Raw genomic sequence first — 45945 nt, 5'->3', positions numbered from 1 at the left:
TTGACGAATTTTGTGTATAAGTTGCACATACGAGGATTTGTACTTAATGGTTTTGACTTCACTAAGTTACTAAAAATCAACGATATGTGCAACTTTTTATATATCATTATAGCTACATTGTAATTCCGCCAACGGGTATTACTTTTTTGTCGGCATCTCGTCTGTCTTTGCAAGTTGACGTAACCGCTATGCCTGCGTTACAAAGACAAACAATCTGCTCGACAAGAAAACAAAATCTGTTTAGGCTCTAATGAACCATGTGGGTTAAACATAATAAATGGCTGTTCAGTTGATAACTTAAAGCGCAAAAACTGTTTCTATTGTATTGCGTAAAATCCTGTTTCGTTTGAACTCAAGTCGCTTTAGGCACTGCATACAATAGCGTTTAAATGATTTAAGAAGAACGTAGACTGAAATCAAACGCAAACCCTTTCAATATTATAATCTAGTGTTGCTACACACTTTTGTTAAATACGGTAATAATAATTTACAAAACATCATTGTAAAGACCACACATTCTAGCAAAAATAAACGTTAAAAACCCCGTTTTTTGTTCTTTTCAAAGCCTCCATTCTTTTATTTTTACATCAGTTTTTAGCACAAAAACGCCTTTTTGTACCATTTAGCCCTTCTATTTTGTCGCCGACTCACAAATTTTCATTCCCCAAGACTCTGATTTTAGGCGCAAAAAGACCCTTATTAGGCCTGTTTTTAACACAAAAACATATGCTTTTACACTATTATTCATATTGTAGGCTTCTTCAAAATCCGCAATAGATAGCTTTTTACTCTGCGTTTTGCAGCATTTAGCCTTGCGTTTTGCAGCAAATAGCCTTGCGTTTTGCATGAGTTAGCATGGTATTTAGTAAGAGTTAGCACTGCGTTTTGCTACAAATAGCGATTCATTTTGATGCAGTTAGCCTCTAAACTCATATAAAACACGGTTTATTTCATCAAAAATACGTTTGTCCAATATTCGCATGTTAAGTATGTTTTTCATCTAAACAAACCTTCACGAGAATTGAATATTTGCGAGCAAGTGGGCAGTTGGTTACAAATGTCGCACTCATAATGTTAAAATTTATACTTTTTATTTTACACTACAGATTTATATATCTGCATCTATGCCAATAAAACTTTAATAACGAATAATGACTCCCGTCCAAACTACCCTAAAAATGCTTTCCAAAACATGAAACTATACACTAATTGGAAGACTTAACACTAATTTGATGCATGTAGACATACTTTTTATGAATCCTTAAAGCATCACACGTTTACTTTAAAGCCCTATTTTATTTAGATACAACAAGTGCTTCAACCAAAGATTGAAATATACAGAAAGTAGCAGATATACAGGCCCTACAAGAGTTTTACTTCAGCTCCAATTGTTCTTGCAGACGTACAATCTCATCACGATATTGTGCCGCTTGAATAAAATCAAGGTCTTTAGCAGCCTGCTTCATTAACGCCGTAGTATTGGCAATACTCTTCTCTAATTGCTCTCGCGTCATACGTGCAACGATTGGATCGGCTGCAAACGCAATAGCATCAGCATTAGGTTCCACATATACACCCTCTTGCGAACGATAGGACTTGGCCGATTCTGCCCTTTGAACATTGCCAGTAAGTGCTCCCTTAATTTCTTTTACAATCTGCTGGGGCGTAATATTATGGTCGGCATTGTATTGCATCTGAATCATGCGTCGTCTAGCCGTTTCGTCAATGGTGCGTTGCATGCTCTGTGTGATAGTATCTGCATACATAATCACCTTACCATTAACGTTACGAGCAGCACGACCTGCTGTTTGTGTAAGCGAACGATGACTGCGCAAAAATCCCTCTTTGTCGGCATCGAGGATGGCAACCAGCGAAACTTCGGGCAAATCCAAGCCTTCACGCAATAGATTAACCCCCACAAGAACATCGTATTCACCTGCTCTAAGAGCATTCATTATGCGTACACGGTCGAGTGTAGCCACATCGCTATGTATATAATTGGTTTTAACCCCATGGTTGAGCAAGTATTCGGTAAGCTCCTCTGCCATGCGCTTAGTGAGTGTAGTAACCAAAACGCGCTCATTTTTCTCACTTCTATCGATTATTTCGGCCAAAAGGTCGTCAATCTGATTTTCACTAGGGCGAACAATAATTTCAGGATCAAGTAGTCCGGTGGGCCTAATTAGTTGTTCGACAACAACGCCTTCGGCCTCTCCCAGTTCGTAATCGGCAGGCGTGGCCGACACATATATCACTTGATTGATAAGACTATGAAACTCTTCAAACCTTAGAGGGCGGTTGTCGAAAGCAGCAGGCAGACGGAATCCAAACTCAACTAAATTTTGTTTTCGTGCTCTATCGCCTCCATACATTCCTCCAAGTTGAGGTACACTAACATGGCTTTCGTCAATAATCATCAGATAATCTTGCGGGAAGAAGTCGAGCAAGCAATAGGGACGTTGGCCCGGTTCTCGTCCATCAAAATAGCGTGAATAGTTTTCTATACCCGAGCAATGACCCAACTCTTTCATCATCTCCATGTCGTATTCCACTCTTTCTTTAATACGTTGAGCTTTAATACCATCACCCAATTCGTTAAAGAAATCAATTTGCTTTACCAAGTCGTCTTGAATACAACGTATGGCCCTTTCGGTTTGGTCTTTCGTTGTTACAAAAAGGTTGGCAGGATAAATTTTATATTCGTTGAAACTAGCCAGTCGATGATAAGTAAGACTGTCAACTTCTTCGATACTATCAATTTCGTCATCCCACCAAGTGATACGCAACACATTGTCACTATAGGCCATAGCCACATCCACGGTATCGCCCTTTACACGAAAATTTCCACGTTGAGGGTCGATATCGTTTCGCACATAGAGCGAATCTACCAGTTTTCTAAGAAACTCATTTCTATCTATCTGTTGACCTTTAGACAGCGAAATAATACCACTTTCCATAGCAGTGGGGCCACCCATACCATAAATACACGACACCGACGATACCACCACCACGTCTTTACGGCCCGAGAGCAAAGCCGAAACGGCGCGAAGACGCAGTTTATCAATTTCTTCATTGATGGCTAAGTCTTTTTCTATATATACATCTGTAGATGGCAAATAAGCTTCTGGTTGATAATAGTCGTAATACGATACATAATACTCCACGGCATTATCGGGGAAAAAACCTTTCATTTCCTCGTAGAGCTGTGCTGCAAGCGTTTTGTTGTGACTCAAAACAAGCGTAGGAACATTGTGTTGGGCAATGACATTGGCCATGGTAAAGGTTTTACCAGAACCAGTTACGCCCAACAAAACTTGCGACCTGTCACCCCTATCCAATCCCTCTGAAAGTTGTCTGATAGCCTCAGGCTGGTCGCCTGTTGGCTTGTATTTCGACGTTAGTTTAAATTCCATATATGCAAAATTACAAAAAAACATTCGTCCAAATAGCTAAAAATAGCATTTTACACTTTGTTAATAAGCAAAATATGTGTATTTTTGCAGTTCAAAAAACAAGAAACAAACAATGAAGAAGCCATTGCTCATCATTTCTACGGCCATTTTGCTGTTTTCAAGTTGTGCACAAGAGTTTAATCAAGTGTACAAAAGCGACAATGTGCAGTATAAGTACGAGTATGCAAAAGAGTGTTTCGCCAAAGGTAAATATGTGCGTGCGATAACCCTTTTGCAAGAACTTGTTACCCTACAAAAGGGAACAGAGAATGCGCAAGAGAGTCTTTACATGCTGGCTATGGCCGAATACAATAGTAAAGACTACGAAACTGCGGCCCAATACTTTAAGAAATACTTCCAATCGTATCCCAAAGGGAAATACGCGGAGATTGCTCAATATTACGTTGGGCAGAGTTTGTTCATGAGTACTCCTGAACCTCGTTTGGACCAATCAAGAACAATTCAGGCTATAACAGACTTTCAAACATTCCTTGACCTGTATCCCGACTCGAAATTTAAGCCACAGGCACAACAAAGACTGTTTGACCTACAAGACAAATTGGTAGAGAAAGAACTGCACTCTGCACAATTGTATTACGACCTGGGCACTTACTTTGGTAACTGCAACTATGGCGGAAACAATTATGAGGCATGTATCATCACCGCCCAAAACGCTTTGAAGGACTATCCTTATAGTAGATTGCGCGAAAATTTTGCCTTGTTGCTCATGAAAAGTAAGTTTGAGTTAGCCGAGCAAAGCATCGAGTCGAAGAAATTGGAACGTTTTCAAGATGCCGAAGACGAATGTTATGGCTTTATTAACGAGTATCCCGACTCGAAAGACAGACATTTGGCAGAGAAACTTATAGCTAAATGCAAGGAAGTTACTAAAAATTGATTAGTTATTAAAACAGTATAGGAACATTATTTTATGGATTACAAGAAGTCAAAGGCTCCGATAAATACCGTCACAAGAAACATTATGGACTTGTGTAACGATACGAACAACATTTATGAGAGCGTTGCCATCATCTCAAAGCGTGCTAACCAGATAAGCGTTGAGATTAAACAAGACTTGAACAAGAAGCTTCAAGAGTTTGCCTCATATAACGACACTCTAGAAGAGGTGTTCGAAAACCGCGAACAAATTGAAATTTCGCGCTACTACGAGAAGCTTCCCAAACCCACATTGCTAGCTACTCAAGAGTTTATTGATGATAGCATTTACTGGCGCGACCCCTCTAAAGAGGCCCAACAGATTGACTAATGTGGCAGCGTAAACAAACTGTGTTCATGGTGATGGCCATCGCTTTCACCGTGGCATGCCTCTGTTTGCCCATTGCTCACTTTACGCCTAAGGGCATGGGGCTGGATGCGGAAATGTTCAACCTATGGATTCGAACTCCCGAAGGTGGGGTAAGCATGCAATCAAGCGCATTGTTTGGCGTACTAATACTTACAGCTACTATCGGCGCTTGGACTATTGGAGGATTTCGCAACAGACCTCGACAAGCTAAATTGTGCGTGGTAAACATGCTGCTGATAGTTGTTTGGTATGCGCTTGCTGCCTTCTATGCATTGTACGTAGGCTTTCGTGATTACCTAGTGCATGCTAACATAGCTGTTTGCTTTCCATTCGTTGCCATGATATTTTATTGGATGGCGCGAAGAGGTATTCTTGCAGACGAGAAATTGGTAAAGGCAGCAGATAGAATTAGATAACACCTGCTAAGGAATAAGTTGTTTTTAAAACCTAAAATAGAGAAAGGGGAAGCAGCCAATGCGTTGCTTCCCCTTTCTTATTAAGGTGTTTGAATTATTGATGCTCGGGCCTTAAAAGGTCGTTCACCGTCTTAACAGGATTGAATGTAGACAGGGGCACTTCTACAAACACCGTATTCCAATCGCTCATTGCACCATTCCACAAGCCTGGAAGCTCTAAGGCCTTTAGCTGTTTACCATTCTTGCTTTTCGAACTAATAAAACCTGTGTTATGGTCAACAAAGTCTGGCAAGTGGAAAGCATTGCCACGATAATCGCGAATACCACAAACAAGGTCAACAGGATTGAAGTGTGTACCTTCTTTAAAGGCCTTAACATATTCGGCATTATTGCTATCTATCTGACTGCTCTCAAGAATTTGCAGACTAATCGTTCCATCTTGATTGTAAGTAAGGAATGGACCGCCACCGGGTTCGCCAACATTCTTAACCATACCACATACACGTATGGGGCGATTAAACTTCTTACGTAGATATTCGGCCAACGTATTATCGTCTAGTTCGGCCACATCTTTGCGCACACAGCAAAGTTGCTTCTCTAAGAAAAGCAACATCTCGTTAAGTTGTTCTCGTGTGCAACCACCCTTATCAAGCATCAGCAAGTACCTAAATGCTTGTTTTTGTAGCTCGACAAGAATACCTCCAAGCAGTTTTTTATAAGTAACAGTATCTCCTTTTAGTTTATCGGGCACAACGTTATCAATATTCTTGATAAACACAACATCACCTTCTACATCGTTTAAATTCTGAATAAGTGCGCCATGTCCACCAGGACGGAAGAGCAGCGAACCATCTTCGTTTCTGAAAGGGGTGTTATCGGGGTTTACTGCAATTGTATCAGTAGACGGTTTTTGTTCAGAGAACGACACGTTAAGACGTGTATTATAAAGTTTCTCATATTTCTCGACCTTTTCGGCAACCTTATTTTTGAAGAGTTGGAGATGGTCGTGAGAAACCGTGAAATGAACATTCGCTTCTCCATTAGAGGCAGCATAAAGTGCAGCTTCAACAAGATGTTCCTCTAGTGGTGTACGTGGTTCGTCTTCATAATTATGAAAAAGCAGCAAACCTTTTGGCAAATTGCCATAGTTGAGTCCTTCTTCGCCTAAGAGATGCGCCACAACCTCTTTGTACTTACCCGCCTCTTTAAGGTCGCAAACACTACATTGCGTATCAGCCTTGCAGGCATTGCAAAGGGCTTTTCTAAAAGCAAAAAGACGCGTATTGTCGAAAAATTCTTTTTCGAAAGCAGTAGTAGGCTCGTCATAGCTTGCATCGAGAAAGGCGAAGAGGTCTTTGAACATTCTACTTGCGGCGCCTGAAGCAGGCACAAACTTAACAACCTTGCGACCTTCAGCTTGATAACGTTCCCAGGAAGCTAAATAAGCATTGCGCTCTTCAGCATCAGGAGCCATTATACCGCCGTTCTCAATGGAAGCGGCAGCCTGCAGTTTAAGGTAAGGAAAACCATTGCGTTGCTGCTCCATCTGATGATTCACCACGGCCTCGCTTATACCGAGACGCTCTATTTGCTGCAAATCTTGTTTTGTTAACATAATATTTAGGTTTTGTGTTGATTATACAAAGTGCTGAACAAATGTAACAACTTTCCTGCTAAATAAGAAATTATTGGGCTACTTTTTTGTAACTTTGCAATTAAGGTATGTGCGTGGACACACCTTATATTATATAATAGGCACGAATGGAGGGCTTAAGTGGATGCTTGTTGACACGTATCAGAATTAGCAAATATTATGGAGAGTGGCGAATGTGCAAAAAAAATGCAACGCCTAGAACCAACAACGAGCCCTCCAACCAACATGAGCCAATAAGACACAAAATGTAGAAAGGATTGCACATGGAAGAAAAACTCTTTTTTACTACCGAAGAAAAAGAATTGGCCTGCGGCCTCTTGTCTAAGCTGTTGGCAAACGAAGCCAACGGCTTTCAACCTAACGATGCAGAGCAATTGCGCCAAGTTATCGAAGATTATATTCACTCGGGTATGCTGCAACGCAACATCTTTGGTCTTAATCCTATTGTACATGCGTTGCAAACAGCAGAAATAGCGTTCGAAGAAATTGGTTTGAAGCGTGATGCCATTATCGCTATCCTGCTTTACACAGGCGTAGTCGCTGGGCTTAGCGACATAGAGCAAGTAGAAAAACACTATGGACATTCTGTAGCGCAAATAATTCGAGGTCTGGTTAAAGTGCAGGAGTTATACAAACGAACACCTGTGATAGAGAGCGAGAACTTTAGAAACTTGCTTATCTCTTTTGCTGAAGACATGCGGGTTATACTTATCATGATTGCCGACCGCGTTAACCTGATGCGACAAGTGCGCGACACTTACAACGAAGAAGCACGCTTGGAGGCTGCTCAAGAGGCTAGTTACCTCTATGCTCCACTTGCACACAAGCTGGGGTTGTACAAATTGAAAAGCGAACTGGAAGACTTAAGTCTTAAATATTTGGAGCACGATGCCTATTACATGATTAAGGATAAGCTAAACGCCACAAAAAAGTCGCGCGATAGCTACATCGAACGCTTTATATCGCCCATCCAAAAGCAGCTTGAAGAGGCGGGTTTGCATTTTCACATGAAAGGAAGAACCAAAAGCATTCATTCCATTTGGCAAAAAATGAAGAAGCAAAAGTGCAACTTCGAGGGTATTTACGACCTTTTTGCCATACGCATCATTATCGATTCTCCAGTTGATAAAGAAAAAATACAATGTTGGCAGGCTTACTCTATCGTAACGGATATGTACATGCCAAACCCAAAACGCCTGCGCGATTGGCTTAGTGTGCCTAAAAGTAATGGTTACGAAAGTTTGCATATCACGGTGTTAGGACCCGAAAACAAGTGGGTTGAAGTGCAAATTCGAACCGAAAGAATGGACGAAATAGCAGAAAAGGGTCTGGCTGCGCATTGGCGCTACAAAGGGATAAAGGGAGAAAGTGGCATAGACGAATGGCTTTCGAACATCAGAGCTGCATTAGAAAACAACGACGATTTGCAGTTGATGGACCAATTCAAAATGGGATTGTATGAAGACGAGGTGTTTGTGTTCACGCCTAAAGGTGAATTGCTAAAGTTTCCAAAAGGTGCAAACATCTTAGACTTTGCTTATCGTATACATTCGGGTATCGGAAATAAGTGCGTAGGTGGCAAAATCAATGGCAAAAACGTTTCGTTTAGAGCCGAAATGAAGTCGGGAGACGAGGTTGAAGTGATTACGCAGAGCAATCAAACACCTAAGCAAGAATGGGTAAACATTGTTAAGACCCCACGTGCAAAAGCTAAAATAAAACTGGCACTAAAAGAAACCATCGCCAAAGACACAATCTATGCTAAGGAGTTGCTGGAAAGAAGACTCAAAAATAGGAAAATTGAGTTAGACGAAACAACCATGATGCACCTGATTAAGCGTATGGGCTTTAAGGTGGCTACGGATTTCTATAAGCAAATAGCCGACGAGAAGCTCGATGTTAACGAGGTTATTGAGAAGTATATTGCCGTTCGTGACTACGACCAAAATATCAATACACCCCAAACGGTTAGGAGTGCCACCGAGTTTAGCTATGATAATCCCGATGAGGAGATTGCACGTAGCAATGAAGATGTCCTTGTTATCGACAGAAATTTGAAAGGGGTTGACTATTCGTTGGCAAAATGCTGCCAGCCTATCTATGGCGATGAGGTGTTTGGATTCGTTACTGTTAGTGGAGGAATTAAGATACATCGCTGCACCTGCCCTAATGCACCCGAGCTGCGTAAACGCTTTGGATACCGTATTGTGAAAGCCCGGTGGAGTGGAAAGAGTGCAGGACAATATAGCATCACTATTAAAGTGGTGGGAAACGACGACCTCGGCATCGTGAACAACATCACAAGTATCATATCGAAAGAAGAAAAAATCGTGATGCGCTCTATCAATATTGATTCGCACGATGGCCTTTTTGATGGTACAATCGTTGTGCAACTAGAGGACGTTACAAAACTTGAGGCACTGATGAAAAAACTTAGAACCGTTAGAGGAGTTAAACAAGTGTCGCGCTTATAATAAACTTATTCACTTAACAACAGCATGAAGCGAACGGCAATCGAAGACAGTGCAAGCTAATAGTCTTGCAAATAAATTGCTTAGGCTTGCCGTTCGTTTTAATAATAACATCGTATAAAACAGTAAAATGAAGAAACATGACTTAAGAATTGTTTTCATGGGCACACCCGAGTTTGCCGTGCAGTCGCTTAAACTGCTTGTAGATGGCGGATATAACGTGGTGGCCGTGGTTACTCAACCCGATAAGCCAGTTGGTAGACATGGCTCTATACTTCAAGCTCCTGCTGTAAAGCAATATGCACTGTCTAAATCAATACCTGTACTGCAACCCGAACGCATGAAAGATGAGAAGTTCCTAGCTCAATTGCGTGCTTTCAATGCTCATTTGCAAGTTGTTGTTGCCTTTCGCATGCTTCCTAAGCAAGTGTGGGATATGCCAGCGTTCGGCACTTTCAATGTACATGCAGCGTTATTGCCACAGTATCGGGGGGCAGCCCCTATCAATTGGGCTGTTATCAATGGCGAAACAGAAACAGGTGTCACCACTTTCTTCCTTGACGAAAATATTGATACGGGTAGAATTATCGACTATAAACGTCTTGCTATACCTGATGATGCCAACGTTGAATGGGTGTACGACCATCTAATGAGACTCGGAGCTGAACTGTGTATTGAAACGGTTGACCGCATTTTGCAGCAAGACGGAAAACTTGAGACCACACAACAGCCTGAAGACCAGCCACTGAAGCATGCTCCAAAGATATTTAAAGAGACTTGCCAAATAGATTGGAATCTACCCGTAAAGCGCATTTACGACTTTATTCGCGGACTAAGTCCGTACCCTGGCGCGTGGACTGAAATTGCCAAGAACGACGAACAGGAGAATAACAAACCGCAAGTGCTGAAGATTTATAGTGCAAACAAAACCCAAATGCCTGCAAAAGCAAACCCAGGAACTTTCGTAGTGGAAGCAAACCGTCTATATATTTGCACCGCCGACAACCTACTTGAGCTGCAAGAAATACAAATGGCAGGAAAGAAACGTATGAGCAGCCGAGACTTCCTAAACGGAACGCGCGAGGCCAATAGCTTTCATGCTATCAGCAAGTGAATAAAGCGTCCCATTTTCACAGTTAAATAAAACGCTGTTTTACTTGGGGCAAACATATTTTTATTATATATTTGCAAGTTGAACAGATAAACAACATCATGACAAGAGAAGAAGACATTAAGAAAGCTGTTGAAGTGTTGAGAAAAGGCGGTGTTATACTCTACCCCACTGATACGGTTTGGGGTATCGGATGCGACGCTACTAACGCCGAAGCTGTGGCCAAAGTGTACCAGATAAAACAACGCGACGACTCCAAGGCAATGATTTGCCTTGTGGATTCGGCCATGCGCATGCAACGCTATGTTAGAAATGTACCTAACGTGGCATGGGATTTGGTGGAGCTTGCCACTAAACCCACAACGCTAATTCTTGACGATGCCGTTAATCTAGCGCCAAATCTCATTGCCGAAGACGGGTCGGTGGCATTGCGAGTAACAGCCGAACCGTTTTCAAAAGAATTGTGTTATCGTTTTCAAAAGGCCTTGGTAAGCACCAGTGCAAATATTAGTGGCCAACCTGCAGCCTCTAATTATAAAGATATTAGTGAAGAATTGCTCAATGCAGTTGACTATGTGTGCTGGTCTCGCCGACAAGAACACAAGCCACATACACCAAGTTGTATCATCAAACTTAACAAAGACGGTGAAGTAACGGTGATTCGCAAATAACAAACGCACGATTTGAACGCAACAGACAAGTCTAAGAGATGGATACAACAATAGAACATGAAGACAAATCAGTGATTGGTAGGTTTACCAAATGGCGCATCGAACACCTTTCTACAAGGCAGTTCACACTCATCCTTTCGTTTTTCGTGGGGGTGTTTGCAGCTATTGCAGCCTTCTTTCTTCATTGGCTTATCAAGCAAATTCAAATGTTGCTAACCGAGGGCTTCACCATTTCGTCTATCAACTGGTTGTATCTTGTCTTTCCCGTTGTGGGTATTTACCTTACTTCTCTATTCATTAGGCATGTGGTTAAGGATAATATCTCACACGGTATTACGCGTGTGCTCTATGCTATTTCTTCCAAACGCGCCCGACTAAAAGGACATAATTGCTGGTCGTCTGTTATCGCTTCTGCTATAACCATCGGCTTTGGTGGCTCGGTTGGTGCTGAAGCTCCTATTGTATTAACAGGTTCGGCCATTGGCTCCAACCTCGGACAGCTGTTTAAACTGGACAACCGCACCATGATTTTGCTTGTTGGATGCGGTGCATCGGCTGCCATTGCAGGTATTTATAAAGCGCCAATAGCAGGACTTGTGTTCACCCTGGAGGTCCTAATGGTAGACCTAACCATGGCTTCTCTCCTTCCTATTCTCATTGCTTGTGTAACTGCCACTTGTTTCACTTATATCTTTGTGGGTAGCGATTCGATGTTTACGTTCCACATCGACGGCGAATGGGTGATTGAGCGTGTACCTGCCAGCGTTCTCTTTGGCATCTTTTGTGGTATGATTAGTCTTTACTTCATGCGCACAATGACAGCATGCGAAAACATGTTTGGCAAGATGAAAGAGCGTCCCTATCAGCGTTTGATTGTGGGAGGAGTTATTCTAAGCTCACTAATCTTTATCTTTCCTTCACTTTATGGCGAGGGATTAAGTTCGGTAAACATACTCCTTAATGGTAACACTGAAGCTGATTGGAGCGAAATTCTTAACAATTCGCTATTCTATGGTCACAACAACCTACTGGTGGTTTACGTAGGACTGGTGCTTTTCACCAAAGTTTTCGCCACATCTGCCACTAATGGTAGTGGTGGTTGCGGTGGAACGTTTGCTCCTTCATTGTTTATTGGTGGATTTGGTGGCTTTTTCTTCGCCCGTTTATGGAACATCTACAACATTGGTGTATATATTCCCGAGAAAAATTTCACGCTTCTTGGCATGGCTGGCGTAATGGCTGGCGTGATGCACTCACCTCTTACGGGCATATTTCTCATTGCTGAAATAACAGGAGGGTACCAATTACTACTGCCATTGATGATTGTTTGTATTAGTTCGTACCTCACTATCAACATCTTTGAGCCACATAGCATTTACGGTATGCGACTTGCTCGCGAGGGAAAACTTATCACTCACAATACAGATAAGTCTATTCTTACCTTAATGAGCATGGAAAGCATTATTGATAAGAACTACACGGCCGTTAATCCAGAAATGCCTTTGGGCAAACTAGTCTACGTCATTAGTCGCAGTCACACAAGCTTTATCCCTGTTTTGGACCACGCTGGCCAACTCATTGGCGAGATAGATGTAACCAAGATTAGGCACATTATGTTCCGAACAGAGTTATATCATAAATTCAGTGTCGCACAAATTATGTGTCCAACACCTGCCGTTCTTGGAAGAAACGACCCAATGGAAGAGGTGATGAACAAGTTTGATAAAACAGATGCCACTTACTTGCCTGTGGTAGATGCAAACAACGAACTACAAGGTTTCATATCGCGTACACGCATGTATGCAATGTATCGTAAAATGGTGGCCGACTTCTCAACTGAGTAAAGGAATTGTTATGGAGTAAAGAGAATAGCTTATATGGTTGTAAACTCATAAGGCTATAAGTTAGCGAGAATGTGAGGTTATATGGTATTACCATATGAAATCCAAAACTCGGAAGTTTATCAATCAGTAAAATTGTAATATTTATAAGGTTGTGAGTTAATAAGTTTGTAGGATGATGGTGTTCTTCAGTTTTGTGCTTGTTGCCGATTATAATTTAACTCGTAAACTCGCGCACGTACCATACTTGTTTTTATCAATTTATCAACCGATATATTAGTCAGATAATTATTGTTTCTCCGAACATTTAACATTTTAATTAAGATGAAAAAAGAAAAGTTTTTTGGTTATGTAGGATGGGTGGGGATGTGTACATCCGTCCTTATGTACGTATTTTATTTTCCACAGATACAGGATAATTTAAACGGCAACAAGGGCTCGTTTATTCAGCCTTTCATGGCAGGAATCAACTGCACGCTATGGGTTTGTTATGGTTTGTTCAAAGAAAAGCGCGATCTTCCTTTAGTATTAGCCAATTCTCCAGGGGTTATTTTCGGGTTCTTCGCTGCGTTCACTGCCCTATAACAAAATTCTAGAGTTGTTATGAGCTTGTAAGTTGTCGAGTTGATGAGGTTGCAGACTATTTTAGAAAACGTAAACCTTTAACCTCTTTAGCTTACTAACTCATAATTTTGTCAATTTATTAACTATTCACTAGTTAGTGCTCCCTTAAAAACTATATTTCAGCATAAAGCTTGTACTGACAAGCTCTATGCTGATTCTTTTTATAAGGTACAAAAGAGCTCTCATAGCTCTTTTGAAGTTATATGCTGCAGCAGCTAAATACATTGATAGCATCTCCTTTCACACCCTAAAACAACACCGCATAAACCTACGAACCCTACACTCTGTTCAACCCAATTTGTCTACTCGTTTGAAACCAGCTTAAATTCGTGTAAAACAATAATGGCTGAACACCATTTATTGAGTTCAGCCATTATATATTATAACAGCAAAATGTTGCTAGATACGTATGTTATATTTTATTCTATAAGCCTCTTATTATTTAATATTAGGCTCTTCCAGACCATAACCTTTCTTGCGGTCTACAACACGCAAGTACAATCCAAGTAGTAAAGCTACCAAGCCAAGCATAGCAAGCATCAACAAAGGATTGGTGTAGTTGTAAGACGTTGCTGCTTCGGCTGGCGACATCGTACCAGCTTCAAGGCTTTGAACAATGTCAGGATTCGAAGCTTTCAATATCTTACCAATCAGCAATGGGAAAAGCCATAGCCCTATGTTCTGAATCCAGAATATTAAAGCATAAGCAGAACCAATGATTTTGCTGTCTACCAACTTAGGAACAGATGGCCACAACGATGCTGGCACCAAAGAGAAGCTAGCTCCAAGAATAAGAATGGTGACGAAAGCAAGACTTACACCGCCTATTTCATTGCCTTTAAGCTGTGGAAGAAGGAATGCAAATGTAAGGTGGCAAACGATAAGAAGCACACTTCCCAACACCAACATAGAGGCTGCTTTACCCTTATGATCAACGTATTTACCCAGAATAGGGGTGATACCTACAGCTAAAAGTGGGAATACAGCGAAAATTGCTTCGGCTGATTGACGTTTGTAGGCAATGTAGCAATAGCATATAAGGAATACAAACGACACGAGAAGAAGTCCATATTTCAACGATGCTTTCTTGCTGAAATTACTTATAAAAGCTGTAGCAGCAATAGTAATCATCACGAAATATTGAATCAACGTTACACTATTTGAAGCCCAGAAGTCACCTTCTGCCAATTGCGTAAACGTTAGATTGCATTGAAGCATGTTAACTGCATACTTTTGGAAGGGGAAAATGGCCGAATAATAGAGCACACAAAGTAATGCTACGACCCAGAAACCTTGACTACGCAAGATTTGACCAATATCTGAGATACGGAAAGGATCATCTTTCTCTTCGGCTTCACCTGTTTGTGCATCTAGTTTCTTATCCATGAAGAAGTAAACTACAAACATAATCAAAGCAATCATCAACAATATAAGTCCGAAAGCGGCAGAACGAGATACGTCTACTTTTCCAAACAAACGAGCGAAAACAGGAGAGAATATCATACAAGTGGCAACGCCAAGGCGTGCAAGGGCCATCTCTGAACCCATTGCCAAAGCCACTTCTTTGCCCTTAAACCATTTTACAATACCACGAGAAACGGTAATACCAGCCATCTCGGCTCCGCAACCGAATATCATAAAACCAATAGAGGCCAACTTAGCTGAAGCAGGCATACCAGCATAAAATGGCGAAACACCCAACTCATCGAACAAAGGAATGTAATTAAGGTGGTTCGAAAACCAGGTTTCGAGTGACGAACCCATGAACGATTCGGTAACTGCATACCAGTTGATGCAAGCTCCTGTGAGCATAACCAGACCCGAAAGGATGGCTGTAAAGCGCACGCCCATCTTGTCGAGGATAATACCTGCAATGATAAGGAAGAAGATAAACACGTTAAGGAACGTTTCTGAACCGGCATAAGTACCAAAGGCTGTAGAGTCCCAACCACGTGTAGATTCCATCAAGTCCTTAATGGGCGATAGAATATCCATAAAAATGTACGCGAAAAACATGGCCATAGCCAAAAGCAACAAGGCTGTCCAGCGGGCTGCAGCTGAATCGCGTAAAGTGCCTGTTGCATTGTTGTTTGTTGTCATAGATATTTATATTTTTTCGTTGGTAATAGTTTCTCGCATTTAAAAGTTGCCCCCACCCTCTCTTAAGTTTAAGAGAGGGTGGATTTCTTATTATATAATGTGCGATAAAGCTGTTTTAAAAGATTTTACTATATAAAAGTGCATGCCACTTGTCCACGAACAATCCACATTTAGAATGAATAGGTGGACCAAACTCCAATGAAAGTGGTGTTTCAACTTAGCTATTCTGCCCTTCTTCAATGTTGAGTCTCTGAATTAAAATACAGCAGAGCAAAGTTTGAAGACAGAAAAACACTTCTTTCAAAAGCGATTACGGCAAAATATCACTACGATCTTATTACTTCAACCATCTGTCTAGCCACTCAAAGAATGTGCGTTGCCACAACACACCATTCTGAGGTTTAAGCACCCAGTGGTTTTCATCAGGGAAGATAAGCAATTCAGCAGGGATGCCTTTCATGCGAGCAGCATTAAACGCACTCATACCTTGTGTTGCGTTAATACGATAATCTTTCTCACCATGAATGCAAAGGATAGGCGTATCCCACTTATCGATAAAACGATGTGGTGAGTTTTCGTATGTGCGCTTTGCATTGACAGTAAGGTCTTTGTTCCAATAAGCGTCATCGTATTCCCAGTTAGAGAACCAGTTTTCTTCTGTCTCGGTGTACATTGCTTCAAGATTAAATGCACCATCGTGCGAGATAAAAGCCTTGAAACGCTTGTCATGATGTCCGGCTAAGTAGTAAACGCTGAAACCACCAAAGCTAGCTCCCACGCAACCCAGACGGTCTTTGTCTACAAAAGGCAAGTTCTCTACAGCATCGTCAACGGCAGCCAAATAGTCTTTCATACATAAACCTGTCCAATCACCCGATATTTCTTCGTTCCATTCAGAACCAAAACCAGGCAAGCCACGACGGTTTGGAGCAATAACAACATAACCATTGGCAGCCATAATTTGGAAATTCCATCGATAACTCCAGAATTGGCTAACAGGACTTTGTGGGCCACCTTCGCAGAAAAGTAATGCAGGATATTTCTTATTTGGATCGAAATGTGGCGGAAGAATAATCCAAACCAACTCTTTTTTGCCATCAACGGTATTAACCCAACGCTGTTGCACCTTACCCATTTCGAGCTGATCAAAGATATGTTTGTTTTCGTCGGTTATCTGTTTTGCCTCTGATTTCTTTTCTTTCTTCGAAGGCGTAACCACAAACAGCTCGTCTGGGTGCGAATAACTATGGCGCATTGCTAGCAACTTACCTGTATTGCCCAAAAGTTGAACCGATGCATAATCGTGCCATCCATCTGTTAGTTGCATCACTTTACCTGTCAAATTGGTTTGATACATGTTCACACAACCGTGCCAAACGCCAATAAAGTACAACGTTTGCGAGTTAGCTGCCCAGCAATAATCGTCAACATTAGAGTCGAAAGCTTCTGTAACATAGCGTTTTTCGCCTGTAGCAAGTGTATAAACACACAGACGATTTCTGTCGCTTTCATATCCATCATTCTTCATACTCTGCCAAGCAACATATTTTCCATCGGGCGAGAATTTGGGATTGGTATCGTAACCAACGTTATAATCCTTGTTTTGATGATTTACTGCTTGATTCTTAAGCGTCTTCGTTGCATCAACTGCTGGAGCTTTATAGTCGGCTGGCTTACACAAATTGGTTGTTTTACCAGTAGCCAGATTGTACAAGAAAATATCAGAGTCAGTAGAAATAGAGTATTCGCGACCCGTTTTTTTTCTGCATGTATAAGCAATTGTTTTCGAATCAGGACTCCAAGCCAACTGCTCAACACCTCCAAATGGCTCCATCGGACATTCGTATGGTTCACCCTCAAGCAAGTCTTTGCCTGCAGTTATGCCATCAGCCAATACATCAGCCACAAAGGGATGCTGAATACTTTCAACATAGTGATCCCAGTGACGGTACATTAAGTCGGTTACTTTTCTTCCTGTTGCTTTAGGCAGATCAGATGGATTAGCCTGGATAACTCCTGTATATTTCAAAGATTTGATAAGAATAACTTTCTTTCCATCAGGTGAAAACTTAAATCCTTCGATATCAATATCGCTATTGGTAAGTTGCTTTCTTCCTGAGCCATCAGCGTTCATGCTCCACAGCTGTCCTTTTGTAAGGAAGGCAATGCGTTGTCCGTTCTCGATCCATACAGCGTCTGTTTCATTATCAGCCGTTGTGGTAAGCTGCTTTTTGTTAGTTCCATCGGCGTTAGACACAAAGAGCATTTGATGGCCTTTATTTTCTTGCACACTATAATACGCCACCCTATACAGCACCATTTTGCCATCGGGAGAAGCTTGTGCATCACCAATACGACCCATAGCCCATAAAGCTTCTGGAGTCATCAGGTCGCTTTTAAGTTTAATTTCATTTTTGCCGATCACGGTTTGTCCATTTGAATTCGGCACGACAGCGAGTATAGCCATCGCTGCCAAGGCGAGAGATTTCTTCATAGGTTTTTAGTACTTTTAATTCCTTATTTTAAAAGACGGATTACGGTGTTGCACCTTTTTAGGAGTAAACCATAATCCGCCAGTTGCTTTAAATACGCTTATTTTGTTGTTTTATTTGGTTTAGGGTTAAAACTCTGCATTATTTCTTGCCCAGCTGTTCACGCTTACGTTGCAGTTCTTGCTGCTGTTGTTGCATAGCCTGAATGCGTGCAGAGAGTCCTCTAAGCTTTTCAGGATTACTCTCAGCCTCTTTATAATTTGCTTCGAGTATTCTAAGCAACTTATCATCGTTAGTGGTTTTGCGTAAGAACCACATGATGGCTGCACTGAAGAACAAGCTAACGAAATAGTAGAAGTTCAGTCCTGAAGAGTAATCATTGAACATAAAGAAGAACATCACTGGCATGAAGTACATCATCCACTGCATCATCTTCATTTGTTCGGCCTGTTGTCCAACCATTTGATCGCGCTGTTGACGCATTGTCATTACTGAATAGAGAACGTTAGACAAGCAGAATAGGATGCAAGTAAGCGACAAGTGGTCGCCAATGAGCCAAACGTTATGTCCCCACTCGTATATTGGGTCGTAAGTAGAGAGGTCTTTTATCCACAAGAAGCTTTGTCCACGCAACTGAATGGCGTTTGGAACGAAGTTAAACATCGCAATCCAAATGGGCATCTGAATAAGCATGGGCAAACATCCTGATAGCGGACTAACGCCATATTTAGCATATTCGCTCATCATGGCCTGCTGCTTTTTCATTTGGTCTTCGGGCTTATTAAACTCTTTGGTTGCTTCTTCGAGTTTTGGTTTAAGCACGCGCATCTTAGCCGAACTTAAATAACTCTTCTTCACCAAAGGGAAAGTGATACCCTTTAAGAGAAGGGTGATAAGGATAAGAACCACACCCATGTTAAAGCCAAAGCCAGTGAGCCAGTCGAATACATAGATCGTGAACCATCTATTAATAACACGGAATAAGGGCCATCCCAGGTAAACCAGTCTTTCTAGCTCAAGATCCTTGCCAAAATTACTTTGACTTTCCATTTGTTGCAACAATCGGAAGTCGTTTGGTCCGTAATAAAAATCCAGTTGCGTAGGTTGTGCACCCGTTGGGTCGAATGTGGTTTTAAGGCGAACTTTGTATTGTTTCAGATAACCAGTACCCTTCTCTTGAGGAATGCTTGTTAGTGTATTGTTTGTACCGAAATCGGTTTTGGCTATCATCACCGCCGAGAAAAACTGGTTTTTAAACGCCACCCAGTCTATCTTATCTTCAATAACCTCGTCTATTTTCTCTGAAGTCTCACTCAGATAGTCGGTTCCTCCATTAGATTTATGGTAAGTTAGCGTGGCATAACGGTTTTCAAAGGTAAAACCTTTCTCCTGTTGTGCACAGCGTTGTTGCCAGTTTATATCTACAGTATTCACCGAAGGGTTAAGAATACCAGCCATTCCCGAAGCCGAAATGCTCGTATGCAGCATGTATTCATTGCCCAACACGTACTTAATGGTAAGTGTTTTACCTGCTGCAGCTTCAGCTGTAAAGGTAACTGTGGTGTCGGTTACTTCAGAAGGCGTGAAAAACAAATCGGCAGTACTAATATATCCGTCTTTCGTTGCAAAGGTATAATTAAGATTTTGGTCTTTACCTTGGAACAACGTTACATTCTTATTACCATTTCTGTCGGCGAAATTATTAATAACCACCTTATCAACTACACCTCCCTTGGTGTTAAGTTGTATTTGCACTTTATTATTTTTCAGCACGATGGGTTGTGCTTCGCCCGTCAATGCCTTATGAAACAAAGCACTTGTGTCGGTGGCTGCTTGTTGTAGAGCCTGAGCGCGAGCAGCTTCAGCTTTAGCTTTAGCTTGCGTTTGCTCCTCTTTGTTTTTCTTTTCAATCTGTTCCTTTTGCTGTTGCTTAGCCAATTCTTCTTCAGAAGGGCGGTTCCAAAGACTGAAACCAATAAGCACAAAGCCAATGAGAATGAAACCGATAAGATTGTTTTTATTCATTATGTCTTGTCTATTTATCCCGTAAAACTAATGCTAAACATGTCTCTAGGACACAGCACAGTCTGCGGGTGATAATCAGATTATGTGAAATTATTTTTTGTTTGCTATTGCTGCCTTAACGAAATCAACGAATAAGGGGTGCGGATTAAGTACAGTGCTTTGGTATTCGGGATGGAATTGTGTACCAAGATACCACTTCAAGCCCGGTATTTCCACTATTTCAACAAGGTCGCTTTCAGGGTTCTTACCCACACAAGCCATTCCTGCACGTTCGTATTCTTTTTGGAAGTCGTTGTTAAATTCGTAACGGTGACGATGTCTTTCCTGTATATGTTCGTGCTTATAGATATCTATTACACGAGAAGTTTGCTTCAATACGCACTCATAAGCACCAAGACGCATTGTACCGCCCATGTTGGTAATGTTTTTTTGCTCCTCCATAATATCAATGACGTTGTGCTCTGTCTTCTCATCCATCTCACGACTGTTAGCATCTTCATATCCAAGAACATTACGAGCAAACTCTATCACCATCATTTGCATACCTAGACATATACCAAAGGTTGGCAAATCGTTGGTTCGTGCATAGTGGGCTGCAATGATTTTACCTTCTGTCCCTCGCTGTCCAAATCCCGGACAGATAACAATACCGTCAAAGTCAGCCAACTGTTCTGCCACATTTTCCTTTGTGAGTTTCTCCGAATTGATGAAAGAAAGCACTGTTTTGCGGTCGTTATATGTACCTGCTTGATACAAACTTTCGCGAATACTCTTATAAGCATCCTGCAAATCATACTTACCAACAAGCCCGATATGCACCTCGTTAGTGGCTTGTCTGCGTCTTTCGAGGAATTTACGCCAAGGGCCAAGTGCTGGTTTTTCGCCAATGGGTTCGCCCATCTTTTTCAAAATAGCCACATCCAAGCCCTGCTCTTGCATTCCAATGGGAGCTTCATAAATGCTTGGCAAGTCTTCGCTTTGCACCACGCAATCTAAATCCACATTACAGAAGGCGGCAACCTTCTTTAAAATGCCTGTATCGAGTTTCTTTTCAGTACGCAACACCAACACATCGGGCTGAATACCCACGCTTTGCAACTCCTTAACGCTATGTTGTGTAGGCTTTGTTTTAAGCTCTTGAGCAGCTTTTAGATAAGGGATATAGGTAAGATGCACGCAAACAGCCTTCTTTCCCAATTCCCATTTCAGTTGTCTAATAGCTTCAAGGAATGGTGTCGACTCGATGTCGCCCACTGTTCCACCAATTTCTGTAATAACAAAATCGTAGTGATACTTCTCACCAAGCAGCTTAACGTTGCGTTTAATCTCATCGGTGATATGCGGAACAACCTGGATGGTCTTTCCCAAATAGTCGCCTCTGCGCTCTTTATCAATAACCGACTTGTAAATCCTTCCCGTGGTTAGCGAGTTGGCTTTAGTTGTTTTTATGTCGGTAAAACGTTCATAGTGTCCCAAGTCGAGGTCTGTTTCCATCCCGTCCACTGTGACGTAGCATTCGCCGTGTTCGTAGGGGTTGAGCGTTCCGGGGTCGATGTTGATGTAAGGGTCGAACTTCTGAATGGTAATGTTATATCCTCTTGCCTGAAGAAGCTTACCAATTGACGAGGAGATAATGCCTTTGCCTAGCGAAGAAACCACTCCACCCGTTACGAAAATATACTTAGTCTCTGCCACAATGATATAATTTTTTTGTTTATAAACACATTAATTGTACCCAATACCTGCTAGTTTCAGCCTAAGGCGGGCATCTTTTTTCTTAATCTGCAAATGTACGATAAAAAAATGAGATGCACAAGAATTAAAGGAACGTTATCACCTGCACACTAAAAAATAAGTTCTTGCACGCTTTTCTTCTGCGCCACAGCATCTCTTTACACTTAATTTCTTTTATCTTTTTTGTCTTAAACACTATTATGCCGATCATATATTATGCCCTTATTCCAAACATTGACTTCCATAAAAGAATCGGCGTGAGTGCGACTTGCACAACAATACATCTATATGCGCATCTCTTTTAAAATGGCTGCCATTTTTTGAACCGTTGCCACACGCGTTGGCACAAGCGGTAAACGTAACTCGTTTTCTATAAAGCCCATCTCGTGCAGTAATGCTTTAACTCCTGCAGGATTACCATCCACAAATAGTAGACTATATAACTCGGTAAAACGATGGTGAATTTTACGAGCTGGCTCGTATTCGCCATTAAATTCAAGCCTTATCATACGCGAGAACTCTCGTGGTAAGGCATTTCCAATAACCGAAATCACACCTGCTGCTCCACTGGCAATCATTGGAAAGGCCAAAGCATCATCACCACTTAGTACATCAAAATGGGCCGGTTTGTTCTTGATAATCTCGTCCACCTGTTCCAAACTTCCTCCAGCTTCTTTAACAGCAATGATATTTCGGCAGTCGGTGGCTAGTCTTACGGTTGTCTCTGCTTTCATATTAATGCCCGTTCTTCCAGGAACATTATATAAAACAATAGGTAACGGACTATTGTCGGCTATCATTTTAAAATGTCTATACAGTCCTTCTTGAGAGGGTTTATTATAATATGGACAAACACTAAGTATTCCGTCAACACCACGAAGGTCCATCGTTTGTAGTTCTTTAACCACGGCCACAGTATTATTTCCGCCACAACCCAAAAGCACAGGCAGCTTACCTTGATTTACTTCAACCACAAATCGTTTCACCTCTTCGCGTTCTTCTCGGTCTAAGCAAGGTGTTTCGCCCGTTGTCCCAAGAACGCAAAGAAAGTCGGCTCCGTTCTCAGTTTGATATTCTACAAGGCGCTTAAGTGCCATATAGTCTATCGACCCATCTGTCTTAAATGGTGTTACAAGGGCTATTCCCAATCCTTTAAATATGTTCGTTGCCATAAAATTGGTTTCTTATGTTTGGATAGTGCAAAGATAAGGGAATTTGAATGAATAACAAAACCTAATTATACGGATTTTTCAACCACTTCATTATAATTGTATTTCGCATGGATGGTTATTTTGCTTTTAACTAAAGCTGTGTCTAGCTTTATAACTAACATTGCGAATTAATTTCAACATAATTTTCTCCTCAACTATGTTCTTTGGCTTTTCCTGTGTAACTCCATTTTCTTTTTATCGTTTCTTGCGCTCTAATTTGCCTGTGCTCATTTCATCTTCGTATTGAATGGTTAATGTTGTTGTTTTACTTTTCAAATTTCAACAGCTCATCACAAAAACTTACAACGCAGTCTAAGTATTTCCTTTAACTACAACTATTGGCCGTGTAGCGCATGTTGCTTTTTAATAGACTTGAAGCAAATTACTTAACTTTATACATAGATATCATAAGAAAAACCAATATTACATTCCTAAAATGTAAAATATTTATACCAATATTTAACATTAAGAGTGGCGTCGACGCAAAATTTCAAAGACTAGAGCGAAAAATCGCTTATATTTTAAAAGTTTACAAATCATTGATATACAATTAATTATAAAAAAATAGTGCAAAACGCACCTTTTTTAATCAAAATATGTATGTTTAGCTCAACAAAACTGACAAACCAGCTGCCATAATACAGTTTAGCAAAACTAAGGTACTAAACGGCTACTAAACTTTAATAAAACACTGATAATAAATACATTACAGCAATATCCAATAGCTTTAGCTTTCAAACTTGTAGCTAGGTACTTTGCGTTTTGGTGCTAAATGCACTGCGTTTTGGTGCTAAATGCACTGCGTTTTGATGCTAAATGCACTGCGTTTTGGTGCTAAACGCACTGCGTTTTGATGCTAAATGCGTCTTAACGATAAATATTTAAACTGTATTTCTTTGTTCTTCCGAACTCAAATTTGGCAATATTTTCTCAAAATAGAAATGCTAAACCATAGTAAATAGCTAAAGTCTTAGCGAAAAAGTGATTGAAACATGTCAAGAAATTCATTCTAGAGTGGCTATTTATATACTATTTGGCTTCATCTTTCACCTAGAAGCGTCAGACAGAAAATTGGTATTTGTAAAATAATTTTATCAAATTAACAATTACATAAATTTACTTGGATATCAAAATCCAACTGAAATCAGTCGTTATAGCCTTTTATTTATAAAGTCAGAAGCATCAAAAATGCTGCAAAATTAAAGCGGGCCTGATGGCTTAACAAGGTATAAAAGTTGGGAGTAGACAACTTTTATACGGTGATTGAGACCTTTAAGTTCCATTATAATACTATACTCAATTTCGTTATCAACACAGCAACCAAATGCAAATGCCTAATTCTTGCACACAAAAATCAAAGCTTTCAGAGCACAGTTTAGGGGAGTGACGGATATTCCGTTCTTGATGTATAGGCTTATGAAATTATGTGCATGAGGGGGAAGGACTTACAACTGGGTTTTACTACTGCCTCATAGTTTTCTCATCAGCAAGTCTATGCAAATACAAAGATTTCCGACTCCATTATCAAACAACACACTGCACATAAAGAACTACAAAACAATAAGAGAGGTTACACAGCTTGTGCACCTCTCTTATTATTATCCTTTAACTTACCGACTTAATCCATATAGAATTGAGCAGGGATATTAGCAGTCAAAGGCGAATGAGATTTCTTAACAGGAAAGTTGGTACAAACCTGCGGAATAATGCCATTGGTAGGCAAGAAACCGTTTGGCAAGTTCTTGCGGTAAAGTACATCTTTACGGTAATGTGCCTCCGCTCCTTCTGCAATACTCATACCAAGCATTCCACTGCGCCAATCCCCATCGTTGTCTACCTCGTTCATCACATCCACAAGTTCTGCGCAATCAGATGGGATAGCAACTTTTCCCGCTTGCATATCTTGCAACTGTTTAATCACTCGTTGCATCCACGCTTCGTTGCATTGATGCTCTTTGTCTACAGCAACGATGGTAATAGCATAGAAAGCATCCTCCCCTTTGTTCCCTGGTCTGTAAAGTTCTGATTGTGCCGCAACAACTCCTCGATACACAATTGGAACCTCACTATACTTTCTTCTCCATTTATCTTTGCCAAACCAAGGTGCCTTACCTGCAACAGACTTGAAGAATTCGCTTTCGGTACTACGGGGTGTCTTCATATACGGTTCAAGCTTAGAGAGATTGGTACAATTCTCTTGTCCATTTCGTATTTCTTCCTGCGCGGCATTCCTAGCAGTCCTTACATCCTGCTTAGCTTTGCGATACTCACTCACGTCATAACCCTGTGCTTCTAGTTCGTCTAATCGTTCATCTGGAATAGATTGTTTAAAATTATCCAGTTGTTTGTTAAGTTGGTTCTTAAAAAATCCCATAAATAGTTTTTATTTATATTAATACTTGTTTATTAATGTGGTTAACCTTATAGACTCATGCCTCCTCAACCCCGTATCCTCTTTACCACACAACAACTAGCGCCTTACAGATAGAATTTGAGTTTAAATTTAAATATCACATTCTTTTGTTTATTCACATAAGGATGGCATTGCAATTGGATGGGCTGATGTATAGTAGAACTTTTTAGTATTCCGTGCAAAGATACGCATTTAAATTAAATTAACGTGAGTTCAATAAATTATAATTTAATGTTTTTATACTCACGCCATAAAGATAGCTGCGTGTTATTATCAAGCACCAACCATCTAGTACATCCGCAACAAAGCAAACGCTATTGATAACACACTTGCCTATAAGGACAACGCGTGCAACGTTCCCTATCTTTAGTTGGCATGAAAGCACGCTCCTTGTTAAATATCTCCGACAAAAGTGCTTTAAGATGCGCCCAAAAATCATTGTGATAAACGGCGATATCGTTAATGCGCTCTTTTCCTACTCGCAAAACAGGGTCGTTTTCTTCGGACGAAGCTTGCTGAATAAACAGCAGTGCAGGACTAACCGGCAGTTTTTGCTTGTTCCATTTCAACGAGTCGCGAACAATAGCAGCATATAGAAAAGTCTGAAGATAATAATCAGCATGATTTTTTGTAACCTTATCACCAGAGAAGATATCTTCGAAGGCAGTAACTGCCGTTTGCGGTTTTCTACCAGTTTTATAGTCTACCACACGTATTACTTTACCATTACCCTCCTCAACTTCGTCTAATCGGTCTACATAGCCTCCTATTGTCAAGGTATGCGCTTTACCATTAACGTCAAAAACCACCTCTTGTTCTACTGGTTTTTCCATTGCAAGTATTCTAAAAGGAGTAAGGCTGAGATCCATTTGCAACAGCTTTTTAAGATAAGAGATAATCACTCCTCTATTAATCAACTGCAAACCATTATATTGAGGATGTTGATTAGCGTTTGCCACCTTAAATAATTCTTCATTAAACGTTCTATCCACAATACGCTGCAAAGCCGATTTATCAGCCAGAAAATCTTTAATGGCGTTCTCACTAACCGTAAAATTAGCATCCATTAGTTGCTCATAAATAAGCTGTGAACCTTTGTGAAATATGTTTCCGAATGTTCTGTTATCAATATCATCCGTTTCTTCGTCGCTCTCTTTCAATCCGGCCACCGTGTTATAGAAAAACAAAAGCTGACAGCGCAAATAGCGATTAATAGCCGTTGGTGATAACTTATCAAGTTTCATCAACTGTTGCATTATACTATCAGTTTTCTCAACAGCATGTGGTTGCAGCACATTAGGCATTTGACCTGCCTGCAACGATAAGCGTTCAATCTTATGTCCACTCTCCACCAGCATCTGTAACATAAACCTACTCATCTCCCCCGTGTGGCCATCTTCGGTAGCGTTATTATATAAAATGGTAATATTTTGGGCTCGCTGTAACAGTCTATGGAAATAATAAGAATAGATAGCCACTTTGTGGTCTATAGTTGTAAGCGAATGAGCCTTGCGAATAGCGTATGGAATGAACGAAGCATCATTCACCCCTTTGGGCATGTTCCCTTCGTTGCACGATAGTAACAACACATTATCGAAGTCAATATTACGCGTCTCAAGCACCCCCATCACTTGCAAGCCAATAGCAGGTTCACCATGAAAGGGAATACTAGTAGACTGCACCAACTGCGTTATCAAACGTAATAAGGTGATGAGGTCAACGGATAAGTCGCCCGACACAATGAGTTCGTGTAGCCGATTAAACAAGGTGTACATCCTATATATAGCCTCTTTCATCAAGTGGTCGTCAGCTTCTTGTGTGCTTTTGCCAACGGTCTTAAGCATACTTAGTATCCAATCCACCAATTTTGCATGATAGGTTTGCACATCAGCAACACCTTCCTCTAGGTTGGCGAAGATTAAGGTTAGACCTTCATCAACAGCCATTTCCTGGCGTGAGGGATAGTAGGTGTGATGCTCTTCGAGAGCGCGCAATTGCTCAGTACAATTGTCTGATAAGAAAAGACTGTAGGGATGTCTTAGAACTGCTCGTACATATTGCAAACGATATCTCTCTGCACTCTTTGTATAACCAATAGTTTGTAAGTTGATAAGCGCATTAACAAACGAGAAAACGGGCGATTGGGCCAAAGGAAATCCTGTGGTAATATTAACGTTCTCTACTTCCGACGGCAAGCTGTGCACTACCGTTTGGAGCAGATTTTCGTCGCACAGCACCACAGCTGTCTTTCTACCAGCCCTTACAAAGTATTCATTTTGTAACCAATGCCCCACAAACCTGCCTTGAATGGTTTCTGTTGAAGCCGAGATAAAACGCAACTCTTTTTCCGTTCTGAAATTATTGTATATCTCATCATCACGGTTGAATAGTTCGTTGGGAAAAGCTTCCAAATATTGGCGGATGTAATAACCAGCTTCATTGTTGGCTCCTTCCATATAATAGCGGTCGAAATCCCAATAAAATTTGGCCTTACCTGCCTTTGCTAATAGTGTAAACAGTTTCTGTTCCACCTTTTGTAGCATATTGAAGCCTACAAATATATAGGTATCGGCATCATAGGTAGCCAAATCATTGTTAACCACTTCGCGATAAAGAGCCCCTTCGTAGGCCAATCCTTCTTCTTGCAAATGGTCATTAAAGCTATTATATATATTGCCAAAGTTTTGCCATAGTTGTAGAAATCTATTTTTCAATTCCGTATTATAGTCGTCAGAGAAGTTACTGAAGAAGCGTTTTAACACCTCTCGTTGCTCTTCGCTAAGATACGAAACGTCGTCTAGTTCGTGAATATTACTAAGATTTCTAAAAACATCTCTGGCATCAGCTAAGTTCTTATCAATGTCATCAAAGTCGCTTAGCATCAGCATTCCCCAACCATAAAAGTGGTCGAGGGTTTCGGTTGTACCTGTGCATTGCACATAAATGCGATAGAGGTCGCACACAAGTTTGATGTTATCAGCCACAACCCGTTCGCTCCTATCCCGAAAAAGCTGACTGATAGTGGTGTAAACAGGACTCCACAACGGGCCATCAGCCATGCGCGCTAGATGCTCGTTAAGGAATAGTGACGCGCGTTTGTTAGGAAAAACAAGGGTAATGCGCGATAAATCAATGCCGTATTTCTTTAATAAATCTTCGGCCACATATTCTAAAAAAGTCTTTCTCATTTCACTTCCTCAATCTTATTACTGTAAACATACCATAAGTATCCACTCACGCGCTTATATCCCATACGTTCTAACAAGGCTATATAGCTGGCCACTTGCGCGTGATACTCTTCTTTGGGTTTACCAAATTTAAAGTCGATCACCCGCATTTCTTCTCCGTTTGTTATTACCCTATCGGGTCTATGGGTAACAACAGCGTTGGTAACAGGGTTAACCGAGAGTATAGAACATTCGTTAAACAGTTGCCATTCAGGCGAAAACCATTCTTTAACACGCTTATCGGCAAATCGTTTGTTAAGCAAATCCACCAGTTTATCTTTAGTTAAATCGCTATCATATAACACACCATCTTGTTCCAACTGCTTTAAAACATTAGGAACATCGGCCAATGTACGAACTTGAGCAAACACTGCGTGCAGCACACTGCCCAGTTTGATATAGTTGTTTTGCTGCGACTCGTCGTCTTCTCCACCAATAAACTCAGAGCTTTTATTACTTTGCAAGAACTGTGCTTGACTTTCATAAACCTTTACATCAAAGCTAAAGGGTTTAGGAATGGCATTAAACACATTGTCTGAAGTGTATTGCTCCAAGTTCTGTGCCGAGTCAATCGAAAGCGAACCATATTGAAACACCACATCTTCATCTTCTGTTGTTTGCAGTTGGCTATTTTCCAGCACATTCGTTAACTGCTCAATGCATTGGCCAATAACTATTGCACGCCCACCTTTTTTATCTTTTTCGCCCATCACAAAAAGGTTTTTTCCGGCTCTTGTAAAAGCCACATACAGCAAATTCATGTTGTCTACCATGTTTTGCAAATACTCTTGTATATAATCTTTTTCAAAAACCGAACCCATTAGCTGTTTCGAAAACATATCAACAGGAACGAGAGGCAGCTCGTTAAAAGGGGCTTCATCGGGCTGACACCATAGAGTGCCATTACCATTTACCAATTTCCAATCGCAGAAAGGCACAATGGTGTGTGCAAATTCAAGCCCCTTACTCTTATGTATTGTTATCAGGCGCACGCCGTTAAGTTCATCGCTTTGTATGGTTTTGGTTTTCATTTCGTTCTCCCATTCGTCTATCACAGCGTTAAGGTCGGTCGAATTATCCACCAAAAAGTTTTGTAGTTTATCGTAAAAAGTGCAGATATAAGCACTTTGTTCAGGCAATCGTTCTAATTGGAAGGCTTGATACACTTCTTCCACAATGCTAAAGATGGGCATAGCCATCAAATGTTGATGGCTATGCCAAAACCGCTCAGGAAGAAAAGTAGCCACATCCACATCTCGTTTAAGCATTTCACGGTTGCCAATGGGGTTGCCTAAGATGTGGGTTTGGTATGCAGTAGCCAGATTTGCTTGAAGCAAACGGTCGCTAGGTTTGGCCAAAACGCGTAGTGCTCCGATGATGATTTGCACGGCGACAGAGGCTTGCAGTTGGAAACCGTCATCAGAAACCAGTCGCACATCGGGCAAATGCACCATCATATAATCGGCAATCAGTGCGATGGTTATATTGTTGCGCACTAGAATGGCGATATCTTTTGCTCTTGCTCCTTGCTCAAGCAAACTTTTAACGGTGTCGCACACCTTAGCCAGCATACGCTCTTCGCATTCGGCTTTACTAAAAAGTGTCACCTCTACCCTTCCCTTAGGCTGCTTTTGTGTGGGTACAAGCTGTTTCACATCTTGGTAAGCCATTTGCATTTGCATTGCTCCGTCAGGCGAAAGTTCTTTTAATTCGCGTTGTTCGATATCGCAAGCCAATTCAAAGAAAGCATTATTAAAATCAACGATATTACGTTCAGAGCGATAGTTGGTTGTCATTCGCTCAACCTTAAACGCATGTGGCGAATTAGAGAATTGCTTTTCTATTTCGTTTAATAATCGCCAGTCGCCTGAGCGCCACCTATATATACTTTGTTTCACATCACCCACAATCAAACTTTGCGATTGGTTATGACTCATGCACTCTTGCAACAGCACTTTGAAGTTTGCCCATTGCACAGTACTTGTGTCTTGAAACTCGTCAATCATGATGTGTTCGAGCTGCGTGCCTATCTTCTCGAAGATAAAAGGCGAATCACTATCTTGTATCAATGCATTCAACAAACTTTGCGTATCGCTCAATAAAAAATGATTAGATTGCTCGTTTATTTCGCGCACTTTAATTTCAATCTTGTCAAGAAGACGCAATTGGTCTAGGTGGCGCAAGGCTAGACGAGCAGATTTCAACATTTTAACTTGTTCAACACGCACCTTTTCCGACTCGTTAAGATAGTCGAAAAGCACATTTCTCACCACCGTTAGCGTGTGCCCATCGCCGTTTTGTTCTTTCTTTCCCACCCAAGCATTGGGGTCTTCCATAGCATCGAGCACCCGTTTGCCCAATATTTCGTCAGCATCTCCTTTGCCATTCTTTAGTTTGACGAAATAACCGCACACGCCTTTATCTTTATTCGAAAAATCGTTTACAGTCAATTGGTTTTCGTCCAGTAGTTCAAAAAAATGGTTTCCTAGTTGTTCAAGTCTTTGTTCAGCATCTTTACCTAAGGCTCTGATACGCTTTACATAGCTATCAAAAAGCTCTTCGTTTTCCATGAGCGCATTAAGTTGCTTTCGATTGTCTTTATACACATCTCTAAAGACATTCATACCAAACTGCTTTATCTGCCCAATTACATTCCAACTCTTATCCTCGGCTATATTTTGTTGGATATATTCCATTATCCACTTCAACACTTTGCTCGTTGGCGTAAGCTCTTCTATCAGCTTATCCACTGCCATTTGTTCAACCTGAGCATCGTTCAAGCCCACATGAAGATTAGCAGTGAGGTCGAGTTCGCGTGCTAAATTGCGCAAGACAGCTTGAAAAAAGGTGTCGATTGTCTCAACTCTAAAGTAGTTGTAATTGTGTAATAGGTTGCTTAAAGCTATGCCAGCCTGTTTCGAGGCGAACTCTGGAGTAATATCTAGCTCGCTTGTAACCTTGTCTAAATAGCCTTTCGAGCTGGGCAGAAGCTTCCAAATGCCATAAAGCTGACTCAAAATGCGAAGTTTCATCTCTTCGGTTGCCTTATTGGTAAAGGTCACAGCAAGGATGTTACGGTAGCTATAAGGATTGCTTATCAATATTTTGATATAGTTTACAGCCAAGGTGAAGGTCTTACCGCTTCCTGCACTGGCCTTATAAACAGTTAATGGGGTATGCATGGTGTTACTTGTTTTAATTTTAACGTATAAGTTTGCATCGTCAGTGTTACCAATGTCTAAACAATTCGAAACCAAATTTTAATCCAAACCCATTGAATTTCCAATTGCGGTTTGAAACAAATGCACCTATAGTAAATAGTCTTGTGGTGAAGCCATAACCCAATTCAAAATAGGGATGTAGCTCTTTCACCGCTAATGCACTTACATATATACGTTCCATCTCTATGTAATGCCCTACGTATGGCAACCAACTGGCCACTAGTAAGGGTGTTTCATAAGTAAAATTAGTACGCACATAATAGTTGGAGGCGTTATACCAACTAGCATCTAACAATTCGAACTCGCCCGACCAGCCATCGTTCCAACCACCAGGAATGGTGTTTTCGCGAAAATTAGCGTAGTCTAGAAAGTAAGACGATTGGTCTTTTTGCGTGTAAAATCCTGTTCCTAAACGCATAGACAAACAGCGAAGGCGAGATAAACGATAGAGGTACTGACCATCAATTTCCCAACGCTCGTAGCCAATGTTCGACTTAAAGACGTGTTTAAGACTACGTTCATAGTCGATAGTGAATATCGGTCCACTCCATCCCCATGGCCTAATGCTTACTTCTATGTTAGGCGCAAATGAGCGATATTCCTTTGGAAAGTCGAGCAACTCAAAAGGAATGAGGTCTAATGGTTTGCGCTTATGAAAAACAAAGCCCGTCTTTAGGCCCCATTTTGGAGAGAGGTCTATATTGGTTTCAAATCTTAAGTAGTTGTCGGTAAACTGATATAGGTCGTTTCCTACATCAATTAATCTGTGCAACAACGACTCCGACAAACGTTCGGCTATCGTTGAACTATATATTCTATTACCTGTGCTGAGTTCTATTCGCGAGTAGAAGTTGCGTTGTTGATTAAAAGTTAAGATTAAAGGAGCATAAAATGTAACTCGCTTTTCACCAAAATAATAAGCCGCCTTTAGCTGTGCAAACAGCGACATGCGTGGATTGAACGTATAACCAAATCTAAAATCATTGCGATAAGTAAAACCACGACTGGGCGAATACTCCATATAAAAAGGGTCGAACGGTGCATTAAATCGGAAATAACCCTGATTAGACTTACCAAAATCACTCCCGATCCGGTCTACTAAATAGTCGCCTAGCTTACGCCAAAATCTTCCACGTGGCTTTTCTGTCTGCGTTCTCACTGTGTCTTGGCCAATATCAGCCATATACACAGGATTAAAAAGTTCTTTTTCGATGCGGGTAAGACTATCGTTGCGTAAGGCATTAAGCGTAAATGCAGGCTTATTAGACTTAATTTGGGTGCTGTCTATGGGTGGCATGTCGTAGTTTACGCGATAAGTTGCAGCCATACGATTGCCCATAAACTTAAAGGTGGTTCGCAAAATGCAGCGCCTCACCATCAGCTTGTCGTGTTGTTTATCTCCCGTATCAGTGTCTAGCTCAAACCGAAGCATGTTATATTCGCCCTCGGCGTGGCAAGTGATAACCCTACCCGTTCGCACATCAATCACGGCATTGCCCTTAACAAGTTGCGTATTGTCAACCTTGGGTTTAAAACTGAGTAAGGCCAAGCTGTCTGTTTGAGATACAACATGCAGGCGATAAAACATCTTGTTATGTCGACTAAATGGTGAAAGCAAAAACTTATCTACCAAAGTAACACGATAAAGCGTCGGCGACAAATACATCAGCGCAGGAGGAAGAATGTTCTCGCTGTGTGGAAGGGTGGTATAAGAAATTAAAGTTTTACTGTCACGAACTCCTTTTTTATTGTACACATGCTGCCTTATGCTTTCACCTATGAAGTGTCGCCTACCACTCCTAGCCATATCAAACAGGTTTGGGACAGCCATCAAAAAAATGTTTTTACGACGTATGTCAATGGTATAACGCGTATAAGAATAATAAGAAGTATCGGTTGGTTGCACATAACTGCTGTCTGTATAGCGATAGATGCGGTTCAACAACAGCGTGTCTGTTGTTGTAGTAGCCTTACCTGGTAAAGTTATCAACAGGCATAAAGCACAAAGCGTTGTTGTTAACCACTTCTTCATAAATGGCAAAGTTAGCGAAAATCATTGAGAAAATGTAAAACCAAGAGCGCAAAAGATAACAAAGAACCATAAAACCATTTTTTCATAGCACCCTGCAAGTGCATCAGTGCTGTGATTTAAGTTAAGCAGAGCAATTTTTAGTGTAATATGGAAAAAATATTATATTTAGTAGTTCATGTGAAGCTTTATGCTTAACTTTGTAAAATCATTTAACTTAACCTACTCATGAAAATACGTCTAGTGATAACGTTATTACTGATATTATGTTTTCTCCCTTTGTTTGCACAAAATGAAAACAATTGGGAGGAATTCTATCAACGCTGGTTGGAGAATAACGAACAAATGGAAGATACCAATGAAGAAGTGTTTGAAACCTTAGCCGAAATGCAAACGCACCCCATTAATCTAAATAATGCCAAACGCGAGGATTTAGAAAGACTACCATTTCTCACAGCTCAACAGGTGGAAAGCATCTGCGAATATCTTTATCATTATGCACCTATGCGTTCGGTGGCAGAACTAGCATTAATAGAGGCTATCGACTATGACACACGTCTGTTGTTACAATGTTTTGTATATATAGATGATAGTAGGCCTCAACAGTTTCCATCGCTACGCAACATCTTGAAATATGGTAAACACGAATTAGCCGGTGAGGTAAAATTTCCACTTACAAGCCCTTCGCTGGCTAGCAAAAAATATCTTGGATACGATGTTAGACATTGGTTAAAATACGATTTCCATCTAGGCGATTTTGTCAAAGCAGGACTACTTGCTGCACAAGATGCAGGCGAACCTTTTTTTAGCAAAAGGAATAAAGCTGGTTATGATTTTTATTCGTTCTACTTTATGGTACGCAAATTGGGAAGGATACAAGTAGCAACAGCAGGTCGTTACCGTCTTAGGTTTGGTATGGGACTGGTGATAAACAACGATTACGGTTTTGGCAAACAGGCTTCGCTAGCTACACTGGGCCGAACAACGGGTCATATACGCTCGCATTCGTCGCGATCAGAAGGTAACTATCTGCAGGGAATGGCTGCAACAGTGAATGTGGCTAAGGGGCTGGATGTGTCGGCTTTTGCCTCTTATAGGTATATAGATGTTACACCAACGAAAAATAAAAAGGCCATCAAAACATTGCTAAAGACGGGTTATCACCGCACAATAACTGAATTGCAGCATAAGCATAACGCTCTGCAAGGGGTGGCTGGTGCCAACTTAAATTATGCACGTAATGGGTTTCATATAGGTATGACGGCCTTATACACAGGCTTTAACCACGAGCTACAACCCGATACTGCTCAACACTATAAACTTTTTTCTGCAAAAGGAAAGCAGTTTTATAACGTTGGATTAGATTATGGCTATCTTAGTAGACGAATAACTGTTGCAGGCGAAACGGCTATTGATAAAAATCAAGCACTAGCCACCATCAATATGATAACACTAAAACTGTGGTCGAGAATCGATTTTGTTGCCATTCAGCGATTTTACTCTTATCGTTATCAAGCACTATTAGGACGAAGTTTTAGCGAAGGTGGACATATAAATAATGAGAGTGGCCTGTATTTGGGCGCTAATTGGCAACCTGCACGCAACTGGTTGGTTACAGCTTATACCGACTACGCCTATTTTGCACTACCCCGTTATCGCGTGTCTACTTCGTCCTTTTCATGGGATAACATGCTCACAGCCAATTATACCCACGGTGTATCTACTTGGATGGCACGTTATCGGTTTAGACTAAAACAAGAAAACGCCACAGGTAGTCATAAAATAATAAACAAAAAGGAAAACAGAGTAAGACTGGCATATGGCCTAAACACAGACAATTGGCACGCTAAGATACAAGCAGATGGTGTATTATCTTGGGGAAAAGCGATGCAAAGAGGATGGATGACTACGATTAATGGCGGATGGCAATCAGCTAAAACCAAAATAGATGCAGTAGTGGGATATTTCAATACCAATAGTTTTGATAGTCGTATATACACCTACGAGCGAGGATTACGCTACAATTTCTCGTTTCCTTCGTTTTTTGGACAAGGCTATCGCACTGCGCTAATAGGGAAACAAGCCTTAAACAGCCATATTCTTCTTTTGGTGAAGTTGGGCTATACGCATCACTTCAGTATACCCAAAAACAAAGACAACGCAAAAACAAATACTCAAAAACAGCAAGCAGATGCAGATTTACAACTAATTTGGAAATTCTAAAGAGCTGTTTAGACAAAGAAAGCAATGATAAGAAGTGGGATTTATCAACGAAAAAGGGAGTATCAAAATGTAGTTAGTGGAAAATGCTTATATTTAGCGTTGCGAAACAATAAACATTGTCTATCAATGAATGCACTTTATAGCACATTCCTACATGATGATCCCCCCCCTTTAAAAGAAGATATTTAAAATTACTTCACTACAACTTTCTTACCATTTACAATATACAAACCCTTGGCTAAGCCCTTAATGTCTTTGCCAACCATACGTCCATCGATGGTATAAACATAAGTGTTAGCTTGCTTTTGCTCAACATTTACATTAGAAATACCAGTAAGTTTGTCCATGGTTGCTATTTCTTCGTCGTTAAACACCTCTGTAATAGGAATGAACTTAAGGGCATTATTTATGTCGTTCACTTCCCATTTGCCCATAAAATGGTGCCATCCAACGTTGCCCCATGCATTGAGGAAGTTTCTAGAGTTTCTTTCAGAGCTATCGCCAATAGAGTAACATTCGCTGCCTTTATTGCTATCAAAAACGTAAAGCGTTTGAGGAACAGTTGTTGCCATAAAGCCCGCAGTTAAAATTCCACCACCGCTATTACCATTACGAACCCATTCGCCTGCTGCATTCTTCACGTAAAGAACATTAGAACCGCCTGCGAGTGGTGTGTCAAAGGTTACATAATTGATGTATTGACCAGCCTCGTTAACAAGAACAATTTGCTTTGTGGTAGGATCAAAGCTATTAACGTGCCATACTTTATATTTAAAATTGGCGTCGGCAACAATTACTGAGTCAGAAATAAGCGTGTCGTTGTCTACAGACAAAACCAAGTTTTTACCAGTGCGTGCACCCAAACCTGTGGGACCATAGCTTGGATTATTGGCTGCAGGAGAATTGAATTGGATAAAGTAACGCGTGGCATTGTTTTTCTTATCAAAGATCTTAAAGTCGAAGTCCCATGAATAAAGTTCTATCTCAGAAGCCTCAACAAAATAAACTTTAGAACCATTATCGCCATCACTCCAAGGACCATATTCGTTTCCTATTCTTTGACCATAATAAAGGTTTACAAAAGAGTTTACGTTTTCTCCTTCAATCATCTTAATAGCTGCATAAGCATTTGAAGGATCAGCATCGTGATTAAGCATCGTGTATGCTTTAAAATTGCTACCAGCGGCAGTTCCTGCTGCCAAACGTTGCCCCGCTGTGGTGCACATCGTCCATGTTTCGCCACCAACAGAGAGTGTAAAAGTCCATGTTTGGTCGGGATTCTGCGTACAAGTCCACGTTTGTTTTGATTTATCAGCTTTGCTCGCAGCCTTAGCCGTGAGATTAGCACCATTTTCATTGGCTGTAATATAGCCCACTTTTTGGTGACCTACTGCTATGTAGTACTGCTTACCACTGATAGGAGCAGATAACCACTCTTGAGCATAGCTAGTCAATGTCAACAAGCACAAAGATAATAGTGTAAAGATTTTCTTCATAATGAATGATTTAATAATTGATTTACTTATAGGTTTAAAGAGGATTGTACCTCCCTCCTGAAGGTTTGCAGGAGGGAGATACCAATCATGATAATTAATGTTTACCAACAATCACTTTCTTGTCGCCAACAATGTAAACACCATCAGCGAGACCATCAAGTGCAGTGCTTTCGTTTACTTGACTACGAATAAGAACACCATAAACGCTGTACACATCCACTTTGTTGCGGTTAGGTTGAACAACAGTGGTCTTTATTCCAGTGGGTACAGTTCCAGGTAGAACTTCAGAACCATTAGAGCCACACACCACTACCTTAACATTATTATTTGCGCTCTCCATTACCTTCCTTGGAATGGTGAAAGTCTTGGTGTTTGCAAAATAGATTAGTTTATCGTTGCTATCATAGATTTTGAAACCAACCACATGACTATTCTTTGCTTTCATTGTATAGGTGCGTTTACCGTCAACATCCTTCATCGACACCACTTCTGCCCAACCCTGACCAAGACTATCAGGACAGAATTGATCCCACGAACCAAAATCGCCCATCGTGCCTACACGAACTTCATCGTTAAAATCAGAGCGCATTTCGCCTTCGGGATGACCAGGATAAATGGCCGGCGTACGACGAATGTGATCGTCTACAAAGATAAGGTTGTTACCTGGACCCTTAGGAAACTTTTTCATAAACCTCAAAGCATCTTCCCATTCAGCTCTATTAGTGTACATGGTTGTATTGCTATAGTCGCCAATAACAACACCATTTACATCATAGAAATGACCCCATGCTTCGAAAAAGCTTGAAAGGTCTTGCTGGGCAGCATAGCAACAAGCTTTAGCAAATAGCAGATAGTCGTTTCGTCCACTACAGTTTGCAGTGCCTTGTCCGCTCAAACGGTTTCTTCTTAGATAGTCGAGACATTTATTCCAGAACTTATTGTCGAGTCCTGTAGCGTGGAAGAGCAAATAAAGTTTGTAGTACATCTGTGTAGTTCCCCATGTACCATATTCAAACCAGTACTTCTTACTTGCAAAACGGTCAGCGTATGTTGACACAGCACTTTCACAAACGCCGGTGTATTGCTTTCCGTCAACATCAACATAATTACAATGTTGCGAACGACTCGTCTTTTGACCAGAAGTAAACATAATCATATTAGAGAACATATTTACTGAAATTTCGGTCATTCCCGCAGTATTAAAGAGCTGTTGGTGGTTATGTCCAAACTCATGAGCAGGTCCCCAAAGCGTTCCATCACCGCGTTTCATCTTATCGTAATTAAGAACATCGGGCAAAGTATTGTAATTATAATATGTACCACCTGTGGTAGCATACATATAACCATGGTCCACGGCAGTGGCGTTAAGCACGTTGTTGCATTTATCTTTCTTCGATTCACGGAAGCCCATAAGGTCGTCTTCACGTTGCACAATGCTATTCCATATTTCAACCAACCCCTTCATATGAACAGGAGTGTACTGCTTGCAGGCATCACTTGGCATATGCATCACAACGAGTTCGCCTTTCATATTGAAAGCCTTAGCCCATGCTAATCCGTCATTCTGCATCTTAACCCAATCATTATCTGTATCGCCTTTTGTAAGGTCGAAATAGCCGTTCACCTTACCTCCTTCGATATGGATGTTAAGGTCTTTATAATCTTTTAGTGCCTTTCCGTTTTGGAAGGTCGGACCAATATAATTAACAAAGACGTTATTCTCGCCTTCATTAAGAACCACATTCAATCCCTTTTTCAAGTTATAGAACTTGCCTGCACTACGCGTCCCTAGAGGAACAAGCTCTATTTGAAGCGTAGCATTGTTAGGAATGTCATCGCCAACAAACACAAACAAATCTTCACCATCCAAGACAGTGATACCCGTTGGATTGGTAAGGTTACCATAGTCGTAACCAATACCCATTGAACGTGCCCAAGCATCGTACTTATATTCGCTATAAGCTTTATAACTAGCTATACGGAATTGCTTTTCCCAATTACGTCCGCTATTATATCTTTGCCAGTTTTGGTTCTTTATTTTCAAAATAACTTCCTGTAAGCCTTGTGGCAAACCATCTGCAGACATCTTTGCTTTCAATGCGGCATCGTTCATTTGCTGAACATCAGCTGTTACTTCAGTAGCAGCACTATTTGTGAAATAGCTAACCATCTTATCTGCATAGGTATTAGCATTTTTAGTTAGGTCGAAACGTGCTTTATATGCATCGTGTTGAGCTTTTAGCTTGTTTTGTTCTACAACAGCGACTTTAAATACCCATTTATTGGCTTCTGAACCCACATACCAACCAACAGGATGATAGCCTTGACTTGCTGCACAGTGAATACCTACATTATTAGCATCTACCATTTCGTAGTTCATCAAGTAAGGGTCGCTGGTATTGAGTTTAAGTTTAAATCCATTGCCCTGTGTCTCCGATGTGGTATAAGTTCGACTTGTTGCACCATTTTGATGTGTGATATATTTACCTGTTACGGCATTTTTGAACACATAACGGCCATTAGGAAGCTTAATCAATTTCCAACAATAACTATAGTCATTGGCATCAAACGTACCCGTATACAATGCTCCTTCTATATAATTCTCACGCATCGACCTGCCATAGGTTTCAGATACTATCTGATAATAGCGTTCGGTGTTAACCGTTGGATTTACATTACCAGAAAGTTCGCCTAACCTTTCACGCACTTGTTTTTCACTAAGCGTGGTAACGGGCTTAAAAAGAAATTCACTTGGTCCGATAGCTATATTACCACCGTCTGTCAATGGATACCAACGTACAATGTTTTTCTGTGCATCTATATGCCAGCACCAACCGTTGTTACCTTTATCATTGAAGATATTGAAATAAGACTTTCCTGTTCCTTTTGATTTTGGTTGATAGACAACATTAAAGTTATAGGCAGCATCAGAAGTTTTATAGGTAACATTATTACCCGAAACAGTCTGTACAAACTGGCCATTCTTCAAGCTCTGGATAGAGTAACTGTCTCCTTCTTTTGCGTGAACGACAAATACATCAGCATAATCTGATGGTATTGTACTAAATGTTTGACCACGAAGAGAACCATTTCCATCTACATACACATGAAGGTTTGAACCAGGCTGTCGTTTATCATTAACAATCTGATACACTCCTGTAGTGAGTGTTTGGTTTTCTCCACTACCTGTTGGCGCTGCTGCAAGTCGTGCAGTTCTTGCAAAACTTGGCATAGCAATGCTTAAAGCCATTGTAGCCAGCAGGGTTTTGTTGCGTAGAAATCTTTGTAATAACATATGTTTTTATGAATGATTAATAATCTTAATAGTTTCCTCTATTATAAAGGTACTTTATCTAAGGTGTTGATAATTGTTTTTATTTATGTTGTTAAATAAGCGTTCGTCGGATTTTTTCAAGGAACATTAGCTGAGCTATCTTTGGAGTTACGCTATTGCCAATCATTCTACTTCAAAAAATGTCTGACAGATGGCGATGGCATAACTCCGTTATAGCTATCTTAATTGTCCAGTTTGTTTGTTATTCGTTTAAAAGTCTAATTGATTTAGAGCTTTATCTACCAACATTCCCTTGGGAGTTGTAGGCTTAACTGTAAACGTCTTTTGTGCCTTCATACGAATAACCAAGAGTGTTACATCGCCTTGTACAACTGGCTGATCACCTACATTAACGAAAGTGGGATAGAGCACTTGTGAACCATCGGTGTGACGACGGTCGTACGACAAGTTGCGCATTTTATTGTATGCTGTCGACTCCACTTTTACGAACTGCATTTCTTTAGGGTTATATGGGAAAACAAGGTTGAATGCATTTACCGACTTTAAATCTTTGCCTTTAATAGTGATAAGCACATCGTCACCAGCTGAATACGATTGCCTATCGAAATGATAAGACAATGTTCCAGCAAGTTTTACTTCGTTGTCTTCATCAATATTAACTCCTCCATCAAGTTTCGTCGCTACATTCGAGATATCATAGGCATCAATCAAGCCATTGCCATTGAGGTCGCCTCCCGAGATATAACCATCAAAGTCGGAATCACCTGTTTTCAACCCTGTATAGTTCATGTAAGAAGTCAAATCATTCTCATCTATCTTTCCATCAACGTTGATATCGCCAGGCAATATCGTCTTTGTTCCAGGCACTTTAAACACATAGAGTTCTCTTCCCGAACCAAAGTTTCCTACTGCTTCCTTCACTATCACCTTTACATAGCGTGCTATGGGTTGGGTTGTGAAGACCACTTCCTTAGTTTGGTTATTGCGCGCCCACTGCTGTACTCCAATTTCGGTCCAGTTAAGCCTGTCTTTACTAACAGCAATGTCGCATTTGGTTATCGTGCCATTGCCTGCATTGACTCTAGGTACATACTGAATTTTATCCAATGTATTGATGCTGTGCAAATCGATCGTAAATTCGAAGGGCACTACTTTATCTGAATAATTTGTATGCCAGATATCTCCAGCTGTGCTAAAATCAAACAATCGACTTATGCCAAAGCCATTTTGGTCTTTAGCAGTAGACTTAGCTGTAATTCCCTTTATAGCATGTTCCAAGGGATTAACATCGGTCTTGGCATGTAATTTTGTCCAATCGCTAACACCATCACTATTTACTGCGCGCACCATAAAGTCGTATTCGGTTTCTGGTTGCAAATCTTCAAATAGTAATGAGTCACGAAGGATAGTTGTATAAGTTTGGCCAACGAACTTAACCTCATAGTAGTCGGCATTCTGTACTGGCTTCCACTTCGGCGTTATGCTGTAGGGTTGTATGTCTGACGCAAGTAATTCGGGTGCCGCGAGTTTACCTTTTCTACTTAAACTTTGGTTAGACTTATTGAGGCGCTCAAAACCATCAACACGAAGTTCTACTGCTTTCGTCGTTATATCACACGAGCCCAAGCGAACAATTATCTGCGCATTCTTCGAAACCAACAAGTTAGCTATTTCTGTGCCTGCAGTTGAGAAGCGATTGAGGTTAGGAGACTGAACATAATTCCAGGTATTATCGCCTTTTGTTGCTTCTTTTAGCACAACTTGTTTACCATCAATAAAAGCAGATACACGCTTTGGCTTTGCGTTTGTGTTGAGATTTAAAGTTGTAGACTGGTTTTTCAACATCCCAGAAAACGTGCCCATAGTCTGCTCTATCCTAACTGTAAGATTTTTTTGCCTGCTAAGATTAGAGGTTATTAGCGTTGTTGCTTTTTCACCAAAGAGGTAACTTTGTGTTATTCCATCATCATCATACAGCACAAATTGGCTTTTGCCTTCAGGATAAAGTTCAAATACACGTCTGCTCTTATCTATTTCAGAAGGATTATTATTGGCATTCACCATCGGGATAATGGCTCCAGCCTTTACAAAAACAGGTAATTTCCAGATGGGTGCAGCGTAATCATTAAGCACACAACCACCTTTATAAGTGGCTCCAGTAAAATAATCATACCAAGTGCCTTCGGGTAAATAAATACCATTGCGCACATCGTTACCTTCTTTGTCGGCTAAAGTATTCTGATAAATAGGCGCCACCAAGAACGATGGACCATACATAAACTGGTAACGAGTGGTACTACCCAAGGTATAATCGTTTTTATCTTCCAAAAACATGGCCCGAATAATTGGCTTACCTGTTACAGCCTCGTACGAACAAGAATAGGTATAAGGCAGCAACATCGACTTAAGTTTAAGATAAGAGCGATTAATGCTGGTTGCAGGTTCGCCTAATGCCTGCGGATATTTGGGGTTACTCCCCCACCCGTCCATATTCAATTGCATGGGCGAGAAGGTCTTCCACTGATAATCGCGGATATTAACTGGCTCGTTTTTACCACCAAAAATGCCGTCCATATCGCTCGATATATTACCAACTCCTGAAAGTCCCGAGCCAATATAGGTTGGAATATGGAAACGTATATACTCCCATTCGCCGCCCGATTGGTCGCCTGTCCAAACACCTGCATAGCGTTGGGTACCTGCCCAACCATTAAGTGTAACGATAAAGGGACGGGCATTATTACCATAATAAGGCATAACATTCGCCACATCTGCAATTCCATTCAGCCCAAACGAGTATCCAGGACCAACCCATGCCACATCTGTTTTCAACACACGCACACCCGCATCGCGAACCTCTTTCACAATGTCGCGTTGTAATAAAGGCTTAATCGAATCTATGGGATAAAGATTAGACTGAGTCCAAAGCCCTATTTCTACACCTTGTTTTCGTGCATAGTCACCCAAGATTTTCAAATTAGTGATGTTACCATCTAGCGTACTAGCCTGTCCATAGCCAGCTCCATAACCATCGTTTGGCAATATCCACCCCAATGGCATGTCGTATTTCTTATAACGATCGATAACAGCACGGGCCGAAAATTGATAGTTCTGATTTTCGCCATTCAAACTTTCTTTAATGCCATTATTGTCTTTCTGTTCTTCAATGTAACGTTTTCCATCTTCAAAAAGTACACCTCTTCCACTTTCTGTTGTCTCCTTCCAATAATCACGATTATAGGCATTGAGATGACCTTCATAGAAAGCAAACTTTGGAAGCAGTACAGGATTACCCGTAAGTTGATAATAATCGCGAAGCAACGACACAGGAGTGGCGCTTACCATTAAGAACATGTCAAGGTAAGGCATATCGTGCGTAATTGTTACCCTATTTTTGTCTTTGCTGCCAAAATCGTAAACGCCAGGTTTAAATGTGTAGGGCATGGCTGCATAGCCACCAGTAGACCAATAGAATGGGGCTGGCGATGCCACGCCTCCATCAGTCCAACTACATGAATTTACAATATCAATGCGTTTGCCCCGATGAGAGAAACGACCATTTTGCACACCTCCACCATAGAAATATTCATCAGATACATTAGCAAAGGTAACTGTTGTACTGTTTTTTCGGAAATCAACAGGTTTTACTTCTTTAATCACCTCTCTGCCATTACGCAGATCGGTAACACACATTAGGCCCGTTTGACGGTCGAAACGCACTTGAACCGCGGCTGTAGACACAGCAACGTTTGCATCGTTTTCAACAACAGTGAGTCGACCTGCATTTTTACGAGGATTGTTAACAAGTATTTGAGCCGGTGGATTACTAGAAGGATGGCGCACAATGCCACCTTTGGGGTCGCGAAAAATACGAAAGATATTCTGCCCATAAAAATCTAAGGTCAGAACACCACCATCACTATAAAGAATTTCCACCGTAGTTGGGTTAATCTGTCTAATTGCATTTACCGTCTTATCTGCAGCGAATGCGGTCTCACCTACTGCCAACAGCATGGCAGCAAGCAAAATCTTTGCTTTTTTCTTATTCATTTGTAGAACATTGTGCTCTTAATGCCTAGTAGGTAATCGTCAGCTTCTGAACAATAATTGGCTTTTAGTTGAATGTTTTAAAAATACAGCGACAAAGTTAAGCCATTTTTTACAAACAGCAACATATTAATAAAGAAATTATATCATGTAATCTCACATTCTTTATTAACATCAAAATCTATCTATAATAACTCAACACTAATATTTTATAATAACACCAAAGCAAGATTAGTTATAGATTAAATTGATTTGAATTTTATTATAGCTTTGATGTAAAATGAGTTAGAAAAAGTTTATTCTCATTCCTGACATCTATTAGGTTCTCCAATCCAAAAACGGCTTTTACTTTTCATTTAGCACTTTTGTGTTGCCACTGCTGTTCAAAATTAGATTTATAGTTTTGTTTAGTAATTTTATTCGGCAGAAAAGTCTGGCTATGTCATGCGGTTTTAGAAATAACACCCAAATATTAACAAAAAGTGTAGGGACAAAGGTCTACGCTTAATGCATGAATCAAGCTTCGTGCAAACAAACGAGACCTTTTGTCCCTACATTATATTAGAAGAAATAATCTTCAACGTGAGTTAAATGCTCATACAACGACCATTTAAATGGTAATGCTATCCGCTAACCCCATTGTTTAAGAATATCCTTATAAACTCATACGGTATCGGGTAATTACTTTTCAAGCACCTTAAATTCGGCACCCGAAGCAAAGTCTTGCCCCCCTTGCTCGCTTAAGGCAGTAAACCTAACATAACGAGCCTTAACCGGCGTTGCAAGCATAATAGACTTCTCTTTTCTATTATTTTCAAATTCGCCATCGGCAACAGCCTTTCCCCAAGTTTTTCCGTCGTTACTTACTTGTATGCTATACTTCTTG

At 40.7% G+C, this 45945-nt stretch carries 25 protein-coding genes and 2 pseudogenes (1 of these 27 cut by a window edge); 10 read left to right on the top strand and 17 right to left on the bottom strand.

The features are described from left to right. Together QME03_RS11855 and uvrB are read right to left on the bottom strand one after the other, a co-directional pair. Window positions 1–107: pseudogene (locus tag QME03_RS11855) on the bottom strand (IS982 family transposase); the annotation flags it as partial. A 1266-nt stretch (window positions 108–1373) separates the two neighbouring features. Then, entirely contained in the window at window positions 1374–3413 is a 2040-nt protein-coding gene (uvrB, locus tag QME03_RS07590) for an excinuclease ABC subunit UvrB (protein ID WP_281723968.1), read from the bottom strand. A gap of 112 nt (window positions 3414–3525) precedes the next feature. Between uvrB and QME03_RS07585 the strand changes: the two genes are divergently transcribed. The 3 genes from QME03_RS07585 to QME03_RS07575 are packed head-to-tail and all read left to right on the top strand — an operon-like array spanning window position 3526 to window position 5174. Then, the gene (locus QME03_RS07585) at window positions 3526–4350 is read left to right on the top strand and encodes an outer membrane protein assembly factor BamD (RefSeq protein WP_025817125.1); all 825 of its coding nucleotides are present in this window, start codon (window positions 3526–3528) and stop codon (window positions 4348–4350) included. Window positions 4351–4383: 33 nt separating this feature from the next. Further along, on the top strand, window positions 4384–4719 hold the full coding sequence (locus QME03_RS07580) for a DNA-directed RNA polymerase subunit omega (protein WP_281723967.1): 336 nt from the start codon (window positions 4384–4386) through the stop codon (window positions 4717–4719). Continuing rightward, window positions 4719–5174: a DUF4293 domain-containing protein gene (locus tag QME03_RS07575; protein WP_281723966.1), complete on the top strand. Its 456-nt coding sequence runs from the start codon at window positions 4719–4721 to the stop codon at window positions 5172–5174. The genes QME03_RS07580 and QME03_RS07575 overlap by 1 nt, the downstream gene beginning before the upstream one ends. A gap of 94 nt (window positions 5175–5268) precedes the next feature. On the opposite strand, the gene QME03_RS07570 is transcribed toward QME03_RS07575, so the two are convergent. After that, window positions 5269–6789, bottom strand: a complete 1521-nt coding sequence (locus QME03_RS07570) for a DUF4301 family protein (protein WP_281723965.1) — start codon at window positions 6787–6789, stop codon at window positions 5269–5271. A 302-nt stretch (window positions 6790–7091) separates the two neighbouring features. Between QME03_RS07570 and QME03_RS07565 the strand changes: the two genes are divergently transcribed. The 5 genes from QME03_RS07565 to QME03_RS07545 all read left to right on the top strand — a co-directional run bounded on the left by QME03_RS07565 (window position 7092) and on the right by QME03_RS07545 (window position 13507). After that, the gene (locus QME03_RS07565; RefSeq protein ID WP_281723964.1) at window positions 7092–9302 is read left to right on the top strand and encodes a RelA/SpoT family protein; all 2211 of its coding nucleotides are present in this window, start codon (window positions 7092–7094) and stop codon (window positions 9300–9302) included. Between the two features lie 127 nt (window positions 9303–9429). Further along, on the top strand, window positions 9430–10413 hold the full coding sequence (gene fmt, locus QME03_RS07560; protein ID WP_281723963.1) for a methionyl-tRNA formyltransferase: 984 nt from the start codon (window positions 9430–9432) through the stop codon (window positions 10411–10413). A 98-nt stretch (window positions 10414–10511) separates the two neighbouring features. Then, window positions 10512–11081 (top strand): L-threonylcarbamoyladenylate synthase, encoded by a 570-nt coding sequence (locus tag QME03_RS07555; protein WP_025817134.1) that lies wholly within the window; start codon window positions 10512–10514, stop codon window positions 11079–11081. 38 nt (window positions 11082–11119) lie between these two features. Then, complete coding sequence (locus QME03_RS07550; RefSeq protein WP_281723962.1) at window positions 11120–12925, top strand: chloride channel protein; 1806 nt, start codon at window positions 11120–11122, stop codon at window positions 12923–12925. A gap of 321 nt (window positions 12926–13246) precedes the next feature. After that, the gene (locus QME03_RS07545) at window positions 13247–13507 is read left to right on the top strand and encodes a SemiSWEET family transporter (protein WP_025817138.1); all 261 of its coding nucleotides are present in this window, start codon (window positions 13247–13249) and stop codon (window positions 13505–13507) included. A gap of 144 nt (window positions 13508–13651) precedes the next feature. On the opposite strand, the pseudogene QME03_RS07540 reads toward QME03_RS07545, so the two are convergent. From QME03_RS07540 to QME03_RS07495, 10 genes and pseudogenes are all read right to left on the bottom strand, one after another. Beyond that, window positions 13652–13793 (bottom strand): annotated as a pseudogene (locus tag QME03_RS07540) (IS5/IS1182 family transposase); the annotation flags it as partial. A 191-nt stretch (window positions 13794–13984) separates the two neighbouring features. After that, the gene (locus QME03_RS07535; RefSeq protein WP_281723961.1) at window positions 13985–15646 is read right to left on the bottom strand and encodes an MFS transporter; all 1662 of its coding nucleotides are present in this window, start codon (window positions 15644–15646) and stop codon (window positions 13985–13987) included. A gap of 337 nt (window positions 15647–15983) precedes the next feature. Next, window positions 15984–18140, bottom strand: a complete 2157-nt coding sequence (dpp5, locus tag QME03_RS07530; protein WP_281723960.1) for a dipeptidyl-peptidase Dpp5 — start codon at window positions 18138–18140, stop codon at window positions 15984–15986. 139 nt (window positions 18141–18279) lie between these two features. Beyond that, complete coding sequence (gene yidC / locus QME03_RS07525) at window positions 18280–20163, bottom strand: membrane protein insertase YidC (RefSeq protein ID WP_281723959.1); 1884 nt, start codon at window positions 20161–20163, stop codon at window positions 18280–18282. Between the two features lie 90 nt (window positions 20164–20253). Further along, the gene (locus tag QME03_RS07520) at window positions 20254–21858 is read right to left on the bottom strand and encodes a CTP synthase (RefSeq protein WP_281723958.1); all 1605 of its coding nucleotides are present in this window, start codon (window positions 21856–21858) and stop codon (window positions 20254–20256) included. 323 nt (window positions 21859–22181) lie between these two features. Further along, a complete protein-coding gene (gene dapA, locus QME03_RS07515) occupies window positions 22182–23069 on the bottom strand; it encodes a 4-hydroxy-tetrahydrodipicolinate synthase (RefSeq protein ID WP_281723957.1) in 888 nt (295 codons plus the stop codon). Window positions 23070–24726: 1657 nt separating this feature from the next. Further along, window positions 24727–25482, bottom strand: a complete 756-nt coding sequence (locus QME03_RS07510; RefSeq protein ID WP_281723956.1) for a hypothetical protein — start codon at window positions 25480–25482, stop codon at window positions 24727–24729. A 353-nt stretch (window positions 25483–25835) separates the two neighbouring features. Then, window positions 25836–28709: a PD-(D/E)XK nuclease family protein gene (locus QME03_RS07505; RefSeq protein ID WP_281723955.1), complete on the bottom strand. Its 2874-nt coding sequence runs from the start codon at window positions 28707–28709 to the stop codon at window positions 25836–25838. Then, window positions 28706–31930 carry a UvrD-helicase domain-containing protein gene (locus QME03_RS07500; RefSeq protein ID WP_281723954.1) on the bottom strand — a complete coding sequence of 1075 codons (3225 nt, stop codon included), beginning with the start codon at window positions 31928–31930 and terminating at the stop codon, window positions 28706–28708. Before QME03_RS07500 ends, QME03_RS07505 begins: the two co-directional genes overlap by 4 nt. Before the next feature lie 46 nt (window positions 31931–31976). Further along, complete coding sequence (locus QME03_RS07495) at window positions 31977–34001, bottom strand: DUF5686 family protein (RefSeq protein ID WP_281723953.1); 2025 nt, start codon at window positions 33999–34001, stop codon at window positions 31977–31979. A gap of 225 nt (window positions 34002–34226) precedes the next feature. Between QME03_RS07495 and QME03_RS07490 the strand changes: the two genes are divergently transcribed. Next, a complete protein-coding gene (locus tag QME03_RS07490; protein WP_281723952.1) occupies window positions 34227–36221 on the top strand; it encodes a helix-hairpin-helix domain-containing protein in 1995 nt (664 codons plus the stop codon). A 191-nt stretch (window positions 36222–36412) separates the two neighbouring features. On the opposite strand, the gene QME03_RS07485 is transcribed toward QME03_RS07490, so the two are convergent. From QME03_RS07485 to QME03_RS07475, 3 genes are all read right to left on the bottom strand, one after another. Then, complete coding sequence (locus QME03_RS07485) at window positions 36413–37717, bottom strand: hypothetical protein (protein WP_281723951.1); 1305 nt, start codon at window positions 37715–37717, stop codon at window positions 36413–36415. 94 nt (window positions 37718–37811) lie between these two features. Then, complete coding sequence (locus tag QME03_RS07480; protein ID WP_281723950.1) at window positions 37812–41012, bottom strand: M60 family metallopeptidase; 3201 nt, start codon at window positions 41010–41012, stop codon at window positions 37812–37814. Window positions 41013–41261: 249 nt separating this feature from the next. Next, complete coding sequence (locus QME03_RS07475; protein WP_410521762.1) at window positions 41262–45020, bottom strand: TIM-barrel domain-containing protein; 3759 nt, start codon at window positions 45018–45020, stop codon at window positions 41262–41264. Here QME03_RS07475 and QME03_RS11850 point away from each other — a divergent pair. Continuing rightward, window positions 44962–45084 carry a hypothetical protein gene (locus QME03_RS11850; RefSeq protein ID WP_374188269.1) on the top strand — a complete coding sequence of 41 codons (123 nt, stop codon included), beginning with the start codon at window positions 44962–44964 and terminating at the stop codon, window positions 45082–45084. The genes QME03_RS07475 and QME03_RS11850 overlap by 59 nt on opposite strands. Before the next feature lie 656 nt (window positions 45085–45740). Here the strand turns inward: QME03_RS11850 and QME03_RS07470 are convergent. Continuing rightward, window positions 45741–45945, bottom strand: partial view of a glycoside hydrolase family 2 TIM barrel-domain containing protein gene (locus tag QME03_RS07470; protein ID WP_281723948.1) — the end only. It continues 3824 nt past the right edge of the window; only the last 205 of its 4029 coding nucleotides appear in the window; its start codon lies beyond the right edge, outside the window; its stop codon occupies window positions 45741–45743.

Source organism: Hoylesella shahii (assembly GCF_937990675.1).
Lineage (GTDB): Bacteria > Bacteroidota > Bacteroidia > Bacteroidales > Bacteroidaceae > Prevotella > Prevotella shahii.
The sequence above is the reverse complement of the archived record's forward strand: the minus strand, read 5'-3'. Positions and strand labels throughout refer to the sequence as shown.

Excerpts from the sequence above, each read along its gene's own strand:
- uvrB (WP_281723968.1), bottom strand. The coding sequence starts at position 3,413 with ATGGAATTTAAACTAACGTCGAAATACAAGCCAACAGGCGACCAGCCT.
- QME03_RS07585 (WP_025817125.1), top strand. The coding sequence starts at position 3,526 with ATGAAGAAGCCATTGCTCATCATTTCTACGGCCATTTTGCTGTTTTCA.
- QME03_RS07580 (WP_281723967.1), top strand. The coding sequence starts at position 4,384 with ATGGATTACAAGAAGTCAAAGGCTCCGATAAATACCGTCACAAGAAAC.
- QME03_RS07575 (WP_281723966.1), top strand. The coding sequence starts at position 4,719 with ATGTGGCAGCGTAAACAAACTGTGTTCATGGTGATGGCCATCGCTTTC.
- QME03_RS07570 (WP_281723965.1), bottom strand. The coding sequence starts at position 6,789 with ATGTTAACAAAACAAGATTTGCAGCAAATAGAGCGTCTCGGTATAAGC.
- QME03_RS07565 (WP_281723964.1), top strand. The coding sequence starts at position 7,092 with ATGGAAGAAAAACTCTTTTTTACTACCGAAGAAAAAGAATTGGCCTGC.
- fmt (WP_281723963.1), top strand. The coding sequence starts at position 9,430 with ATGAAGAAACATGACTTAAGAATTGTTTTCATGGGCACACCCGAGTTT.
- QME03_RS07555 (WP_025817134.1), top strand. The coding sequence starts at position 10,512 with ATGACAAGAGAAGAAGACATTAAGAAAGCTGTTGAAGTGTTGAGAAAA.
- QME03_RS07550 (WP_281723962.1), top strand. The coding sequence starts at position 11,120 with ATGGATACAACAATAGAACATGAAGACAAATCAGTGATTGGTAGGTTT.
- QME03_RS07545 (WP_025817138.1), top strand. The coding sequence starts at position 13,247 with ATGAAAAAAGAAAAGTTTTTTGGTTATGTAGGATGGGTGGGGATGTGT.
- QME03_RS07535 (WP_281723961.1), bottom strand. The coding sequence starts at position 15,646 with ATGACAACAAACAACAATGCAACAGGCACTTTACGCGATTCAGCTGCA.
- dpp5 (WP_281723960.1), bottom strand. The coding sequence starts at position 18,140 with ATGAAGAAATCTCTCGCCTTGGCAGCGATGGCTATACTCGCTGTCGTG.
- yidC (WP_281723959.1), bottom strand. The coding sequence starts at position 20,163 with ATGAATAAAAACAATCTTATCGGTTTCATTCTCATTGGCTTTGTGCTT.
- dapA (WP_281723957.1), bottom strand. The coding sequence starts at position 23,069 with ATGGCAACGAACATATTTAAAGGATTGGGAATAGCCCTTGTAACACCA.
- QME03_RS07510 (WP_281723956.1), bottom strand. The coding sequence starts at position 25,482 with ATGGGATTTTTTAAGAACCAACTTAACAAACAACTGGATAATTTTAAA.
- QME03_RS07505 (WP_281723955.1), bottom strand. The coding sequence starts at position 28,709 with ATGAGAAAGACTTTTTTAGAATATGTGGCCGAAGATTTATTAAAGAAA.
- QME03_RS07500 (WP_281723954.1), bottom strand. The coding sequence starts at position 31,930 with ATGCATACCCCATTAACTGTTTATAAGGCCAGTGCAGGAAGCGGTAAG.
- QME03_RS07495 (WP_281723953.1), bottom strand. The coding sequence starts at position 34,001 with ATGAAGAAGTGGTTAACAACAACGCTTTGTGCTTTATGCCTGTTGATA.
- QME03_RS07490 (WP_281723952.1), top strand. The coding sequence starts at position 34,227 with ATGAAAATACGTCTAGTGATAACGTTATTACTGATATTATGTTTTCTC.
- QME03_RS07485 (WP_281723951.1), bottom strand. The coding sequence starts at position 37,717 with ATGAAGAAAATCTTTACACTATTATCTTTGTGCTTGTTGACATTGACT.
- QME03_RS07480 (WP_281723950.1), bottom strand. The coding sequence starts at position 41,012 with ATGTTATTACAAAGATTTCTACGCAACAAAACCCTGCTGGCTACAATG.